This is a genomic window from Psychrobacillus sp. OK032, from assembly GCF_900111345.1.
Classification (GTDB): Bacteria; Bacillota; Bacilli; order Bacillales_A; family Planococcaceae; genus Psychrobacillus.
Window position 1 is genome coordinate 115,343 of record NZ_FOGY01000009.1, and the last position, 57,671, is coordinate 173,013.

Annotated in this window: 47 protein-coding genes (2 of these 47 running past the window's edge); 34 read left to right on the forward strand and 13 right to left on the reverse strand. The window is 36.8% G+C overall.

The window, feature by feature from the left end; all coding sequences use genetic code 11:
- Positions 1–84: the final stretch of a YybS family protein gene (locus BMZ04_RS17050; RefSeq protein ID WP_255367987.1), read on the forward strand. Its footprint begins 477 nt before the window's first position; only the last 84 of its 561 coding nucleotides appear in the window; the start codon falls outside the window, past its left edge; its stop codon occupies positions 82–84.
- Between the two features lie 212 nt (positions 85–296).
- On the opposite strand, the gene BMZ04_RS17055 is transcribed toward BMZ04_RS17050, so the two are convergent.
- Positions 297–1,727 (reverse strand): PQQ-dependent sugar dehydrogenase, encoded by a 1,431-nt coding sequence (locus tag BMZ04_RS17055; RefSeq protein ID WP_093274280.1) that lies wholly within the window; start codon positions 1,725–1,727, stop codon positions 297–299.
- A gap of 275 nt (positions 1,728–2,002) precedes the next feature.
- Positions 2,003–2,881 carry an alpha/beta hydrolase gene (locus tag BMZ04_RS17060; protein ID WP_255367989.1) on the reverse strand — a complete coding sequence of 293 codons (879 nt, stop codon included), beginning with the start codon at positions 2,879–2,881 and terminating at the stop codon, positions 2,003–2,005.
- A 474-nt stretch (positions 2,882–3,355) separates the two neighbouring features.
- On the opposite strand from BMZ04_RS17060, the gene BMZ04_RS17065 reads away from it, so the two are divergent.
- The 10 genes from BMZ04_RS17065 to BMZ04_RS17110 all read left to right on the forward strand — a co-directional run bounded on the left by BMZ04_RS17065 (position 3,356) and on the right by BMZ04_RS17110 (position 18,379).
- A complete protein-coding gene (locus BMZ04_RS17065; RefSeq protein ID WP_093274286.1) occupies positions 3,356–4,336 on the forward strand; it encodes a 2-hydroxyacid dehydrogenase family protein in 981 nt (326 codons plus the stop codon).
- A 275-nt stretch (positions 4,337–4,611) separates the two neighbouring features.
- Positions 4,612–6,003: an allantoin permease gene (locus tag BMZ04_RS17070; protein WP_093274290.1), complete on the forward strand. Its 1,392-nt coding sequence runs from the start codon at positions 4,612–4,614 to the stop codon at positions 6,001–6,003.
- An 18-nt stretch (positions 6,004–6,021) separates the two neighbouring features.
- Positions 6,022–7,380: an allantoinase AllB gene (allB, locus tag BMZ04_RS17075; protein ID WP_093274293.1), complete on the forward strand. Its 1,359-nt coding sequence runs from the start codon at positions 6,022–6,024 to the stop codon at positions 7,378–7,380.
- 43 nt (positions 7,381–7,423) lie between these two features.
- Positions 7,424–8,755: an allantoinase gene (locus tag BMZ04_RS17080; RefSeq protein ID WP_093274298.1), complete on the forward strand. Its 1,332-nt coding sequence runs from the start codon at positions 7,424–7,426 to the stop codon at positions 8,753–8,755.
- Between the two features lie 95 nt (positions 8,756–8,850).
- Positions 8,851–10,515 (forward strand): PucR family transcriptional regulator, encoded by a 1,665-nt coding sequence (locus tag BMZ04_RS17085; protein WP_255367990.1) that lies wholly within the window; start codon positions 8,851–8,853, stop codon positions 10,513–10,515.
- A 317-nt stretch (positions 10,516–10,832) separates the two neighbouring features.
- Positions 10,833–11,216 (forward strand): Rid family detoxifying hydrolase, encoded by a 384-nt coding sequence (locus BMZ04_RS17090; RefSeq protein ID WP_093274302.1) that lies wholly within the window; start codon positions 10,833–10,835, stop codon positions 11,214–11,216.
- A gap of 1,129 nt (positions 11,217–12,345) precedes the next feature.
- Positions 12,346–13,743 carry an NCS1 family transporter gene (locus BMZ04_RS17095; protein WP_093274306.1) on the forward strand — a complete coding sequence of 466 codons (1,398 nt, stop codon included), beginning with the start codon at positions 12,346–12,348 and terminating at the stop codon, positions 13,741–13,743.
- A 315-nt stretch (positions 13,744–14,058) separates the two neighbouring features.
- Complete coding sequence (ncs1, locus tag BMZ04_RS17100) at positions 14,059–15,528, forward strand: allantoin permease (protein ID WP_093274309.1); 1,470 nt, start codon at positions 14,059–14,061, stop codon at positions 15,526–15,528.
- A gap of 79 nt (positions 15,529–15,607) precedes the next feature.
- Entirely contained in the window at positions 15,608–16,963 is a 1,356-nt protein-coding gene (gene allB, locus BMZ04_RS17105) for an allantoinase AllB (RefSeq protein WP_093274313.1), read from the forward strand.
- Positions 16,964–17,038: 75 nt separating this feature from the next.
- Entirely contained in the window at positions 17,039–18,379 is a 1,341-nt protein-coding gene (locus BMZ04_RS17110) for an allantoinase (RefSeq protein WP_093274321.1), read from the forward strand.
- Positions 18,380–18,752: 373 nt separating this feature from the next.
- On the opposite strand, the gene BMZ04_RS17115 is transcribed toward BMZ04_RS17110, so the two are convergent.
- Entirely contained in the window at positions 18,753–20,408 is a 1,656-nt protein-coding gene (locus BMZ04_RS17115; RefSeq protein WP_093274324.1) for a PucR family transcriptional regulator, read from the reverse strand.
- Positions 20,409–20,876: 468 nt separating this feature from the next.
- Here BMZ04_RS17115 and BMZ04_RS17120 point away from each other — a divergent pair, with 468 nt between their 5' ends.
- The 10 genes from BMZ04_RS17120 to BMZ04_RS17165 all read left to right on the forward strand — a co-directional run bounded on the left by BMZ04_RS17120 (position 20,877) and on the right by BMZ04_RS17165 (position 33,346).
- Positions 20,877–22,253: a uracil/xanthine transporter gene (locus BMZ04_RS17120; RefSeq protein ID WP_255367991.1), complete on the forward strand. Its 1,377-nt coding sequence runs from the start codon at positions 20,877–20,879 to the stop codon at positions 22,251–22,253.
- Between the two features lie 291 nt (positions 22,254–22,544).
- Positions 22,545–23,795 carry an allantoate deiminase gene (allC, locus tag BMZ04_RS17125; protein WP_093274638.1) on the forward strand — a complete coding sequence of 417 codons (1,251 nt, stop codon included), beginning with the start codon at positions 22,545–22,547 and terminating at the stop codon, positions 23,793–23,795.
- Between the two features lie 55 nt (positions 23,796–23,850).
- Complete coding sequence (gene allE / locus BMZ04_RS17130) at positions 23,851–24,615, forward strand: (S)-ureidoglycine aminohydrolase (protein ID WP_093274329.1); 765 nt, start codon at positions 23,851–23,853, stop codon at positions 24,613–24,615.
- Between the two features lie 23 nt (positions 24,616–24,638).
- The gene (allD, locus tag BMZ04_RS17135; protein ID WP_093274332.1) at positions 24,639–25,691 is read left to right on the forward strand and encodes an ureidoglycolate dehydrogenase; all 1,053 of its coding nucleotides are present in this window, start codon (positions 24,639–24,641) and stop codon (positions 25,689–25,691) included.
- Positions 25,692–25,740: 49 nt separating this feature from the next.
- A complete protein-coding gene (allD, locus tag BMZ04_RS17140) occupies positions 25,741–26,790 on the forward strand; it encodes an ureidoglycolate dehydrogenase (RefSeq protein WP_093274335.1) in 1,050 nt (349 codons plus the stop codon).
- A 102-nt stretch (positions 26,791–26,892) separates the two neighbouring features.
- Positions 26,893–28,638, forward strand: coding sequence for an acyl-CoA synthetase FdrA (gene fdrA, locus BMZ04_RS17145; RefSeq protein WP_093274339.1), 1,746 nt, complete (start codon positions 26,893–26,895; stop codon positions 28,636–28,638).
- 69 nt (positions 28,639–28,707) lie between these two features.
- Complete coding sequence (locus BMZ04_RS17150) at positions 28,708–29,982, forward strand: YlbE family protein (RefSeq protein ID WP_093274342.1); 1,275 nt, start codon at positions 28,708–28,710, stop codon at positions 29,980–29,982.
- Positions 29,983–30,894 carry an oxamate carbamoyltransferase subunit AllH family protein gene (locus BMZ04_RS17155; RefSeq protein WP_093274347.1) on the forward strand — a complete coding sequence of 304 codons (912 nt, stop codon included), beginning with the start codon at positions 29,983–29,985 and terminating at the stop codon, positions 30,892–30,894.
- A gap of 19 nt (positions 30,895–30,913) precedes the next feature.
- Positions 30,914–31,849: a carbamate kinase gene (gene arcC, locus BMZ04_RS17160; protein WP_093274350.1), complete on the forward strand. Its 936-nt coding sequence runs from the start codon at positions 30,914–30,916 to the stop codon at positions 31,847–31,849.
- Positions 31,850–32,107: 258 nt separating this feature from the next.
- Positions 32,108–33,346: a Zn-dependent hydrolase gene (locus tag BMZ04_RS17165; RefSeq protein ID WP_093274353.1), complete on the forward strand. Its 1,239-nt coding sequence runs from the start codon at positions 32,108–32,110 to the stop codon at positions 33,344–33,346.
- A 507-nt stretch (positions 33,347–33,853) separates the two neighbouring features.
- On the opposite strand, the gene BMZ04_RS17170 is transcribed toward BMZ04_RS17165, so the two are convergent.
- The 4 genes from BMZ04_RS17170 to BMZ04_RS17185 form a co-directional block, all read right to left on the reverse strand.
- Complete coding sequence (locus BMZ04_RS17170) at positions 33,854–35,578, reverse strand: GMC family oxidoreductase (protein ID WP_093274354.1); 1,725 nt, start codon at positions 35,576–35,578, stop codon at positions 33,854–33,856.
- A gap of 23 nt (positions 35,579–35,601) precedes the next feature.
- Positions 35,602–36,375 carry a gluconate 2-dehydrogenase subunit 3 family protein gene (locus tag BMZ04_RS17175; protein WP_093274356.1) on the reverse strand — a complete coding sequence of 258 codons (774 nt, stop codon included), beginning with the start codon at positions 36,373–36,375 and terminating at the stop codon, positions 35,602–35,604.
- 75 nt (positions 36,376–36,450) lie between these two features.
- Entirely contained in the window at positions 36,451–36,708 is a 258-nt protein-coding gene (locus tag BMZ04_RS17180) for a hypothetical protein (RefSeq protein ID WP_093274358.1), read from the reverse strand.
- 950 nt (positions 36,709–37,658) lie between these two features.
- Positions 37,659–38,297 carry a GntR family transcriptional regulator gene (locus tag BMZ04_RS17185; protein ID WP_093274361.1) on the reverse strand — a complete coding sequence of 213 codons (639 nt, stop codon included), beginning with the start codon at positions 38,295–38,297 and terminating at the stop codon, positions 37,659–37,661.
- Positions 38,298–38,666: 369 nt separating this feature from the next.
- Here BMZ04_RS17185 and BMZ04_RS17190 point away from each other — a divergent pair, with 369 nt between their 5' ends.
- Positions 38,667–39,842, forward strand: a complete 1,176-nt coding sequence (locus tag BMZ04_RS17190) for an AAA family ATPase (protein ID WP_093274364.1) — start codon at positions 38,667–38,669, stop codon at positions 39,840–39,842.
- Positions 39,843–39,989: 147 nt separating this feature from the next.
- A complete protein-coding gene (locus BMZ04_RS17195; protein ID WP_255367992.1) occupies positions 39,990–41,300 on the forward strand; it encodes a vWA domain-containing protein in 1,311 nt (436 codons plus the stop codon).
- Between the two features lie 31 nt (positions 41,301–41,331).
- On the opposite strand, the gene uvsE (BMZ04_RS17200) is transcribed toward BMZ04_RS17195, so the two are convergent.
- Both uvsE (BMZ04_RS17200) and uvsE (BMZ04_RS17205) read right to left on the reverse strand, forming a co-directional pair.
- A complete protein-coding gene (gene uvsE / locus BMZ04_RS17200; RefSeq protein ID WP_093274369.1) occupies positions 41,332–42,297 on the reverse strand; it encodes a UV DNA damage repair endonuclease UvsE in 966 nt (321 codons plus the stop codon).
- A 42-nt stretch (positions 42,298–42,339) separates the two neighbouring features.
- On the reverse strand, positions 42,340–43,293 hold the full coding sequence (gene uvsE, locus BMZ04_RS17205; protein ID WP_093274372.1) for a UV DNA damage repair endonuclease UvsE: 954 nt from the start codon (positions 43,291–43,293) through the stop codon (positions 42,340–42,342).
- Between the two features lie 319 nt (positions 43,294–43,612).
- Between uvsE (BMZ04_RS17205) and BMZ04_RS17210 the strand changes: the two genes are divergently transcribed.
- From BMZ04_RS17210 to BMZ04_RS17220, 3 genes are read left to right on the forward strand one after another with little or no spacing between them, the layout of a single operon-like run.
- Positions 43,613–44,191, forward strand: coding sequence for a TetR/AcrR family transcriptional regulator (locus BMZ04_RS17210; protein ID WP_093274375.1), 579 nt, complete (start codon positions 43,613–43,615; stop codon positions 44,189–44,191).
- Between the two features lie 22 nt (positions 44,192–44,213).
- Positions 44,214–45,584 (forward strand): DHA2 family efflux MFS transporter permease subunit, encoded by a 1,371-nt coding sequence (locus BMZ04_RS17215; RefSeq protein WP_093274640.1) that lies wholly within the window; start codon positions 44,214–44,216, stop codon positions 45,582–45,584.
- A gap of 20 nt (positions 45,585–45,604) precedes the next feature.
- On the forward strand, positions 45,605–46,042 hold the full coding sequence (locus BMZ04_RS17220; protein WP_093274377.1) for a universal stress protein: 438 nt from the start codon (positions 45,605–45,607) through the stop codon (positions 46,040–46,042).
- Positions 46,043–46,088: 46 nt separating this feature from the next.
- Here BMZ04_RS17220 and BMZ04_RS17225 read toward each other — a convergent pair whose 3' ends face one another.
- Positions 46,089–46,604, reverse strand: coding sequence for a DUF2798 domain-containing protein (locus BMZ04_RS17225; RefSeq protein ID WP_093274379.1), 516 nt, complete (start codon positions 46,602–46,604; stop codon positions 46,089–46,091).
- Positions 46,605–47,160: 556 nt separating this feature from the next.
- Positions 47,161–47,721 (reverse strand): TetR/AcrR family transcriptional regulator, encoded by a 561-nt coding sequence (locus BMZ04_RS17230; protein WP_093274381.1) that lies wholly within the window; start codon positions 47,719–47,721, stop codon positions 47,161–47,163.
- A 267-nt stretch (positions 47,722–47,988) separates the two neighbouring features.
- Here BMZ04_RS17230 and BMZ04_RS17235 point away from each other — a divergent pair, with 267 nt between their 5' ends.
- A complete protein-coding gene (locus BMZ04_RS17235; RefSeq protein ID WP_093274383.1) occupies positions 47,989–50,343 on the forward strand; it encodes an ABC transporter permease in 2,355 nt (784 codons plus the stop codon).
- A 35-nt stretch (positions 50,344–50,378) separates the two neighbouring features.
- Positions 50,379–51,146 (forward strand): ABC transporter ATP-binding protein, encoded by a 768-nt coding sequence (locus BMZ04_RS17240; RefSeq protein WP_093274386.1) that lies wholly within the window; start codon positions 50,379–50,381, stop codon positions 51,144–51,146.
- A 251-nt stretch (positions 51,147–51,397) separates the two neighbouring features.
- Here BMZ04_RS17240 and BMZ04_RS17245 read toward each other — a convergent pair whose 3' ends face one another.
- Entirely contained in the window at positions 51,398–52,597 is a 1,200-nt protein-coding gene (locus tag BMZ04_RS17245; RefSeq protein ID WP_093274389.1) for an iron-containing alcohol dehydrogenase, read from the reverse strand.
- Between the two features lie 373 nt (positions 52,598–52,970).
- Between BMZ04_RS17245 and BMZ04_RS17250 the strand changes: the two genes are divergently transcribed.
- Positions 52,971–53,453 (forward strand): DUF2975 domain-containing protein, encoded by a 483-nt coding sequence (locus BMZ04_RS17250; RefSeq protein ID WP_093274391.1) that lies wholly within the window; start codon positions 52,971–52,973, stop codon positions 53,451–53,453.
- Positions 53,454–53,463: 10 nt separating this feature from the next.
- Positions 53,464–53,688, forward strand: a complete 225-nt coding sequence (locus tag BMZ04_RS17255; protein ID WP_093274393.1) for a helix-turn-helix domain-containing protein — start codon at positions 53,464–53,466, stop codon at positions 53,686–53,688.
- A 155-nt stretch (positions 53,689–53,843) separates the two neighbouring features.
- Here the strand turns inward: BMZ04_RS17255 and BMZ04_RS17260 are convergent, their stop codons facing one another.
- Positions 53,844–54,371, reverse strand: a complete 528-nt coding sequence (locus BMZ04_RS17260) for an RDD family protein (RefSeq protein ID WP_093274396.1) — start codon at positions 54,369–54,371, stop codon at positions 53,844–53,846.
- Between the two features lie 273 nt (positions 54,372–54,644).
- On the opposite strand from BMZ04_RS17260, the gene BMZ04_RS17265 reads away from it, so the two are divergent.
- The 4 genes from BMZ04_RS17265 to BMZ04_RS17280 form a co-directional block, all read left to right on the forward strand.
- Positions 54,645–55,826 (forward strand): iron-containing alcohol dehydrogenase, encoded by a 1,182-nt coding sequence (locus BMZ04_RS17265; RefSeq protein ID WP_093274399.1) that lies wholly within the window; start codon positions 54,645–54,647, stop codon positions 55,824–55,826.
- 695 nt (positions 55,827–56,521) lie between these two features.
- On the forward strand, positions 56,522–56,734 hold the full coding sequence (locus BMZ04_RS17270) for a hypothetical protein (protein ID WP_093274402.1): 213 nt from the start codon (positions 56,522–56,524) through the stop codon (positions 56,732–56,734).
- A gap of 383 nt (positions 56,735–57,117) precedes the next feature.
- Positions 57,118–57,504 (forward strand): diadenylate cyclase domain-containing protein, encoded by a 387-nt coding sequence (locus BMZ04_RS17275; RefSeq protein WP_093274404.1) that lies wholly within the window; start codon positions 57,118–57,120, stop codon positions 57,502–57,504.
- A 118-nt stretch (positions 57,505–57,622) separates the two neighbouring features.
- On the forward strand, positions 57,623–57,671 hold the 5' portion of the coding sequence (locus tag BMZ04_RS17280) for a threonine/serine exporter family protein (protein ID WP_369802690.1). 647 nt of this gene lie beyond the right edge of the window; only the first 49 of its 696 coding nucleotides appear in the window; the start codon lies at positions 57,623–57,625; its stop codon lies beyond the right edge, outside the window.

Sequence of the window (57,671 nt, forward strand, 5' to 3'; positions counted from 1 at the left end):
ATATTTTCTTTCCTTTATAACTGGTTATGGGTTGAGATGGCTTTATTCTTTTTTAAAAAATTTAAGACCGTTATAACTTGGTAACTCTCGTAGTTGTCTTACAGGACAAGCAACATAACCGTTCTATTGTAAGGAAAATACAAATATTTCGAGTGAAATCAAGGTGTTCGGCTTTTAATTACCCGGAAAAATAAATAAACAAGGAGCCGATTGCTCTCTTGTTTGTTTTTTTTTCGATTCAATTAAATCCAAGAAAGAGATTTATTTGGTAGAAAGTAGAATTTTATAGTGATGAATCATAGAACAATTTCAAAAATAGTACCTTGATTAAAATCAGTCACGTTCATAGAGCCATAAACTCCTAAATATAGTCTCGTTTGATCTAGATTCGTACCTAAAGTAACATAATAAGCTGACCCGGACCCAAAATTATAATCGGTTTGAATAACACTAAAATCATTTGGTTTACTATCTGTTCTTACCCTAGTATAGGCTAAAACCCCTTTACCCGGAAGTTGAGATTCCGCGTGTCGGGCTAGAAGATCGGTAAACACAACGCTTCCTGTTAAATTGGGGATTCCATTCCCCATATAAGCTTGCACACCTGTAAGTGCAGTTCCTCCAAACTTATCGGGTCGGGGATCTTTATGAAAATAACTAGTTAAAGGCTGAAGACGCCTCATTGAATTTTTTACAGCTTCATTGTAATAAGCAATTGTTTTCTCCTCCATAGTTGGATTTGCAGAGCAGCCCCTTATAATCGAAGTAGGAAAAGCACCTTCCCACCCTCGCCAGCCAAAGTTAATAAATCCTTCTTGGTCAGACTTAGATTTCATTAATGAATTCTGAACAAGCTGAGTAACTGGTATTGGTTTATATTGAACGAATGAAAAGATAGACTCTACCAAATCCTGTCCGACATTTCCCACATATTTGATATATTGATCATAAAACCTTTGATATGAAATGCCTGGAATATTTCGAACGCCTTTGGCGATTACCGTAAGTGTTTCCTGAATAGTTGCGGGAAGTTCATTAAAACGTGTGACTACGGGTGGATTATCAATAAATGTATTCTTAACTACATCGATTTCAATTATTTTACCGGCTATTTCCATATCGTTCTGACTTAAATTAAATGGATCATAACCTGACCCACCATCTCCGGTTGTTAAAACGAGTTTTCCTGTTTCAGGTGAAAAGTTTAAGCTATTGACACCATTATGATTTAAAAATGGTCTTCTTAAGTTAAGTAATGTCCGTCGCTTTTGAGGTTGACCATTCGATTGTAAAATCCATTCTTCAACTGTATCAATATGATTATATTGAGTTTCTCTATTTATCCACCTTAGGTTTAAAGTTCCGGGATCACACGGGTTAGGCATAAAACGTTCTGATAGAGCATCCGGACCTTGTGTACCAGCTACTGAATAATGAAGATAAAACAGACCGTTATAATAAAAATCGGGATGAAACGCTAGACCTAGCAAACCCCTTTCATCATATCCACCACGAGAAACACCTAGTTCAGAATCGCCAAGTTTTATGATTCGCGAGCGAATATCTAAAAAATTTCTTATAACTCCATTTCCTATGTAAAAAATCTCTCCTACCTGGGTTGCGATAAATAATCTTTCCATTGAGTCACCCGGCAGTATAGCTGTTTTCAAAACAGTGGGTAAATTTATCTTAGTTACAATGGGCAGTAAGCGAACCTTAACTTCTATAACTTTACACTCCTTCTTACTGTTTTCCTTTTAAGAATATGATTAGAACGGTTCTATTAGTACCTAATTAGGGCTGGGGAATGTGACAAGGCAATCTGATTTAATAGGAACCTAAAGAGAAATGAATTGAATTAGAAGCTGAGGGAAGCTAAATAAAAAAAGCTCGATTCCACTTAAAAAGAAATCGAGCATGTGTCGTGTGTTGCCACATATACTCCTCACAACAGAAAGGGTGTTCCGCTCAAATTGAGTGGAACACCCTCTCTTGTTTTGGATCAATTGTCTTCTTGAAGATGCTTTCTTAGAAACTGAATGACATGATCAAATGCATTTTGCACTGTTGCACTTTGCCAATCTTCATCAAATACGTGTTTTCCGTTTGGAATAGTAATCAATTGGTTTTCTACTCCAGATTTCGTCAATGCTTCGGACATCAATACTGATTGCTCGTATGGGACATCTTCGTCTATTGTTCCGTGTAATAAAAGTGTTGGTGGATAATCCGCATCTAAAGAGTATAACGGGCAAAACGACTGAAGCTCTTTTATGTCCATGTCGCTTATTTTCTCCATCCAAACACCATTTTGTCTTGCGTACATATATATAGCGTAACGTTTTTGAATCGGTCCAACGGTAATGACTTCATTTGATACGAGCATGTCCGCAAGTTCTTTTGGAACAGCTGTCATTTTTTTATAGTGAGGGCTTGGTTTTAATGCCCACTCTCCAGTAATATCACCGTATCCATAAAACGAGACAATGGCTTGCGGTTTTGTCTCGAAAGTTCCAGATAAAAGTGCAAGGTAGCCACCAGCAGAGCCGCCAATCATTGCTATTTTTTCTGGGTTATAGTCAAACTGTTTTATCCCCTCATTCTTTAGCCAGGAAAGTGCGTCCGCAATATCGGTTACTATGTCAGGTATTTTGGTTTCGGGTGCAAGTCGATAATCAATCGAAAATACATTAAACCCTGCCTGCAAATAAAATTTAACTTGTTCAACTTTAATATCTTCTTTAGATCCCCACAGTAGACCGCCACCATGAATATAAACAATGACAGGAGCAAACTGTAGAGTGGTGGGATAAAAATCTGCTTTTATTTCAAATTGTTCACTTTTTTTATAAACGACAGTTGTTTTCATTTGTTGTAACACACACTTTCTATAAAATGGTCAATGTTTTTATTATTATTATCTAACGAACCTTTGAAATCATTCGATTTATGGTTCAGTATTATTGAATTATATCACAAAAGTAAATTTCCTTTAAATAAGCGGTAAATTAGGAGAATTGCTCATATACGTTGAAAACGGCTCATAAAAAGCCTGAATTTAGTTGTATCGAAAGCAACTAAGAAAAGATTAATGATTTTTATCCCTTCATACTAAAGGTGTGACCTTGATTTTATCTACATTATCAAATGAACGGAATGTACGTTTTCCTCTCTATATAATTAACTGTTGTACATACATCTTATAGAAAAATACAAGTGAAATACCAAACAATAAGCATTTTCTGAAAGCGCTTGCTAGATGTTTTGCCATCTATAAATAGAGTGAATTTAGGGAATGACTAATTGTTAGGAAATGATGCTCATATTACATAAATATTGAAGAGGTGTTTTTAGAATGGCCAAAATTTTAGTTGCAGGAGAAATTCCGCAAAAGGGATTAGACTTGTTAGTAGAAAAGCATGAGGTAGAGGTATTCCCTGGAGAAACATTAATTTCTGAAGAACAATTAAAAGCACGTATTCAAGGTAAAGATGCCCTATTAAGTTTATTATCAACACCTGTCACAAAAGAAATTATTGATAAAGCACCGAACTTGCAAATTATCGCAAATTATGGAGCGGGCTTCAATAATGTAGATTTTGAATATGCAGCATCTAAAGGAATCCCCACTACCAATACACCGATTGCCTCTACTGCAGCAACAGCAGATTTAACGATCGCTCTTTTGTTAGCGGTTGCAAGGAGGGTAGTAGAGGGTGATGAAGTATGCCGAACAGTTGGCTTTAACGGCTGGGCGCCACTTTATTTCCGAGGGCGTGAAGTAACGGGGAAGACAATTGGGATTGTCGGATTTGGACAAATAGGACAAGCAGTCGCAAAAAGGGCTGCAGCGTTTGATATGAAAGTTATATACTACAACCCACGCCGAAAAAGCGAGGAAGTAGAGAAATCCTTAAATGCTACATATGTTTCGTTGGATGAATTATTAACACAAGCTGATTTTATTACACTTAATTGTTCATATAACCCAAGCATGAAACACATGTTTAGTACGAAACAATTTGACATGATGAAAAGAACCGCCTACTTAATAAACTGTGCACGTGGTCCAATTGTAGAAGAAGCAGCTCTTATAGAGGCTTTGAATGAAAAAACAATTGAAGGTGCAGCATTAGATGTATTTGAATTTGAACCTTCTATTGGAGAAGGCTTGAAAAAACTAAACAATGTTGTTTTAACACCTCATATTGGTAACGCCACATTTGAAGCACGAGATGCGATGGCAGTAATGGCTGCTGAAAACATTGTAAAAGTATTAAATAATGAGGATCCTCTTTATGTAGTGAACGGTGTAAACAAAGTAAAATCCTGTTAAATCTATTGTGTTCATATAGTTGAAATAATCATGTTGAAAAACTCTAGGTCTGAATAGCTCAAATTAGTTTGGGAAAAACTATAGAGATTGGTAGGAGTATTGTGATGCAACAACAGAAATAAGAGAGATCAAAAGAGACATCAGTATAGGCATAAGAATACCCCAGAAAAATTAGTTTTCATTAAGTTAACAGAAAAAAATATCTTTAGGGGGCGATTCCCATAGAACAGGTAAAGACTCCACCAGAACAAGAACAAACTATTAGTAAAGACTTAATGCCAATTAAGTTAGAGGACCGAAAGTGGGGTATGGGGAACTATTTTGCCCTTTGGATGGGGTCTGTGCATAACGTACCAGCCTATATAACAATCGGAGGTTTTTTCGCACTTGGGTTATCCGTCGGTCAAGTATTTTGGTCAATTATACTTGCGGCCTTCATTTTAGGGGCAATTTTATCTATAGGTGGGCATGCAGGGACAAAGTATGGCGTTCCCACTACTATGTTACTTAAAACATCATTTGGTACAAGAGGATCAATGGTCCCTGGTGTAATTAGAGGAGTCATTGCAGCAATTATGTGGTTTGGTTTCCAAACGTATGCAGGTAGTCTTGCTGTAACGATTTTAATCGGGAAACTGTGGCCTGTATATTTAACATTAGGCGGCGATTGGAATTTCTTTGGTTTAAGTTTACCTGGGTTAATTTCATTCTTATTATTCTGGGCCGTAAACGTTATGTTTGTTTATGGTGGAATGGGAATCTTGGGGAAATTCACAAAAATACTTTCTCCAATTATTTATATCGTATTTGGAGGAATGGCCATTTGGGCTATTAATTTAGCAGGAGGCATTACTCCAATAATACAATATGTACCTAAAGGAATTGAAGGAAATGCGTTGCTCGTTTTCTTAGGATGTGTAAGTGCTCTCTTAGCAACATGGGCGGCTCCTGCTGTTAGTATTTCAGATTTTACAAGGGAAGCAGTTTCTCAAAAAGTTCAAACAGTTGGGCAAATTGCTGGAATCCTTCTTTCATACTTATTATTTGCCTTTGCAAGTATTGCTGTTATCATCGGTTCAGAAATTGCATTTGGTACCCCTATTTGGAACGTACTTGATGTAGTAGAGAAATTTGATAGCAAATTTGCAATTGCTGTATCAGTATTAACCATTTGTTTGGCAACTTTATCAGTGAATATTACGGGGAATATTGTTCCAGCGGGTTATCAATTAGCATCGTTGTTCCCGAAAAAATTAACATTCAAATCAGGTGCATTTATTGCAGCACTTGTAGGAATAATAATAATGCCATGGAAGCTCATGGAAAACTCAACAAGTATTTTCCTTTTCTTGGGAGTTATTGGGGGATTATTAAGCCCAGTACTTGGTATTATGCTTTCTCACTATTTTGTTGTTGCAAAAAAGCGCATTGATATGAATGGGTTGTATGGTTCAAGCAACAGTTATAGTTATCAAAACGGATTTAACATGCAAGCAATTATTACGCTTATCATTGCTAGCGTTATTAGTTTAATTGGTCAATTTGTTCCTGTCTTTAAGCCGCTTTACGATATGTCTTTCTTTACAGGGACAATTATTGCTTTCATTCTTTATTCATTGATCGCTAAAAAAACGATATCTAATCCATTGGAGGATGAAATATCCTAATATTAGGGAGGAACTGTAATGACGTATGATCTAATTATTAAAAATGGAAATGTTGTATTTCGCGATGGTGTCCGTCAAGTCGATATCGGAGTGAAAAATGAAAAAATCGCTTGCATAGCGGTGGAAATCACAGATGAAGCAAAAGAAGTTATTGATGCTAGTGGTCAATATGTAATGCCTGGAATGGTTGACACGCACGTTCATATTAGTGAGCCTGGTCGAACTGAGTGGGAAGGGTTTGAAACAGGATCAAAAGCAATGGCAGCTGGAGGTACGACAAGTTACGTTGAAATGCCACTGAATGCATTACCAGCAACGATTAATAAAGAAGCGCTTGATCTTAAACTTGATGCTGCGGTTAACCAAAACTATGTTGACTATGGTTTCTACGGCGGACTTGTACCCGAAAATCTAGATAAACTAGAAGAATTAGCAGGTGCAGGTGTTCTAGCGTTTAAATGTTTCCTTTCCGATATTACGAGTGATATTCCTGGAGATTTTACTAATGTCGATGATTATACCATGTACAAGGGAATGCAAAAAATAGCAGAATTGGGTGGGATTTTATGTATCCATGCTGAAAACCCATCAGTTACGTCTAAACTCACTGAAGAAATGATCAGAGAAGGCCGTACATCTGCAGCTGAGTATGTTGATTCACGTCCAATTTTCACTGAAGTAGATGCTGTTCAGCGTGCCATTTTGTTTGCAAAGGAAACAGGTTGTAAATTACACTTAGTACACATTAGTACGTCAGAAGCTATTCAAGTAATTTTAAAAGCGCGTTCGGAAGGGTTAGATGTAACGGTTGAATCTTGTCCACACTATTTTGCGATGACTGCTGAGCAAGTAGCGGAAATTGGTCCAAAAGCAAAATGTCAGCCGCCAATTCGAAAAGCAAAAGACCAAGCGAAATTATGGGACGAGTTATTGAATGGCAATATTGACTGGTTAACTTCTGATCATTCACCATGTACAGAAGACTTGAAACAAGGAAACATATTTGAAGCATGGGGCGGAATTAGCGGGGTTCAAAATAACGTTGATTTAATGTTTGATTTAGCTGTAAAACAACGTGGTTTAGCAGTAGAAAAGTTTGTCGATTTGATTGCATTTAACCCTGCCGAACGTTTTAAGTTGCCTTATAAAGGGGAAATAGCTGTTACCAAAGATGCAGACATTATTTTACTAGATCCAAATCAATCCTATGTTGTGAGAAGAGAAAATCTATATTACAAAAACAAACATAGTGCCTATGAGGGCAGAAAAATTGACTGCCGTGTAACGAAAACGATTGTTCGCGGAAATGTAGTTTTCGATTTACAACAAGGAATCGTAGGGGAACCAATCGGAAAATTATTATCTACTGTAAAATAAAATAGGATTTCGAACTTTTCTTAATAAAGGGAGAGCGATTATCATGACAAATTACGATTTAATAATAAGAAATGGTCAAATTGTAACTTCGAAGTCAGTTGCCAAAGGAGATATTGCGATTAAGGATGGCAAGATTGCCGAAGTATCGATTAATAAAGAAATCAGTGCAACAGGTGCTAACGAAATAAACGCAGAAGGTCTTCATGTTTTCCCGGGTTTAATAGATTCTCATGTGCATTTTAATGAACCTGGAAGAACGGAATGGGAAGGCGTTGAAACAGGCAGTAAAAGCTTGGCTGCGGGCGGAGTAACGACTTATTTTGATATGCCTTTAAATAGTACACCTCCAACAATAAATAAAGAAAATTTAGAATTAAAAAGAAAACTTTCCGAAGAGAAATCTGTTGTAAACCCGAACTATTGGGGCGGGCTCGTACCGGAAAATATTGATAATCTAAAGGAACTATATGACAATGGTGTCATCGGCTTTAAAGCATTTATGTCGCCAAGCGGTATAGAGGATTTCCATCATGCTGACGATGAGACGCTTTATAAAGGAATGGAAGAAATCGCCTCTATTGGTTCACTACTTGCTGTTCATGCGGAAAGTACAGTAATCTGTGATCAGCTTGCAACGAAGAAGTTACAAGAAGGAAAAACATCTGCACGTGATTTTGTTGAATCAAGACCGATTATTTCAGAGATAGAAGCTGTACGAAGAATTATTTCTTATGCGGAAGTGACGGGATGTAAATTACATATCGTTCATGCAAGCAGCAGAAAAGTAGTTCAAATAGTGGAAGAAGCAAAACGCAGAGGCGTAGATGTCACAGTCGAAACATGTGCCCATTATTTATCATTAACCGTAATAGACTTAGAAGAAAAAGGCGGATTGGCAAAATGCGCGCCTCCTTTACGAGATGAAGATGAGTTAGAAGATTTATGGGTGGCAGTTGCTAATGGTGAAATTGATGTGATTTCCTCTGACCATTCTCCAGCGCCGGCTTCAATGAAGACGATTACGGATAATTATTTCGAAGGTTGGGGTGGTATTTCTGGGGCACAATCCACATTTAATGTTATGCTAACAGAAGGCTATGCTAAACGTAATCTACCTTTAGAAAAGATTGTTACCTTAATGTCAACCAATCCTGCAAAAATCTTTGGTTTGCAGGGTAAAGGAGATATTGCTGTTGGTTATAACGCGGATTTCGCAATCGTTAATTTAGATGAAAGCTTTAGATTAGAAAAAGAAGATTTGTTCTATCGTCATCAACATTCACCATATGTAGATATGGAATTTAAAGGGAAAGTGAAGACGACCATTGTAAATGGTGAGGTTGTTTATGAAAGCGGTAGTTTTCCAAAATCATAAAAGAGTTATTATATTGTGAGTAACATGTAATAAACGGAATACAAAGGGCTGAGGCATTTCTCTGCCCTTTTCTTAGTAGAGAGGAGGAGAGCTACTTGGAATTTCGTGTTGAAGATGTTTTGAAATTAGCATCATTAAAAAAGGCAGTTGTATTAAGCGGGGAACAATATCTTCATAAAGTCGTCAAAGGTTCAACCATTATGGAAGCCCCAGACATAACTGACTGGTTAATAGGTGGGGAACTAATTTTAACAAGTTTATACCCTATTCGTTTTTTTAACGAGAATGAGCAAAAGCAGTTTATTGCAAAGTTAGCTGAAAAAGAAGTTAGTGCATTAGTGATTAAAAATCATCGTTTTGTAAAAGAGATTCCCCAGTCCATCATCGATGAAGGGGAAAAGTGTAAGTTGCCGATTATCCAAATTCCTAAAGAAGTCCCATATGTTGACATTCTGTATCCTGTGATGGGAGAAATTTTAAATACTCAAGTAAAAAAACTTCAGTATTATAAAGAAATCCATGACCAGTTTACATCTTTATCGTTGGCTGATGAAAGTCCAGAAAAAATCATTGAGACATTAGAAAAACTAATTGGAAATCCTGTCGCCTTATTTGACCGAAATTTCTCTTGTTTAGCTTCCACACTCCCTTTTCTAACTAATTTCGAAATTGTTGCAAAGAATTATCATTTTGACAAAACAGAAGAGATGAAATTTCCGCATTACCGTCAAGTCGTTAAGTACCTTGAACAAAAAGAGAAAATTGGACACCAAATAGTCGTTCCAATTGAAACGATTAATCATATAAAAACTTACCTATTAATTGGTGAAATGAATAAGCCTTTGGAAGAACTTGATTTTATTGCAGTTGAAAATGCTGCAAACTCGCTTTCGCTTGAATTAGTCAAAAGATTTGCTGTGGCAGAAGTAGACAAACGATTTAAAAATGATTTACTGGAACAATTAATTGAGGGAAAATTACCTTCCAATATTCTTTACCAAGATGCCAATTTAATTGGTTGGGATATTGAAGGATCATTTGCAGTTGTTTTATTCAAAATAAGCAAAAACAATGAACTGATCTCTTCGAAACAAGTGAAACGAGGAATATCCAATGGCAATGAAGAGACATTGCTTCACGAAGCTATTTATCAGTATTTACCAAAAGCGATTATTGGTAGTAAAAGCGGATTAAAAGTGGTGCTCTGGAAAGTCGAAATAGAGGATAGAGAATGGTTGATCAAAATGAAAGAAAGAGTATCGACTATCTTAGATTTAGTGAAAAAACAAAATAGCGAAATAATTATTCAAGTCGGGATAGGAACGCTATCAGAACATATTAATAATATTTCCGAAAGTTATATAAAGGCTCAAGATGCGTTGGAATTTGGAGAGGTTTTAAATGGTAAAGAATCCATTACATCTTATTCTGAATTAGGGGTCTTTAGGATGCTGGGCAAGTTCACTAATTCCGAGGAGTTAAAGACTTTTATTCCAGCATCTTTACAAATACTGCTAGATTATCAGCAGGCAAATAAAACAGATTTGTTAACCACATTAAAAGTTTTTTTACAGTGCAATCAAAATGCGACAAAAGCATCCCAACTTCTTTTTATCCACCATAAAACAGTCGTCTATCGTATTGAACGAATCAAGGAAATTACAGGGATGGATTTTGAGAACGCTGAAGAAGTGTTATTAGTTCAAATTGGATTAAAGATTACCGAACTTCTAGAACGGGAAAAAATCCATAAGTATTGACTTCATTCAGCAGAAACCTCACACTTCTATAAGTGGCGAGATGAATGTAAAATAGTTAATGCATTCAGTGGAGGGTCAACTCCGGCTGAATTTCAAGGAACTCAGGCTAAGATCGCCGCGTCCTGCGGCAATGCCTGAGTGACCAACATCCTGTTGGCCCAAAGCCTCCGGCGGTTGCCACGGATTTTTAATGGTATTTATCGAGCAAGCTCGATAGAATCTGGGCGCACTGTTTTCTGCGACGAGCTTGCGTAGGAGTAAATACGCCAAGGCGAATTTGATGTTTTATTATATAAAAAGATTAGGAGTGTTATCAGATGGTAAGAAAGACGTATCGTGCAAAAAATGTAACAGCATCAGGACCGTATTCACATGCAGTAGAAGCAGATGATTTTATTTTTTTCTCTGGTCAAACAGCAATGAATGCGGAGACAGAAGAAAATTTGCAAGGAAATATTGCAGAACAAACAAAACGATGCTTTACTAACTTATTTGAGGTATTAGAAGCAGCAAATCTAACACATGATGATGTTGTTAAAGTAAATGTATATCTAACGGATATGAATAATTTTTCTTCTATGAATGAAGTATATAAAACGTATTTCAACGATCCTTATCCAGCTAGGACTTGTGTGGCAGTTTTAGCATTGCCTTTAGGCGCGGAAGTAGAGATTGAAATGATTGCGAAAAGAAAAGCATAAGTAATTTTTTTGCAAAGCACTGGTATAAATTCCAGTGCTTTTTCTTTGCTTAGGAAACTATTAAAAATTTTAGCAACATAAGATGTAGCATTTTGTATGTTGAGCGCGATGAGCCATTCCGGCCGCTTGCGCGTACGCTGTGAAGTCTCATTTGAATAACTTGGACAATCGTATAGAACTTGGACAATCTCACCTTAAAACTGGACAATCCCCTCGAATAGTTGGACAATCTAACATGAAAGTTGGTCAATCTCTCCCTATAGTTGGACAGTCCTCCCTTCAAGTTCATTTCATACAACCATTAATTGGAATGATGTCGTTTATTTATCGTTATCTCTTTCCAAATTAACTCGTTCTTTTTAGAGATGCTTGCTTACAACTAATATTTGACCGATCTTATCCATTTGATAGACTTTATTTTTGAGAAATACTACATAAAAATCGAATTTATATTGTGTAACTGATTCAATAGCAAACTTTCATGGATTGTAGCGAAAGCGTCCGCCCAGCAGCGGAAATCCCAGCGGACACTTAACAGCACTATCTTACGACGTCTTATCCCTATTATGTGTGTCATACCATTCATAGTTCTCATTAGCTATACGGGGGCAGAGACAGGTACTTACTAATGCTTTTTGAAACTATCCATTCACTCAAGGCATAGAGAAATATCTTAGGAAACGCATTCATTATATTTTGACTATTCGGTGATGATAACGCTAGAATTTCCGCGCAATTCATTATATTAATAGTATTGGAAACAGGAATGGTTGTTCAATGTGTACAAATGATTGTTCAATGGCGTTGTTATTGTAACAATTGTTATGCACTGTATATAGCGAGCGCTTGTACATTTTGTTTAATAGACATAAAGACCTCCCTAATACATCTATGTATAATAAGTATTGTTCAAAAGAAAACGTTTTCGAGAGATAATAAAGTTGTAATGTAACTCGAAGTTATTTAACTAATTAAAGTGAAACTGCCTATGTTGGAAAGAATATTACCATTTCCAAATGCTAACACTACTATAGTGTAATAATTATATAGGAACAGGTTAAACTTTTATTTATCGTCTAGAGTAAACGTCGCTGTAAAATACATCATACGATAAAAAGGAGCACGGCATATGTCTACAACAAATGAAGGTTACGATTCAAAAGTATCACAAGTTGAACTTGCCTCTGGATTGGATGAATCACTACATCCGAATACCGAAAAGGATAGAACCGTTAAGCCAAGAGACTATGTTTTCATGTGGATGGGCGATGGGGTTAACATAGGAAATATGACGTTAGGGGCAAGTGTAATTATTGCGGGAGTGGCAACGTTAAACGTTTTCCAAACAATCCTGGCAGCTCTAATCTCAATTGCGATTATTTCAACTGTTTTCGCATTAAATGATCGACTGGGCTATAAATCAGGTATTCCATACGTTGTACAGCTTAGAATGTCTTTCGGTACAAAAGGAACAGTTATTTCATCACTATTACGTGGTATACCTGCTATTGTCTGGTACGGTATTCAAAGTTGGATTGGTGGTACCGCTTTAAATGAATTTGTGAAGATTGTTACGAATGGATCTTTTGATAATATTATTGTTTGTTTTATAGCTCTTCAACTAGTTCAGATTGTTATCTCACTATTTGGCTTCCATGCAATTAAATGGGTAGAGACGGTTGCATCTATTGTTTTCATGATAGGACTTATTTATGTGTTTGGAATCCTTGTAACATCATACGGCACGGAGATTACTCAAACTTGGGTACAAGCAGAAGGCTCATGGGGATTACCGTTCTTCGCGCTTATTATGGTCTTTTTAGGGAATTATGCAGGGATCTTTGTAAGTGCTGCAGACTATTCCAGAGAGCTGAAAACAGGAATAAGTGATAAGAAGCGCGGAGCATTATACTTTATCCCGATTACTGTCTCATATGGTTTTGTTATTGTCATTGGTGCAATGTTAGCTGCTGCAACAGGTATAACGAATCCTGCAATAGCACTTCCGGTAGTAATCGAGAATCCTTATATTTCTGCGGGTGTATCTCTATTTATCGTCATTACAGTAATTGCGACAAACATGGTAGCAAACGTCGTTCCACCAGCGTATGTTATTACATTACTGACAAAATTAAATTATAAAATTTCTGTAACTATTACAGGATTGCTTGCTCTATGTGCATTCCCTTGGTTGCTTATACAGGAGTCATCAGCTGCAGGTCTAAATATGTTCGTTCTGATTTATTCCGCATTTTTAGGGCCGGTTATTTCAATTCTGTTGGTTGAATATTATATTTTGAGAAAACAGAGAGTAAATACTGCAGAATTATACAATGAAGAAGGTTCTTATGCCGGATATAATCCAGCAGGTTTGCTTGCGATGTTAATCGGTGCAGCCGCTGCCTTTATAGAAGTTGAGCTGGCATGGATCATCGGTGTAGTAGTGGCAGGGACAGCTTACTACCTTCTATCGAAATATGCCTTTAAGGGTTCAAGTTTCAAAAAAGGTACGATTTTCGAGAAGTAAATATTTTTTCTGAAAATACCTCATGGAGAATGTATCTTCATGAGGTATTTTCGTTGTTAATTTTGCACAATCGTTTGTTTAAAGTGCACGAAATATTCTCCTTCCTTATTCACAATAAATAATAGAAGTTGTTTCTTTTGGTTAACTAGCCTAAAGAAGTGTAACTATTTTTTTTGTACAATAATTGTTGTCCACTATTCGGATATTTCCGATGAACCCTATTGTTTAATTGAGTTCGAAAACGAAAAGTTTCGTTTCTTAACGAATTAAACAAAAGTGCCAAAGTTAGTGGCATCTAGTAAGGAGGAAGTATTTTTGAATCATTTTAATAGAGAAAAAGCGACAGCTGCCGGCTATAGTAATGATGTTTTGCCGACAAAAAAAGGGGATCGAAATTGGGGCATAGGTAATTTTTTTACCGTTTGGATGGGCGCTGTTCATAACATTCCAAACTATATTGCCATCGGCGGTCTTTTTGCTTTAGGGATGTCAGTTGGTCAAGTCTTTGGGGCTATTATGGTTGGCTCTATAATCATTGCGTTAATGCTCGTTCTTAACGGTCATGCAGGATCAAAATATGGATTGCCGTTCGCTATGTTGCTGCGTTTATCATATGGACCTAAAGGAGCAATGATTCCTGGAGTTTTAAGGGGAGTTATTTCGGCGATTATGTGGTTCGGATTTCAAACATACGCAGGAAGCCAAGCATTATCAATCTTAATTGGAAAGCTTTGGCCGACGTATTTAACGTTAGGCGGAGATTGGAGCTTTTTAGGATTATCATTGCCGGCATTGCTTTCGTTTATGATTTTTTGGTTATTTAATGTTGCTTTGATATATGGAGGAATGGGGTTCTTAGGGAAATTTACAAATATCCTCTCACCTCTTGTTTACATTGTATTTGGCGGAATGGCAATTTGGGCAATTAACTTAGCGGGTGGGATTGGCCCTATTTTAGCTTATACCGGCTCGGGAGTTGCAGGCAATCCAATCATTATCTTCTTTGCCGCTATAACAGCCGTGATTGCAGCATGGGCAGCGCCGATTGTAAATGTTTCAGATTTCACAAAGCTAGCGAAATCTACGAAAACGCAAGCAATTGGACAAACTGTCGGACTTGTTGTGGCATATCTTTTATTTGCGATTGCGAGTATCTCGATTATTGTCGGATCTGAAATCGCTTTTGGAACACCAATATGGAACGTACTTGATGTTGTAGCTCGGTTTGACGGGACGTTTGCAATAGCTATTTCTGTTCTTACTCTTTGCTTAACAACATTATCGGTTAACGTTACAGGAAATATTGTACCTGCCGGTTACCAATTAGCGTCTTTATTTCCAAAAAAACTAACTTTCAAATCCGGTGCAATCCTTGCAGCAATCATAGGGATTCTCACTATGCCATGGAAACTGATGGAAAGTGCAACGAGTGTTTTTACTTTCTTAAATGTTGTTGGCGGGATATTAGCTCCGGTTACTGGGATCATGTTAGCTCAATATTTCATCATATCAAAAACGAATATTGACTTGAATGCATTATATGATGCGAAAAAGGGAAGGTATCATTATTCAAAAGGTTTCAATGTAAATGCGATTGTAACAACAATTATTGCAGGCGTCGTTTGTTTGATCGGGAATGTTGTTCCCTTTTTAAAACCGCTTTACGATATGTCCTGGTTTATAGGAATCATTACAGCTTTTATTCTTTACACAGCGCTTGAATCTGCGCGTTCAAAAAGAACTTTGTTAGATAAAACTCCCGAATTAAATAAGGAGAATAGTTAACTAAAGATGTGGTCAAACAAATGTTTGGTCAAAAAAATGGTAAGTTAAAATTTTTTTGATAGTTGAGAGGGGAATTCAAATGGTATTTGATTTAGTTATTAAAGGCGGAAATGTAGTATTGCGTGATGGTGTTTACAAAGTGGATATCGGGATTAAAGATGAAAAGATATCTTGCATTGCGGAACAAATTACGGATGATGCAAAAGAGGTAATCGATGCAACTGGACAATATGTTATGCCAGGAATGATCGATACACATGTCCACATTAGCGAACCTGGACGTACAGAGTGGGAAGGTTTCGAAACGGGCTCGAAATCGCTAGCTGCTGGAGGAACGACTAGCTATGTGGAAATGCCGCTAAATGCCTTGCCAGCAACAATCAATAAAAAAGCGTTAGATTTAAAGCTAGAAGCAGCTTTTAACCAAAACTACGTTGACTACGCATTTTACGGCGGACTAGTACCGGAAAACCTGGACAATCTAAAAGAATTAGCTGACGCTGGCGTTCTTGCTTTCAAATGCTTCTTATCCGATATTACAAGTGATATTCCAGAAGATTTCATAAATGTGGATGATTTCACATTATACAAAGGTATGCAAAAGTTAGCTGAGTTGGATCAAATCCTATGTATCCATGCGGAAAACGCGTCTGTTACGTCTGGACTTTCTAAAGAATTTGCGAGAGAAGGCAAAAACTCTGGAGTAGAATATGCGGAATCACGTCCTATTTTTACAGAGGTGGAAGCTGTCAGCCGTGCGATTCTTTTTGCTAAAGAGACTGGTTGTAAATTGCATCTTGTTCATATTAGTACTTCAGAGGCAATACAGACAATCTTGAAAGCACGTGCAGAAGGTGTAGATGTAACGGTTGAATCATGCCCTCATTATTTTGCATTTACTGCCGAGCAAGTGGATGAAATTGGCCCAAGAGCAAAATGTCAACCTCCAATCAGAAAAGCAGAAGATCAAGCAAAATTATGGGACGAGCTGCTGAATGGAAATATTGACTGGCTAACATCTGACCATTCGCCTTGTACTGAAGACTTAAAGCAAGGAAACCTTTGGGAAGCTTGGGGCGGAATTAGCGGTGCGCAAAACAACGTCGATCTTATGTTTGACCTGGCTGTTAAACAACGTGGATTAGCCGTTCATAAATTTGTCGACTTAATTGCAACGAATCCAGCTGAACGTTTCAACATTACCCATAAAGGTGAAATTGCCGTTTCAAAAGATGCTGATATCATTTTAGTAGACCCTAACCAGTCATATACGGTTAAAAGAGAAGACCTTTACTACAAAAACAAACATAGTGCATATGAAGGTAGAAAAATTGACTGCCGCGTAACAAAAACAATCGTTCGCGGAAATGTAGTATTTGATTTAGAAAATGGAATCGTCGGAGAACCGGTTGGAAAGTTAATTTCTGCTAACTAATTGGTTCATTCAATCCCTTTGTCATTGTCAATTCCGGCAATGGCAAAGGGACATATATACTTGGAGGTATGAAAGATGACTACATACGATTTAATCATTAAAAACGGGAAAATTGTTACAGCAGAATCCACTGTTCAAGGGGATATTGCGATTAAAGACGGCAAAATCAAAGAGGTTGGTCAATCACTTCAAGGTTCGGCTGATCGAGTAATCGATGCAGAAGGGCTTCATATTTTGCCTGGATTAATCGATACGCATGTCCATTTTAATGAGCCTGGAAGAACAGAATGGGAAGGAATTGAAACAGGAAGCCGTGGCTTAGCTGCTGGTGGAGTTACAACCTTCTTCGATATGCCATTAAACAGCACACCGCCAACGATCAACAAAGAAAACTTGGATCTAAAAAAGGCTTGTGCAGATGAAAAATCCATCGTAAATCCTCGTTACTGGGGTGGACTTGTTCCCGAAAATATTGAAGATCTAAAAGAACTACATGAGAATGGTGTCATCGGATTCAAAGCATTCATGTCACCAAGCGGGATCGCTGATTTCAATCATGTTGACGATGAAACGATTTTCAAAGGTATGAAAGAAATCGCTTCTCTTGGCTCTCTTCTTGCAGTTCACGCTGAAAGCACAGTTATTTGTGATCAGCTTGCTGAAGAAAAGCAAAAGCAAGGTAAAACGACTGCAAGAGATTTTGTTGAATCAAGACCAATTATTTCTGAAATTGAAGCTGTAAGAAGAATCATCTCTTATGCAGAAGCAACTGGCTGTAAAGTACATGTTGTCCATGCGAGTAGTAGAAAAGTCGTTGAAGTTATTCTGGCGGCGCAAGCTAGAGGCGTCGATATTACAGTTGAAACTTGCGCACATTATTTAGCTTTAACTGTAAAAGATCTTGAAGAAAAAGGCGGATTGGCGAAGTGCTGCCCTCCGTTACGCGATGAAGATGAGGTTGAAGATTTATGGGTTGCGGTTGCTAATGGGGAAATTAATGTAATTGCCTCTGACCATTCTCCAGCTCCGGCATCTATGAAAACAATAACAGATAACTATTTCGAAGGTTGGGGCGGAATCTCAGGTGCTCAATCTACATTAAACGTTATGTTAACAGAAGGGTATTTCAAACGTAACCTTCCTTTAGAGAAAATTGTTGCTTTAACAGCGACAAACCCAGCGAAATTATTCGGACTAGATAGTAAGGGAACCATTGCCGAAGGATATGATGCTGATCTAGCGATTGTAAATCTAGAAGAAAGTTTTGAGCTTAAGAATGAAGATTTATTCTATCGTCATCAACATTCTCCTTATGTAGGTATGACATTTAAAGGAAAAGTCAAATCAACGATTGTCAACGGTGAAGTCGTATTTGAAAATGGAGAAATCACAGCTCCACAAAAAGCGAACGCTTAAATAGTAAAATCCCAAACCGCTTGGTTTGGGATTTTTGCTGTCCAGCTCTAAGCGCCATCGACATTCAGAAAAGTATTAGATATTTTCAATGACTTATTCTGTTGCTCTAAGCCATTTACTGGATTCATACATTGTAAAACTACATACCATTGGGATTTAGCGCATTGGTTCTGATGCATCTACGCTCTATTAAGTTTAGATGCTAATTAGTTAGCAAGTAAAAATGATTGCAGCGGAAGGTGGCGACTCTAGCGGGATGAGTGAGACAGATGAGACATCACAACGTACGCGAAGCGGCGGTGATGGCTCATTGCTCACCCCGCAGAAAGCGTCCGCCTGTAGCGGAAATCATAGCGGACACCTTGCGCTTTTCTTAACTAAATGCTTCTTCCTCTTCTTTTAGAATAGAGCCGATGATGAGGGCTACGCGTATCCGCAGAGAGTCAGCTGGATCACGGAGTGAGCAGTTTAGCAGTTCTTCTGTTTTTTCTATTCGATATTTCACTGTATTTCGATGAACGAATAATTTTCTCGATGTTTCTGAATACTCACATTGGGCATCTAAGTAAACTTGAATCGTTTTTACTAGTTCTTGGTCTTCCTTTGTTTTTGGAAAGGCCAATGATTTTAATGTATTTTCATAAAGGGCTTTTAAGTCTTTACGAGGAAGGGATTTTAACAATTCCTCCAAATCCCTTGTTTTGTAATACTTTATAAACCCTTTTAAATTTTGTTCGTATCCTGTCAATATCGCTTCCACAGCTTCATAATAAGCGGTCGGTATTTCTTTAAGGGATGACACTGAGTGACTTACACCAAAAGACAACGTGAAATCTCCACTGAATTTTGCTTGGACATTTTCTATAAATTGTGTGATCGTATTAATTTCTTCATCACTATATTTCGAGAATTGTAAAATCATAGCGAAGTACTTTCCTTTTGTGAATAAAGTAGCTTCTAAACTTTCATGTATGATTTCATCTTCAAGCTGGTCGTAAACACTATTATGTAGCTCTCCAACTTTTTTTTCATAAAGCTGCAATGTTTCATATATTTCCCCTGTGGCGTCGATTGTACATACTACACAGACATTCTCCATACCTTTTTGGAGCCCGTAATAATTCGAGCGGCTAAATATTTCTTCATCAGATTGGATTTTCATTTCGATTAAATCAGCGAAGAAGTTATTTTTTAACAATCTCGAGTTTTCTTCGATTGCTTGCTCTTTTACGATTGTAAATGAAATGACATTGCCTGCCTGTTCGATTGCCATTTGTGAAGAAGGATAAGGTAAAGTGAGTGAGTCGAAAATGACGAGCATACTTGGATATTGACGCTTCGTATGAACAGGAAATGTCGTAACGCTTTGATGTTCCTTTGATGGGATTGAAAAAGTAGTCCCTTCTCGGGAAACTGGTAAGTCCTCCTTCACCTTCTGAAGAATCTCATGTTTAATCTCCTTCATTGACTCCTTCACAAAATCATGACTTTGAGCAATCTTTTCTCCCCTGTGATTCAATAAAAGGGCTGGACGTGCCAAAAGATAGCCTAATTGTTCTAGTAGAGCACTTAAACTGTATCCTTTGATGAGCATATTTGAGAACTCTTTTTGAACATGCAAGGCATAATAAAGTTGCTCTGCCTCATGATCATTCAAATAATTCAAGATATGGCGGGAAACTTCACCTAATGTGTGATTTGTAGGTAAATCAATAATTGGGAATGCAAGTTCATCAGCTAGTAATTTCACTTCGGGTGGCAATTGATGGAAGAAACGGCTAATTTTGATGACAAGGCCTGAACAATTTAAGTCGTGCATTTGTTTGATTAACTCGCAAAATTCCTCTGTATCATCCTTAAACGCATATCCGGTTGAAAGGAGAAGATGATTTTCAGCTAAAAAGTTGATCACGTCAGGTGTATCAGATATATTTACAGATTGTACATTTCTTGTTAGACCGCGATGGCCTGCAAGTACAATACCTTCTTTCATTCCTTCTAATATAAATAAATCATTTATGGTTTTCATACGAATACCCTCTCTATTTAAAAGTTTCCATAAGGAAAATTTATTATGTTCCTATTCTGCCCATTTTACGTTAAAGATAAACAAAAATCAAAGTATAAATTGGTCATAGTAAACAATGACAATTCCGAACGATATCTGTAGACTAGAATAGTTAAAAGCCAAAAATAAGGGAATACTATAGAGTGGTTATAATTTAAATTTGGGTTGAAACTATTTTTTATTCAAAGGAAATAAGTCCTGATCGTGATAGCGGAGCGTTCCCTTCCAGTGAGTTAAGATATTTCCCATATCTATCCGGAAGGTCGCAGAAACAATGGATTTGTGCTGTCCTTTCAGCACTGGAGGGAACAAACCAAACATTTTTACACCAGCTAAATTCCTATTTGGTAGAACATGGCCGAAAACGGACGACCCTATAGTAGGAGTTCTAATTAGGTATCAATGCTGCTGATATTCATAAAAGAAAAGGTGATTGTTATTAACGAGTTATTAAAATCAAGTAACTGGATTTCGGGCTTACAGTGGCTCTTTTTTATTTTTACGAACATAGTTGTCATACCGATCACTGTCGGATCGGCTTTTGAACTTTCGCCAAGCACGATTGTCAATATGCTTCAGCTTTCCTTTATCGTGACAGGATTAGCATGTATCGTTCAAGCGTTTTTTGGACATAAACGTGCCATAATGGAAGGACAGTCCGGACTATGGTGGGGAATAATTTTAATGCTATGTAATACGGCTGTGGCACAAGGGATGCCTTTACCTGTTTTGGGGGGCAGTTTAACGGTTGGTATCATTATTACCTCGATTATAACCTTGTTGATTGGTATAACAGGGCTGGGACCTCATATAGCCAAGTTATTTAAACCTGCCGTAATGGGCGTATTTATGTTTTTATTCGGATGTCAATTAATTGGTATCTTTTTAAAAGGTATGTTAGGTATTCCATTTGGCAATCAGGCAGCTGGTGCGCATATCAATGTATCTATTGCTTTGTTATCGATAGTGATAGCAATTGTTGTAATCGTGATCAGTGTAAAGGCACCTTCAAGTGTTCGACGCTATGGTTTACTCATCGGAATTATCGGTGGTTGGATTATTTATGCGCTTATTTTCAAGCCGGAAAGTCTTGTCAGTGAAACTACGTCGTTTGGCCTTGAGCTATTTCCATTAGGAAAGCCTGCATGGGACATTGGAATTATCATTACAACTGTTATAGCAGGATTGTTAAACTCTGCAAATACGTTTGGCGCATTAAAAGGTACGGAAAGTATGTATGAGGTGGAAACGACTAAATCCGAATACAGAGCTTCCTTCACGATTACAGGTATTTTCACTTTTATAGCAGGAATTTTTGGACTTGTTCCAAATTCACCTTACGTATCTTCGATTGGTTTCTTAAGCCAAACAGGAATAATAAAAAGGATTCCTTTTGTTCTCGGTGGATTTATGTTTCTTGTAATGGGCCTCATTCCGCCCGTTGGACACTTTTTCTCACAGCTTCCACTAAGCATTGGTAGTGCAGCGCTATTTGTCTCTTATTTGCTTCTTTTAAATTCTTCCTTGAACTTTTTCAAACAGGTTGAATTCAATACGGTCAATATCTATCGTTCGGCTGTTCCATTGTTTGTAGGTGTTGTGATTATGACCCTTCCTGCTTCTTATTTTGTTACCATTCCAAGTGTGATCCGTCCAGTTCTTAGCAGTGGATTATTAGTGGGGATCATTCTAGCTCTACTATTAGAGAATCTCATCAAATGGGACAATTACGGAAATGAAGATAAAGGCAAGCAAAAAGATATAGCGAATACGGTTACGGATAAAACCGATTTACAAATAAAATGATAGTGAATAACTTAAAAATCAAGACTAGTCTAAAGGCAGTAATATAATTACTGCCTTTTGTTTTATCCATTTTATCCATATTGGTTAAATAAAATATAGAATTTTATCTATATAAGCTAAAGACTATTTTTATGGCAACGTTTACAATGAGTAGTGGAGCTAAAGAGACTTTACGTAAATGAAAGACAATTCAGTGCATACTATTCGCATGTATTACAAACAATAGTAGCGTTACCAAAATAATTATAAAAACTACATAGCCAGAAAAGGGTGGTGAAATAGGTGAACGATATGAAAGACATTTTACAAAAGCTTGATCATTTAGCTGAAGAAACAGATAGCAAGCTTAAATGGTTAGCCGAATTCGGAAAAGATCCTGAAGGCGGAGTTTCTCGTTTACTCTATACAAACGAGTGGGTTGAAGGTCAACATGCATTAAAAGAATGGATGGAGAACGAAGGCCTGGAAGCTCGATTTGATGATATTGGAAACCTATTCGGTACATTAACAGGTAAAAACACAAATGAAACTGTTTTGACCGGCTCCCATGTGGATACAGTGAAGAATGGCGGCCGTCTTGACGGTGCATATGGAATTGTCGCTGGAATTCTTGCATTGAAATACTTGAAAAAACATTTTGGTCAACCAGTAAGAAACATCGAAGTCGTTTCGATGGCCGAAGAAGAGGGAAGTCGTTTTCCTTATGCATTCTGGGGTTCTAAAAATATTGTCGGATTAGCCAAAAGTGCAGATGTAAAAGACATGACGGATTTTGACGGAATTTCTTTTGTGGAAGCGATGTCAAAAGCTGGCTTCCATTTTAAAGCGGATGAAACAGCAAAGCGTGAAGATGTTAAAGCATTTGTAGAGCTTCACGTTGAACAAGGTAGCGTTCTGGAAACGGAAAAGATTCCATTAGCGGTTGTCTACAGCATTGTTGGGCAAAGACGTTTCACTGTTGAAATTACAGGAGAAGCAAATCATGCAGGCACGACACCAATGGGCTACCGAAAAGATACTGTTTATGCGGCTAGCCAAATGATATTTGAACTTATTTCGATGGCGAAAGAAGAAGGAAATCCTCTTGTTGCAACAGTCGGCAAGATTGAAGCGGAACCGAACATTGTAAATGTGGTTCCTGGAAAAGCGATTTTCACGATAGATGTTCGTCATACGAATAAAGAAGTATTGGTAAACTTCACAGAACAGATGACTGAAAGAATTAATGAAATTTCAAAAGAACATGGTGTTCAAACAGTTATTGATATGTGGATGGATGCCGATCCAGTTCCAATGGATCCAAGCATTGTTCAACTCATTGAAAACCAGTTTAAAGAAAATGGTTTAAATTATAAATTGATGCATAGTGGTGCAGGACATGATTCACAAATTTTTGCTCCTGTTGTGCCGACAGCTATGCTGTTTGTTCCAAGTGTAAAAGGGATCAGCCATAATCCGGCTGAATTTACAGAGCCGACTGATTTGGCAGAAGGTGTGAAAGCACTTATTGGTGCTCTTTACGAATTGGGCTATAAAGAATAACACTGTGAATTCGATATACAGATAAAAAAACAGGTAAACAAAGGAGAATGTAAAAATGGGTTATCCAAAAGACTTACTTTCAAGCAGATCTATCATTAAACCTGGTCAATATGCTCTAATCGCACCAGAGGGGTTAGTAAATAACGTCATCCCTGGGTTTGAAAATTGTAGAGTTTCCATCTTAGGCTCACCGAAACTTGGTGCAAGCTTTGTCGACTATATTGTTACAATGCACGAAGGTGGAAAAAACAGCCAAGGTTACTGCGGTGAAGAAGATGTACAATGTTTCGTTTACGTTATTAGCGGAAAAGTGAAAGCTAAAGCGGATGACAAGGAATATATTCTCGAAGAAAGCGGCTATTTATATTGCCCACCAGGCGTAACAATGTATTTGGAGAATATGGAATCAGGTGATTCTCGTCTATTCCTTTACAAACAAAAACACAACCCATTAGAAGGACAGAAGCCTTGGGTAGTTTCAGGACATGCGAATGAAATCGAGTATATGGATTATGATGATATGCACAATGTTCACCTGAAGGATCTTTTACCATTAGATCAAGCTTTCGATATGAATTTCCACATCCTTTCATTTGATCCAGCAGCTAGCCATCCATTTGTGGAAACACATTATCAAGGGCATGGTGCATATCTGTTATCTGGTGAAGGCATGTATAACCTTGACAATGAATGGATTCCTGTTAAAAAAGGTGATTACATTTTTATGGCGCCATATGTTCATCAAGCAGCTTATGCTGTTGGAAGAGAACCATTAACTTATGTTTACTCTAAAGACTGTAATCGAGACCCGGAACTATAAACTGGAATTTATGAGGTGTCAAAATGAGAATTTCAAGAGAAGAATTAAAAAATCTAATCAAAACTAAGCTAAATAAAGCTGGACTCAAAGAAGAACATGCAGAACAAGCAGCAGAAGTACTCGTATTTGCGGACGAAAGAGGGATTCATTCCCACGGTGCAATGCGTGTAGATTATTATGCAGAGCGAATTGCTAAAGGCGGGATTAATACAAATCCTGACTTTAGATTTGAAAAAACAGGCCCTTGTTCAGGAATTTTCCATGCTGATGGCGGAAACGGTCATACAGCTGCTAAATTGGCAATGGACGAGTCGATTAAAATGGCAAAAGAAAATGGTATTGCAATAGTTGGTGTAAGAGATATGTCTCATAGCGGTGCAATTTCTTACTTTACCCAACAAGCAGCAGAAGCAGAATTGATTGGGCTAACAGTTTGCCAATCCGATCCGATGGTTGTTCCGTTTGGAGGAGCAGAACCTTACTACGGTACAAATCCAATTGCTTTTGCAGCACCAAGTTCTGAAAAGGGCAAATCTATTACACTAGATATGGCAACTACTGTTCAGGCTTGGGGGAAAATCTTGCATGCAAGATCAAAAAATGAATCGATTCCTAATACATGGGCAGTAGATAAGAACGGTGAACCAACAACAGATCCTTTTGATGTGAATGCATTATTACCGATTTCAGGACCAAAAGGTTACGGCCTTATGATGATGGTTGATGTTTTATCTGGTATTTTACTTGGACTTCCATTTGGAAACAAAGTTTCTTCCATGTACGAAGATCTAACTGAATACCGTAAACTAGGTCAACTTCATATCGTTATTAATCCGGAATTCTTCGGTGCGATTAACCAATTCAAGCAAGATATTTCTCAAACGATGGATGATTTAAATGGAATCAAACCTGCACCAGGATTCTCCAAAGTTTTATACCCTGGTCAAAATAATGACGTTGTAATTGAGGAATATAAGCAAAATGGAATTGAAATCGTAGATGATATATATGAATATTTAGTATCTGATACTATTCATTACAATAAATACGATCATAAAGACCCGTTTGCTAAGTAAAGCACAATGTTTTTCTGATACATTTACCGATAACTAAGGGGTGTTTGGGATGAGAGTAACAAAAGAGGAATTAAACGATTTAATTAGCAAAAAGCTTCAAAAAGCAGGTTTAACAGAAGAGCATGCAGCAGGTGTAGCAGATGTGTTAGTACATGCTGATGCAAGGGGTGTTCATTCCCATGGAGCAATGCGAGTTGAGTATTATGCTGAACGTATTGCTAAAGGTGGACTTAATAACAACCCGGAATATAAGTTTGAAAAAACAGGACCATGTTCAGCGATATTTGACTTTGATAATGGTGTTGGCCACGTTGGTGCAAAATTGGCTATGGATGAAGCTATTAAAATGGCCAAGGAAAATGGAATTGCTGTAGTCGGTGTCAGAAGAATTGGTCATAGCGGTGCACTTTCTTACTTTGTTCAGCAAGCAGCTGATGCCGATTTAGTCGGTATTTCCGTTTGTCAATCTGACCCAATGGTTGTTCCATTTGGTGGAGCAGAACCTTATTATGGGACGAATCCAATTGCGTTTGCTGCTCCAGGTAAAGACGGTAAACATATTACTTTTGATATGGCAACTACTGTACAGGCCTGGGGGAAAGTCCTCCATGCAAGATCAAAGAACGACCCAATTCCTGATACGTGGGCTGTTGATAGCAACGGGGAATCAACGACTGATCCATTTAAAGTAAACGCTTTGATGCCAATTGCTGGACCAAAGGGATATGGACTAATGATGATGGTTGACGTGCTTTCCGGCATTCTGTTAGGTCTACCATTTGGAAAAAATGTATCTTCTATGTACCATGATTTAACGGAAGGTCGAAATCTAGGTCAACTTCACATCGTTATTAATCCAGAATTCTTTACTGGAATTAATTCTTTTAAAGAAGCTATAGCTCAAACAATGCAAGATTTAAATGAAATTAAACCAGCTCCAGGATATAACCAAGTTTACTATCCAGGACAAAGAAGTGCTGAAAGAGAAGAAGCATATGAAAGAGACGGCATTGAAATAGTCGATCATATTTATGAGTATTTGATTTCAGACGTTGTTCATAATAATTCTTATGACCATAAAAGCCCATTTGCAAAATAATAGTAAAAACGCTGTACTTAAGGGCGGCTTGAAAGAAAGTCGCCCTTCTTAAATGGAATACAATAAATTTGTCATAAAATAGAAGAAGAGGTGCATTCAAAGATGCTATATACAATTGTTAAACAGAATTCCTATCAGGATTCAGTTAATTTAATGCTTCTTACAAATAAAATCTCCACAATGGAAGACATTAACAAAGTTCAGATTATGATGGGAACTCCAGCGAATAAAGATATTTTAAAAGCAGCTGGACTATACACAGATGAACTTGAAGGTGCTGCTTCTAATGATATGTGTATCGTTGTTGATACTGACTCAGAAGAGAAAATTCAAGAGGTTCTTGATGAAACAGATAACTATTTAAACAACCAAGCAATCTCTGCTGGTAAAGAAGCTTTCGAAACTGTTCGTTCATGGGATAAAGCGACAAATGCATTACCGGGTGCGAATCTAGCGATTATTTCTACACCAGGTCAATATGCTGCTGAAGAAGCTGAAAAAGCAATTGATAGAGATATGCACGTACTTATTTTCAGTGATAACGTAACGGTTGAAGATGAGCGTCGCATTAAAGAAAAAGCACATGAAAAAGGTCTTCTTGTAATGGGTCCTGACTGTGGTACTGCAGTAGTTTCTGGTGTGCCTCTTGCATTCGCCAACGTTATGAAAACTGGAAAAATCGGGGTAATCGGGGCTTCTGGAACAGGTATTCAAGAAGTTACAACAGAAATTGACCGTTTAGGCGCTGGAGTTAGCCATGCGATTGGTACTGGTGGCCGTGACCTAAATGATAAAATCGGTGCGATTACAATGTTAGATGGTATTAAAGCATTAGCACAACATAGCCAAACAGAAGTAATCACATTAATCTCAAAACCACCTGCTAAAGAAGTACGTGACGAGGTTGTTCAATTACTTCAAAGCATTTCTAAGCCAGTTGTTGCGATTTTCCTAGGTGAAGAGCCACATAACCATGAAGGTAATGTTTATTATGCTAACACACTTGAAGAAACAGCTGCGATTGCTGTTGATCTTGTTAAAGGCAACCCTATTAAGTCAAACTACAACACCCTACAAGGTGAAGTACCTGCTGTAAACTTGAAGCCGGAGCAAAAAACTATTAAAGGTCTATACTCAGGCGGTACATTAGGTTACGAGGCAGCTACTTTAATTAGTAGAGGTCTTAACTATGATAATACTGGTGAGCATGAGGAAGGTTACCTTCTAAATGCAAATGGATTTGAAGTGATCGACCTTGGTGATGATATTTATACACAAGGTAAACCACACCCAATGATCGACCCAGATACAAGAATTCAATACTTCCAAAAAGCAGCACAAGATGAGTCAACTGCAATAATCCTATTTGATCTTGTCCTTGGATATGGTTCTCATGAAGATATGGCCGGCGCACTTATCCCTGGCATCGAGAAAATCCAAAAAGAAACAAAAGCAAAAGGTAAAGAAATTTACTTCGTAGCAACAGTATGTGGTACTGACCAAGATCCACAAGGCATTGATGAGCAAAAAGCAAAATTAGAAAAAGCTGGAGTTATTTTACGTGATAGCAATAACCAAGCAGTTCTTACTTCATTAGCTATGCTTGATATTCAAATCGAGGAAGTACAAAAAGAAGTAGTTGCTACAAAAGAAACTGCAACAGCTGAAATTACTGTTTCCGAAGCTATTCAAAAATTATTAACTGAAAAACCAAACGTTGTTAACGTTGGATTAAAGAAATTCACAGAAGCAATTACTGCTAATGGCGGTAGAGTTGTTCAGTATGACTGGCGTCCAGTTGCTGGCGGCAACCCTAGAATGCGTCAAGTTTTAAGTGTACTTCGTTAATCGAAGGAATTTTATTCAAACTTCATGCCAGTGAATACCACGACCAATGAATTTTCAGGAGGAATCATAATGTACGGACAATATAAAACGATTGACGAAGCAAACAGAGCAGTAATCGATAAAGTTGTATCGAGTGCACCTTTCTTAGTAGATGTAGTGCCTGCAAAATCTGTAATTCAAGAATTAAACGGGAAGGTTCTGCTTCACGCAGGACCACCTATTAAATGGGAAAATATGACAAGCCCGATGCAAGGATCTTGTGTAGGAGCTACATTATTTGAAGGTTGGGCATCTAACGCTGATGATGCATTCAAAATGCTTGAAAATGGAGAAATAGAATTCATTCCATGTCACCATGTGAACGCGGTTGGCCCAATGGGTGGAATTACATCTGGAAGCATGCCAGTTCTTGTTGTAGAAAATCGTGATGGCGGAAATAAAGCATATTGCACAATGAATGAAGGTATTGGTGCAGTTCTACGTTTTGGTGCCTACTCTGAAGATGTAATTAACCGTCTTGGATGGTTCAGAGATGTACTTGGACCAGTTATTTCTAAAGCACTTAAAGTAAAAGGCGATGGATTAAACGTAAACGTTGCGATGGCAAAAGCAATTACAATGGGTGATGAGTTCCACCAACGTAATATTGCTGGTTCACTTATTTTCTTAAAAGACATTGTTCCATACATTTTACAAACAGATGCAGATGAAAAAGACAAGCAAGACGTTATCCAATTCTTAGCGGATACAGACCAATTCTTCTTGAATATTGCGATGGCAACTACTAAAGCAGTAATGGATACAGCACGTGAAATCCAACATGGTACAGTTGTAACAGCAATGTGCCGTAACGGTCATGAATTTGGAATCCGTATTGCTGGTATGGGCGACCAATGGTTTACAGCACCAGTTAATACACCTCAAGGTTTATTCTTTACTGGCTATGATCAAGACATGGCTTGTCCTGATATGGGTGACAGTGCCATTACTGAAACATTCGGGGTAGGCGGCTTTGCAATGATTGCTGCTCCTGGTGTTACACGCTTCGTAGGTGCTGGTGGTATGGACGATGCAGTTACTACAAGTAATGATATGATGGAAATTTGTATCGATCATAACCCTAACTTCTCTATTCCAACTTGGGACTTCAAAGGTTCTACCCTAGGAATTGACGCAAGAAAAGTTGTTGAAACTGGAATCGAACCAATTATCAACACTGGTATTGCACATAGAGAAGCAGGAGTAGGCCAAATTGGTGCAGGTACAGTTCGTGCTCCAATAGCTTGCTTTGAAAAAGCGATTGATGCATACGCTGTAAAACTTGGTCTAATCGATCCACAATAAATGAATAATTGCACTCTTTTTGGAGAGGACTATAGTTATCTAGTTCCTCTCCTTCTTAATAAAAATGAAAATGGAAACGTTCATAGTCGTTTTTCTAATGGCTTTAATATTAAAATGGGCGATTCTCTAGTCTTTATTGGGAATAATAAGAACGGTCTCCTGCCATTTGGAATTCATCTTCGGGAACAAGATACTTTCACTGCTGTTTCTTCTGTAAATAACGGAGATTCAGTTAGTTGGAATAGAAGAACAAGCTCCATTGAATTACCAGGTGTACAGATCAGTATCGAAGAAGGTAATAGTTTTAAAAATGAATTAATTCCTTTAAAAAGCGAAAATGTTTTTAAGGCTAGTTTTGAACGATTTTCTTTACAGTTAAATGAAATAGAAGTTCGAACTGGATTGGATGTTTCGATTAAAGATTTTATAAAAAAGTTTAATTCAGCTGGTGAACAAAAATGGCTTGGTACTGAATCATATTTGATGATGTTGATTGAAGCGGCTATGTCGAGTGATGAAACTTTAATTGAGAAAGTTCTCAGATATTTTCTTGGAAGAGGACAAGGCCTGACTCCTTCAGGGGATGATATGATTGTTGGGCTACTTGCCTTTGATGCCGTTTCTACTACGCTTTCCACTTGCTTTTATGAAAAAGTTTCCGAACTAATTGAAGGCGAGTCGATTACAACCGATGTGGCAAGAGAATATTTACGGTATGCACTTAAACAGGAATATAGCTCAACCGTTTCCAATCTGATCAATGCACTTGCTGACGGTAATGATTCTAATTTTAAGAAAGTCTTAGATGACTTGATTGGAGTTGGACACAGTTCGGGATTGGATACTACACTAGGTATTCTTATTGGTATGCTGGTTTTTAGAAACCTAAAAATAATAACAGAAACAAATTAAAAGGTTGGAGAGTGTTTATATGAGTAAAGTCGTTCTAGCGATTGGCGGAAATGCCATTATTAAAGAAGGTCAAGTAGGTACGATTGAAGAACAGCAACAAAATATCATGGAAAGCGCTGAGCCTGTTCTTGCATTAATGGAACAAGGCCATACGGTTGTTATCACTCACGGAAATGGTCCGCAAGTTGGTAATACGTTAATCAGAGGAGAAATGGCGAAATCAGTAATTCCTGAGTATCCTTTAGATGTATATGGTGCTGAAACGCAAGGTAACTTAGGATATTTAATTCAACAAAATTTTAAAAACAAAATGACTGAACGCAATATTAATAAAACAATTGCTACAGTTGTAACTCAATCAGTTGTTTCAAGTGATGATCCTGCTTTCCAAAGTCCAACAAAACCAATTGGACCATTCTATACCAAAGAAGAGATGGAGAAAATTGTAGCTGAGCGAAACTTAACGTTCGTTGAAGATGCTGGACGTGGGTATAGACGTGTTGTTGCATCTCCAAAGCCAGTTAGAATCGTCGAAAAAGAAGCAATTGAAACTCTGCTTAACAACGGTATTTCTGTTATTTCCACTGGTGGCGGTGGAATTCCTGTAATTGAAAATAACGGGAAAATCGAAGGCGTTGAAGCTGTAATCGATAAAGACTTCGCAAGTGCATTACTTGCAGCTGATATTAACGCTGATTATTTATTCATCTTAACTGGTGTTGAACAAGTAGCGATTAATTTCGGTAAACCAAACCAACAAAATCTATTAGAAGTGACAATTGATGATGCACTTCGTTATTTAGATGAAGGTCAATTCCCTAAAGGAAGCATGGGACCAAAAATTGAAGCAGCGATTCTATTCCTACAAAAAGGCGGAAAGAACGTGATCATTACGTCAATTGATAAACTTGAAGATGCAATTGCTGGTAAAACAGGTACACGTATCGTAATGTAAAGTTATATAAATAATCTGGGTCTGTCTATCACTACTTTCTATAAGGATGTAGCGGTAGGCAGTACTTTTTTATTTCTGCAAATTTTATTGCCCCACATATTTTCTTTTACTACATAATTAGCAGTATGAAAAAGTTTTATAGATAAAAAAAGAGTAACTATGTTCACGTTATTAAATATACTTCCATTATTAGTGACTAAAGTATTCTGAAGATTTATAATAAGTAGTAACTAAGTGGATGAGGCAGGAGATATCTATATGGATCTTAAGCAAAGATATCAAATACTTTTTGATAAAATCAATCAATATAACTCAGGTAATATAGGAATTACAAGAGTTGCTTATACAAATGAAGAACAGGCGTGTACACAAGCTTTTATGCGAATGTGTAAAGATGAAGGATTAGATATCCGGATAGATCCATGTGGAAATGCAATTGGGAGAAGAGAAGGTAGAATAAAGGGACTTCCACCTTTGTTACTTGGCTCTCATTTGGACACTGTTTATCAAGGTGGTAAGTATGACGGGGTAGTCGGTGTTACCGCTGCATTGGAAGTTGTAAAACGACTTAATGAGAAAGGAATTGAAACAGATCATCCAATTGAAATAATTTCATTTGCTTGTGAAGAGTCTTCTCGATTTGGTGTTTCAACTTTAGGAAGCAAAGCGATGGCGGGTACATTTGATAAAGAAAAAGTTCGATATTTAAAAGACCGTAATGGAGTTACATTGGAAGAGGCACTTTCTTTATGTGCACTTGAAATCGATAGTATTGAACACGCGAGTAGGAAAGATGAACCTATAAAGGCTTTCTTTGAATTGCATGTAGAGCAAGGTCCGGTATTAGAGAACGAAAATAAAAAGATTGGTATTGTTACTGGTATAGCGGCGCCAGTTCGATTTTCTATAAGAATAATAGGAACCCCTGCACATTCTGGTACAACTCCAATGAATATGCGAAATGATGCTCTTCTTGGTGCATCCGAAATAGTTTTGGAGCTTGAAAAGATTGCAATAAAAGAACAAAGTCACGGAACGGTTGCTACTGTCGGTGTTTTAGATATTCCATCTGGTGCGATGAACGTAGTGCCGGGCGAAGTAGAGATCAAAGTAGACATTCGGGGGACTTCATTAGAATCAAGGCAGCGGGTGGTAAACCATCTAAATCAAACGATTGATTTAATGAGAAGAATTAGACATTTGGAAATCGATAGTCAGGAAATAATATCGGAGGAACCAGTATTACTATCAACTGAAATTATTGATGCTATGGAAACCATTTGCAAGGAACAGGATATTTCATATAAAATGATGCCAAGTGGAGCAGGACATGATGCTATGAATATGGTAAAGCTATGCCCTACTGGACTTATCTTTGTTCCATCTGTAAAGGGTCTTAGTCACCATCCAGATGAGTATACCGATCATGATGATATATTGATAGGTATCGATGTATTGGAGAAAATTGTAATTCATTATTCTAAGATGGATTCCTAAATTTAGGAAAATAAGTGAATAGTGAATAATTCTGATCTCAATGTTTAGTCATTTTGGCTATTGACGTCACTAAAAGACTTTAAACAAGAAGGTCTTTTAGCAATTCTCTGAAATGTTGAAAGACCTTTTTTTAAGGCTATAAAAATTGTGAAGAAATACACTTAGAACTTACGGGGCAGTTTAATTGAACAAGAAAACATTTTAGCGAACACTAAAATGAGGTGTTAAACTAATGAAAAGATGCATTACTTTTATAGTGGCATTTCTTCTTGTTATTGTCCCTAATCCAAGTGTCTGCTCAAGGCAGGAAAATGAGGATGAGGTAGGTCTGCAAAGTGCGCCACATCCTGCGGCAAAGCAGGCATGACCCGCATCGGACCCAGGAGGCAGCTCCTTGCGTTAGACGTTATTTTGTAGAAAAGCTATATACTTATTTATTCAATAAAAAGCTCCTGACAGCAAATTAAATGCGGGTCAAGAGCTCTTTTATAGAATAACTAGTTGTCATTATGCTTTAACTAGTATTCCGCCTTCTTTTAGGTATTTTTGAATACCTTCTGCTGCACGGTAAGAAAGTGCACCAAGTGTACCAGTTGGATTGAAGCAGCTATTATGTGGGAATGCAGAAGCACCTAACACAAATACGTTTTCAGCTTCCCACATTTGTAGGTAAGTGTTTAGAGCAGATGTTTCTGGATCAGCACCCATAATAACACCGCCTGTGTTATGTGTGTTGCTATCTTTGTTTACGTTGAATGGAGCTTGTTCTTCATTTGTATCAATAATATCTGCACCAATTTCTTCTGCGATTTTACGCGTGATAGATGACATATATTTACCCATCGCACGGTCATTATCTGTATATTCATATGTCATACGTAATAATGGATATCCAAATTCGTCTTTAAATTCTGGGTCAAGATCTAGGTAATTCTCTTTATGTGGTAAAGAAGCACCTTGTGTTTTTACAGGGAAGTTTGAGTTAGCATATTTAATAGATTTTTCTTTGAACTCAGCACCCCAGTTTGGTGTTCCAGCAGGTACACGGTTTACTGCAATCGGACGGTCACCATATTGAGTTGAACGAATTCCAGCACCGTGTATGAAATCTACTTCAGCATGGTCAAAGTTATCCCCCATATATTCAGCGATCTCAATACCTAATGCACCAGCACCGCCGTATAAGTTAAACTCTCTGTCCTCGAAGAATAGTTGAGAACCTCCAGAAGTTACTTGGTAACAGTAGTTTTTACCGATTGTCCCTTTACCTGTTATTGGATCATAAGGAGTACCGATACCAGAGTTAAGAAGTAAACGGGCATTGTTGAATACATAACTTGCAACTACAACTACATCTGCAGGTTGTTCAAATTTTTCTCCAGTTAGCATATCAACATAAATAACTCCGTTTGCTTTACCCCCATCTTTAGTTAATTCTAAAACATTAGAATGTGTACGAAGTTCTAGCTTACCTGTTTGTTTTGCTACCGGAATTACTGTTACAGCAGGGTCACCTTTAGCTCCATATTCACATCCAAAGTTTTCACAATATGCACAGTATTGACATGCTGCACGAGAAATGCCATCTGGATTTGTATATGCTTCCGAAAGGTTAGCAGCAGGAATAACGAAAGGTTTATATCCTAAACTTGTTGCTGCTTTTTCGAATTCTTTCATTAATGGTGTTTTCAGTAAAGGAGGCGTAGGATATGGATTAGTACGTTTCCCCCATAGTTCTACTGTTTCACCTGAAATACCAGCCATTTTTTCGAATGTATCGTAGTATGGTTCCATTTCATCATAAGTTAGACCCCAGTCGTTAAGACCTTCCATCCAAGCAGGGATTTTTTCAATTCCGTAACGCTCGATAGTTTTTGTACGAATTTCGAAGTCATAAGGTAAGAAACGATACGTTTGTCCATTCCAGTGACTACCTGCACCACCAACTCCGTCTCCTACTATGAATGTACCGTAGTGACGCATCGGTAAAGCTTTACCTGATACTGTATTTCTATAAGTAATCGTTTCCTTAGAAAGATCCTGCATTAATTCTTGACGATGTTGGTAACGAAGTTCATCATGTCCCATTGTATAATCAGCTGTTGTCCGGTCTTTACCGCGTTCTAATCCAACAACACTTATTCCTGCTTTTGTTAGTTCAGCTGAGACGATTCCACCAGCCCAACCCATCCCTACTACTACAACAGGTACTTTAGGTAATTTTGTAACCATTTATATGTCAGTCCCTTCTATTATTAATGTCCCATATGAGAATTTAAACTTTGTGGTTTAAGTTCGATAAATTTCTCATCTTGTATTTCAGCAACGTATTGCATTCGAGATCCTGGATACTTACGCATACTCCAGCCAAGCATTTCATTATTACCACCATACATCGGGTCTGCATATACACCCTCAATAGTTAATGTTCGTAGTAAACTGAAAAATTGAGAAGAAGAAACTTTTCCGTATAATTCAACTTTACCTTCACTAAAAGCAAGTAGAACTTCATCTTGTTGAGTAGCTTCTAACTCTTTAAAGTCAGCTTCAAATTGTTCGTTACTATACCTGTTTAAGCTATCTAATCCAGCTAAGAATAGATCTTTACGAAGAATTTTCGTTTGTGCACCTTGGTTTTCTTCTGCTTTATAAAAAGCACCTAAACGGTAATCTTTTACGTTAGAACCCCATGGACTAGCCAATTGGTGATCAATATAAATAGCAGCGTTCAGTTCTTTGGCACCAGGACCATTTGCATCTTCAGGGAAAATACGTTCCACTGCTGCTTGTGTAACTTGATATTGGTTTGGTGTGAAGAACATTAGAGCGACATTTGGATTAGCAGTTGGCGTTGCTGCGTGATTCGGAGTTTCAGTAGTTGTTATTGTTGATTGATCATCTTTTATTAGAAGACTTCCTAAAGCACCACCTAAAACAACTCCACCTACTGTCAAACCAGAATTTTTGATAAACGTACGTCTAGACGAACGTTTGTCTAGAACGGAATCTTTCTTTTCTTGTTCTGACATAATAAAACCTCCCATAAATTTAAGAATTTTCTATTAAACTAGTTAAATAAAAAATGCGCAAAAATTTTTCTTCTTTTAATGCACTATAGAGTTCCAATTATAAACAATCGTATGGAGAGCTGAAAAAACAAGTAATGAAGCTATAAAAATAGTATGTTTTCTTCCTGTCCAACAAAGAACAATAATGGCTAAACCAATTCCAGAACCTAATAGAGCAAACCAAGGGAATGTACTATTATAAAAAAAGAGTAAAAGTGCAAAATCAGCTACGAAAAAAAGGGCAAGTAGCACTTGATTGAGCATCCTCAATTCTTCTAAATTGTATTGCGTCATACTTAAACTCCTTTCATATGCAATAATTAAAACTATTTTAATAATGTTTTTGTATGCAGAAACTTATATTTTGTATACAAAACGACATCCTTCATTTTACTACATTCTTTAGTTATTTGTACACATTAAAAATTAACATATAAGGATATATAATCATTAACTATTTCATATCCATCAACTTGATTGTTATAAGAAATGTCTTATAAAATTAGTGAAAAAAGAATTAGTTATTCCATGGCGTTTTCCAGAGTATGAATCAGCGCTTTAAAGGGCAATTTCTTGAACAAAACCTTTAAAGGGAATTGGATATTTATGGTAAGGTTTAGAAGAAGTTGTGAAGGTTACTTGAAAAATTTTCTTAAAGGGGGACTATTGCTTTGTAACATAAAGAAGTGAACATTGAATATGAAAGTTGCATCGAATGAAGTAGGGATGAGGAAGACTAACGCAAATATATTTCAATATGCTTTAGATATAATATTCGTTTTACCGACAGAAGCAATATATGTGGGGATCATTTGGTGAATGATGTACAAGCCTATAAGGGTGTTGGAATGGTTAGTGTATGAAAACAAGATTCGGTTAATCATTCGACATTAGCTGAATACATCATTGATCAATTCGATGAATTGATCAATGGTGTAATGTAAATAAATAGTATTAACAACAAAATAAAAATGAGTTATTTTAGCACCATCCAATTGCTAATTGGATGGTGCTTTTTTATATGTTAAGGAAATTATAAAATTTCGCATTGCGGATAACTTCGTTCTTGGAAATGCATTTGATCATTTTGGTGTCTTTACAGAATTTTTAAGGGTTATTTTGATGGTAAATAGCAATTCCATCAAGATAAGTAATTGAATATTATTTTCAGCGACGTAATAAGCAATTTCAGTTAACACATTGTATTATTACGGTGATTTATAATTTTCAACGTTATTTAAAGTTTAAAATCGTCCTTTTCTGCCAATAACCTCCAGAGTAAAATTCATGTCTTTAGATAAATGATTGGCCATTAGTTCGCCGGCAAGTTGTTCATTCTTATTTTTAATGGCTTTGTAAATTTCTTCATGCTCATCTATTAAATGTGGACGATTATATATATCAAGCCTTAGGCTAAACAAATAGAAAATGGTCTGAGCTTTTTCTAACTTTTCAATCATTATTGGATTTTGGCATTCATTTATAATTAATTCATGAAAGCGTTGGTTTGCATTGTATATGTTTTTTGACTGTCCTTCCATAAGCGAATTACGAGATTTCTTTATGGTATTCTCAAGTTCTATTATCGTTTCTTTTGTCATATTTCTCGCTGCTCTTTTTGCTGCAAAACTTTCTAGTACTATGCGTATCTCATATATGTATATCAAATCCTGTGCAGTGGGATTATAGATATGCTTATTTTTAATTAAGCCTTCTTGCTCCAGCCTTTTAATTGCTTCACGAATTGGTGTACGACTAACACCAACCTCACCCGCAAGACGTTCTTCTACGAGCTTCATTCCGCCTTTATAAGTTCCATCCAGCATACGTTCCCGAATGTATTCATAAGCCAATTTTTGTGCATTCATTTTATCTGAAATCATATCATAACCCCTCGAAATTATTTTAATTCAATACTCACTTATTATACTTCATAAATTGTTTTTTTGAAGAATACTACATCCTCAGTTAAAAGATTATTTTATTAAGACTACTGAGGAGTTATATAATCTGATTCTACATGAAATACCGATGACTCTCTTTAACTCACTGAATTTTTGAGAGGTATTTTTTGCTCTGTTATGGAAGGATAAGAACCATCTTTCGGTAAAATATTGTAATGGAAAGAGTAAAATGACTGAGTTTGAATCAAACTGTATTAAAAGGGTTCTATTTTCTGCTTGAAATGGAAAGAGACATTACAAGTTGATCATTTTTTCTATTTATCTTACAAAAGCAAGGAGTTATATAACATGATATTTACTAATTGCAATAAATTAGAGGAAATCAGACAGGCGCTCAATTCAAAGTTTTTTGAACGAGAAAATGAGGTTGAAGGAATTCTAGTTGCATTACTCTCTAGGCAGCATATGCTCATGATCGGTCCAGCAGGAACTGCTAAATCGGCTTTGTCGAGTGAATTATCCAATATCATTGAGGGAACCACATATTTTCAATGGTTGCTGACAAAGTTCAGTACACCGGAAGAAGTATTTGGTCCATTGTCGTTAAAAGATTTGGAACATGGCGTATATCAACGGATTACTAAAACTAAAATGCCGGAAGCGAATATAGTTTTCTTGGATGAAATATTTAAAGCGAACTCTGCTATTTTGAATAGCTTGCTTACGCTTATTAACGAAAGACTATTCTATAATAACGGATCCCCAGTTCAAGTTCCCTTGATGTCTGTAATAGGTGCTTCTAATGAATACCCTGAGGAAGATGAAGGGCTTGACGCACTATTCGATCGTTTCCTTTTACGATATGAGATTAATCCTATTGTAGATGAAACGAATTTTGTCTCGATGTTGAAAGCTACTGGACAAACTATACAAATGCCCTTCTTGACAATGGAAGAATTGATGCAACTACAGTTTTTGACCGATAAAGTAGTTATTCCTGATGACGTATTTAAAGCCCTATCGAAGATTCGTCTGGGGTTAAGGGATGAAGGAATTCGCCCATCAGATAGGAGGTTCAAGCAGTCATTGAGCGTTCTGCAAGCGAAAGCTTTGATTAACCAAAGGCAAGTGGTCCAGGTGGAGGATATTGCGATTCTTGAAAATGTTCTTTGGGAAAAAGTGGACCAAAAAGATGCAGTATCTTATATAATTCGAAACCATGCCTATGACGTTATTACGCAAACTCTTTATACCTTACAAAATGAAGCAAATGAAGTGTTCTACTCCATACTTCAGGATCAATCACAAGAGGCTGGAATGGAAGCGACTCAAAAAATGAAGGCACTAGTGGAAGATTTAATTAAGCTTAAAAGTCACAATCAAAGTCGGAAGGCTGATATTGATGTCTTACTAGATAAAATAACCTCTATGCAGCATGAAATGTTAGACAGGATTTTAGAACCCTCTTATTTGGATAACCTAAATGAAAAAAGATGGTCTACGAGTATCTTTTTTAAAATGTGAGAAGGGGCGACCTCTGTGAAATCTCCTAAAAGTTACATCGATAATCTTTCTGTATTGAACACGGACTCATTCGATAAAAGACGTTTCAAAGAAATTTTTGAGATGTCATCCGGTCTTCAAAAGATTAGAGGTGAAGGTATATTACCGATGTTTGAACCATTACTGGCTGACATTTGGGCTTCACTATATAAGATGAAACCTGAAATTACGAAAAGAGATGTAGATAACGTTCTTATGGTCAATAAATCACTCATGGAAAGAATTATGAAAGATGAATACTTTGTAGCCTACCGGAACTTCACCCGATTGGATGATTTGTCGTCAGCTATTGCCACTGTAAAATTCGGAGAGTGGACAAACCAATGGCTGACTGACCAAAATGAGGAAGATGAAAAATTTCAGAAACAGATGCAGGAACTTCATACGATGCAAAGGAAATTTCTAAAGCAAGAACGGCAAGAAAATATTGGAAGCGGGACTTTGGTGTCAGAGGAGAATTTTACAGAAGCAATGACCAAGTTTAATGAAAAATTGCAATGGATGCTTCAAAATAACAGTGAAATCTTTTCGCAAGCATTGGCTCACGCTATGCAAGAAACAAAACAATTGAAAGATAGTCTAAAGTCGTTGCTTGGCGGCTACAATGCAGGAAATGGTGAGGCAGAACTGAAAAAAATTCCTTTGCGTGACCAAATTTCATTAGCTGAAAAAATAGCATCTAATAAAAAGATGAAAGAAATTGCGGATTGGGCTGGAAGATTTAAACAGATAGCTCGCAATAAGCAAAAGCCCAAGAAGAGTGATTCAATAGAAAGAAGTGGAGTCACGTTAGGAAACGATGTGGAGAGATTGCTGCCGATTGAACTGGGCTTATATATACACCCAATAACAAGGAACGACTTCCTTCGTCGCTTTGTAGAAGGGCAGACGATGCAATATGAGCAAAAGGGGAAAGAGGTATTGGGGAAAGGACCAATCATACTATGTCTAGATCAATCGGGAAGTATGCAAAGGCTAGACACCCAATCCAAAGGCTTTACGTTAGCTCTAATGTCAATTGCAAGAAAGCAAAGAAGGGATTTTTGTTTAATATTGTTCTCTTCATCCACGCAAATTTTAACATTTGAAAAAGGAAAAATTAAAAAATCAGATATGATCACTTTAGCACAAACTTTCTTAGGTGGAGGTACGAACTTTACACTTCCTCTTGATGGAGCATTGAGTGTAATAAATGAAAGCCGGTTTAAACAAGCGGATATTGTATTTGTTACAGACGGAGAAGATAGATTAACAGCTTCATTTCTCGAAGCATTTAATAGGAAGAAAAAGGAGAAGAATTTTAGCGTGCTATCGCTTTTAATAGGTTGCAGCATAGATACGGTTGAACAGTTTGCCGATAAAGTTATTAAAGTGAAAGATTTTGATGAAGAGGGTAGTTTTACTGCGTTTGAAATATAAATGAAAACTTTAGTAAGGCTCTTCTTTTTATTTACTTTAAATAGAAAGAAGAGCCATCAATAATTTCAATGTCTTTCCTTGTTTTTACTTCCTCCATTAATTTAAACAGCGCATCATCTTTCCTCTTAGCCTCAATCATACAGTCAATTTGCGGAATACTGCCCTTTATTACGTTTAGAAATCTAAAAAACATATCAATGTCGACATAATCTGAGTGATGGCGGAAAGCTTTATCACTCTTTGGACTTGATATATGCATTTTTATGGAGTGGGGAGAATGCCTCCATGTCTGCACTACTCTATCCCAGTTGATTTCCCAATTTGCATTTTGGTGATAGGCAAGATGATGATGATAATCGAAAACTAGAGGTATATCTAGTTTTTCACATAGGTAAAGTGTATCTTCTAGCGTAAAGGAAGTATCATCATTTTCAAGCATGATCATATTTTGAATGACCTTTGGGATGTCCATCCAATTATCAACAAAACGTTCAAGTGACATTTCGGTGTCTTTATAATTTCCACCAACATGCATGACACAGCGATGAGTCGGGTCAATACCCATTGCCTTTAACAATAAGTAATGTAGCTTTAAGGTATTTATCGAATTTTTCAAGATATGCTTCTCTTGCGAATTAATGAGAACAAAGTGATCCGGATGAAAATCAATTCGGATGTTATGTTTTTTGGCAAAATTCCCAATTTCACGAAGAGGTTCTTTTAATGGCTTTATATAATTCCAATCAAGAAGCTCTTCATGGTTTGCTAAAGGAATAAGGCGAGAAGTTAATCGATAAAAATGAATATCAGATGCTGCATTATGTTTTAACAGTCTTAGTGTGTTGTTTATATTGGAAATTGCAATACGTTCTAATTTCCGAATTGCAGCTTCTCGATCATCAATTTTTGTGAATTGGGTAAACGTCATTGTTTGCGACGGGGATGCATTTTTAAGTTCCATACTCATTGCGACATACCCAAGACGTACAATCGTCATTTATTTCCACCTCATCCGTTTTAATTATTCTTTTCTGAACGGTTACCATTCCACAGATGAACCCGAAATTCGTTTGACTCCCCGAAGTGCAGCTATTTCCTCTACAAGTCTTTGCATAGCAAGGTTCTTTTGTTTTGCTTCTATCATTATGTCAAAGTCCTGATTAAGCTCCTTTGCTATCTTTAAGAAGGGGAGGACAAAGTCTAAAGAAACATAATCAGCGTGGGAACGATAGGTTTGATCAGATTTTGGGGAAGAAATATGGACTTTCGGTACAATATTAGTGTTATTCCAAGTGTTATATATACGTTGTAAATAAAGAGGAAGGTCATTCTCCGCTGAATTTGCCATATAGTGATGATAATCGAGTACCATTGGAATGTTTTCCTTTTCACAAGTAATAAGTGTTTCTTGAACATCATACGTTTTATCATCATTTTCTAGCGTCATATGCTTCTTAATTTCCTTTGGTAATTTTTTTAGATTTTGATGGAAACGGTTTATGGCATTATTTTTATCCCCATAGGCTCCGCCAATATGAATATTAATTAATCCCCTCTCGAGAGCATTCATTGCTTGGAGCATTCTAAAATGATATTCCATATCTTTTACTGCATTTATAGTTACTTCTTCTCTTGGGCTTGTGAAAAGTGTAAATTGATTTGGATGAAAGCTTACTCTAAGTTTAAAATTTCGGATAATATCTCCAATCTCTTCCCATTCCTTTTTGAACGGAGTTAGGAAATCCCACATCACTTCCGGATGGGTAGCTAGTGGGACAAGTGAGCTTGAAAACCGGTATAATTTTATTTCATGCGCGATATTATAATACAAAATTCTTTTTGTGTGATGTAAATTTTGAGCTGTAATAAATTTCAACTTTTCCATTCGCTCATTTTTAGGAAGCGTTGAATACCGGGCAAAAGTCAAAGTTTTTGATGGACTTGCATCCCATAAGCCTAATGCATTTGCTACATAGCCGAACCGAATCTTCATCTACTTTTCCCCTTTATTTATAGATTGATATTGAGAGCATTATAAACATGAAGCAAAAGGCAGTATATTATATTTTATTTTCCGCAAAAACCATTAATGTATACACAATAATGAGAATGGGAAAATGACAAATAAATTATAAATGTACAGAAATACAAATGGATCATAGTGGTAGTGTCCTATTCTTAAGGAGTTTACTAATTGTGTCTAAAATTTGAACGTCATTGCTCTTAGAGAGTAAAAAAAGTCTTGAATTATAGAGATTTTTTTTGATATAGTTGAAACAGACCGGTTGGTATGGTGGAGGTGTGCTACGGGAATGGATACAAAATCGCTGATAATCGATGTCGCGACGAAGCTTTTTCAACAAAAAGGATATAAAGGCGTAGGACTAAACGAGATTATAAAATCATGTAATATTTCCAAAGGTTCGCTTTATCATCACTTTCCAAATGGAAAAGAAGAATTACTAATTGCTTGCCTTCAATCTTTGAATGAAGAGATTACGAAGGATATCGTGGAAATTTTCGATCGGTATCCGACTACGCACAAAGCTACAAACGCACTGATCTCGAAATTAATCAATAATTTTGAGACGGAAGGGACCCTTACTGGATATACATTTAGCAGTATGGTCAGCGAAATGGCTTCGTTAAGTGATTCAGTAAGAAATGCATGTGCTAAATTATATTCAGCAATTCAGACCATTTATTTCCATAAATTAGTAGTAGATGGGTTTTCTAATGATGAAGCTTCTTCTCATGCTTTAATGATGACGGCTTCTATTGAAGGCGGAATGCTACTTTGCTTAACGCAAAAAGCATCGGAACCACTCCAAGTTATTGCCGAAGTATTACCACCAATTCTAAAAACAAGGAGATTTAAAACAAGTGAATAAAACTTATAAGACAGGCCCTATAATGATGGCTTTATTAGTAGCTGGCTTTGTAGGACTTTTTAGTGAAACAGCTTTAAATATTGCATTAGGAGATTTAGGTAAAATTTTCGAGGTAGGGCCCACAACAGTTCAATGGTTAGCAACAGGTTACTTCCTTACACTAGGTATTTTAATACCGGTAACAGGTATTTTAATGCAAAAATTTACAACAAGACAAATGTTTTTTACTTCTATCACCCTAACTCTGATTGGTACGATTTTAGCAGCATTATCACCTTCATTTGCCTTCCTTTTAGCAGGACGTATTTTGCAAGCAGCAGGTTTAGCTATTAATTTACCTTTAACGCAAAATGTTATTTTCACCATCTTCCCACCAAACAAACGTGGAGCTGCTATGGGAATCATGGGACTAGTGATGTTAGCAGGTCCAGCTCTAGGTCCAACAATTGCAGGGCTGATTTTAGATACATTATCGTGGGAGTGGATTTTCTGGGTTCAAGTACCATTCGTATTATTATCACTAATTATCGGAATCTTTTATGTACCAAATGTCAATGAAGTACGTAAAATTTCACTTGATATATTGTCAGTTATTCTTTCTACAATTGGATTCGGTGGAATTGTATACGGATTTAGTGTATCCGGGGATAATGGATGGACTAGTCCGGTAGTTATTGGATCTATTATTATCGGTTTAGTAGGAGTAATTCTATTCTCAATGCGCCAAATGAAAATGGAGCAGCCAATGATGAATTTGAGAGCATTTAAATACCCTCTTTTCGTTCTTGGTGTATTTATGAGTTTTATCACATTCTTCAACATGCTTTCTTTGTTAGTTGTTTTACCAATGTTTATGCAATTAGGTCTATTAATGGCTGCATTTGCAACAGGATTAGTTTTATTACCAGGTAGTTTATTGAACTGTATTTTTGCTCCATTAATCGGTAAAATGTTCGATAAATATGGTCCAAAAGCCGTTATTACACCAGGTACGATATTAGTTGTCATCGGTTACGCGCTCTATGTTACGATGGGTACAGATACAGCAACTTGGATGATTGTCGTAACACATATTATTTGGATGCTAGGTGTAGGTATGGTTCTAGCTTCAACACAAACAAATACATTAAACTCATTACCACGTGAGTACTATCCAGATGGTATCGCGTTAACTCAAACAGTACAACAAGTGGCAGGTGCGATGGGTATCGCAATCATCGTAGCTCTATTATCAGCAAAGCAAGAAAGTAGTTTAGCATTAGGAAATGAATTAACAGAAGCAACTGCGTCAGGCTCATCCTTTGTATTTATGGTTGGTTTAGCTTTAGCAATTGTTAACTTTATTCTTTCATTATTTATGAAAAAACCAGGTGAAGTTGAGTTAAAAGCTTAACCAAAAAGGAGATGTAAACAGTGGCAAATCAGTATAATAGTATTGTAGTGGCAGTAGATGGTTCAAAAGAGGCTGAATATGCATTTCGCAAATCAATTGATATTGCATATCGAAATGAAGGATCCCAATTAAACATTGTAAACATTATTGACACGCGCTATTTTGGAGCTTTTGATAAAGCAGTTGCTGAGGAAGTTAAAGAACAATCTCAGCAAATATTAGATCGCTATAAAGCACGGGCTGTAGCTGCTCGTATTGAAAATGTAAATATCATTGTTGAATTTGGTTCACCTAAAACGGTGATAACAAAAGAGATTGCTAAATCGGTGGAGGCAGATTTAATTATTTGCGGTGCTACGGGGCATACGCCGGTAGAACGCTACTTAATTGGTTCGGTATCTGAAGCAATCGTACGTTCAGCTAAATGTGATGTATTAGTCATCCGTACGCCTGAATGAACAATAGAAAAAGCGTCGAGACTTTTCAAAAGTCTCGGCGCTTTTCTTAGATACTTTGCGTATTTGTTTGAACTGCTGCTTTTCTATCTTGAGCTTCGTGCATTTTAACCATTGCAAAACGTGCAATCGGTTGAATAACTACGCTTTCTAAGAATAGAGCGAGTATAAAGTTACGAGGCCAGATCTGGATAAAGTTTGAAAAGATTTCAGTTGTAAAACCATTTCCCATGATATCTCCAATAAGAGTCATTGTAAATGACATACCTAATACCGTGAACAGTGTACGGAACATGATACGAGCAGCAAAACCGTCTGTTGGCGAAATAAATTTAGAAGCTAAAAATTCTGCGAAACGACCGATTGCTACCGGTTCAATAATCATGACGATAACCCAAATAATAGGTAACATGATTAACATGTTCATTGCAACGTCTCCGTTGAATTCTCCAGCTGCAAGGATCATGTTGATTGATCCTATCGTTAATACTGATAATGTACAAATGATTGCGCCGAATATCGCTCCTTCTTTACCGTTTTTTGGTAGTCTTTTATCTTGATGCATATTTTTTATCTCCCTTATAAAAATCTTATTTTAGACCTTGATAATATGCGAATTGTATAAGAAAATACAGAGTCGTTTGGTTATAGCGGATAACGTTATAGAGGGAAAAAACGTTTGAAGTGTCAACAATTTCTTTATATAAATATCCTATTTGCAAAACATATAATTGAGGTTTCACGTGGACTAAAGAAGTACTTAGTATCCTAAGTGCAATAGTAAAGGCTGTTTCAATAAACAGCCGATAATCCCTACTATTAACAGAGTCTTCATAAACTACTCTGTTTTAACTTCATTCAGCAAATGTTTGTTTGCGACGAGCTTGCGCAGGAGCAGGGGTCTCCCACTTCTACAAGTGGTCAGATGAATGCAAAACATGTATACAAATGAGTGGGGTCCACAAACCCCGGCTGAATAAAGTTAAAGCCTCCGGCGGATGCCACAGATTTTTAGAGGAATTTATCGAGCAAGCTCGATAAAATCTGGGTGCACTGTTTTCTGCGACGAGCTTGCGCAGGAGCAAATACGCCAAGGCGTATTTGATATTCTGTTTTCCTTATTAAAACTTCTCCAATAAATTCGGTAATAGGTTTGCAATTGTTTTTAAAGGATCAGTCGATTGTTGTGTTAAACAAAGCATCATTGCCCCTTCGATTGTCGAAGTCAATAATAATGAAAGAGCAGTAGCTGTTTCATCTGAAAAACCATCCGCTAATAGCTTAGTGTAGTAAATATGTTCTATATTTTCATATAACTCACTGCAAGCGTTACGAACAGGTTCACTCATTGTTGCCATTTCACTAACAATGCTGCTAAATGTATAGCCTGTAATGGTACCGTCCTTTTCAAAACTCTGAATTAATGTATCGATCATTGATATTATGGCATCTTTAGTTGATGGATGCTTACTGAAAATAGCTTCAATATCCGTCGTGATATCTACTTTTAAAGCGTTTAAACAAGTAATCAAGAGTTCGTCTTTGCCATTTGGAAAGTGATGGTAAAGTGCCCCTTTTGTAACATTACAGGCTTTTAATATTTCATTAAGTCCGACAGTTTTATAGCCTTTTTGCTGGAAAAGTGTTGTAGCAGTTTCAATCAAGAGTGATTTAGTATCCATAGCTGATTTTTCCTCCTAACATACCAACAGGTCTGTTTGTAAGTATAACAAATTTTCATCAACATTCTAGTATTTTGTTTATTTAATAAAATCCATCCCGAATTTAAGATTCATCTACCATAGTTAACTTATTAAACTAGGGCTGTGGACTTAGTAAATATTAGGCTCTAGCGGGTTAATTTAATAAATTGCATTTTGTATGATTAGTTTAGTACTTGGATAATTATTCCTTTGAAAAAATAGAACGATGCAGGAAGGAGAAAACTCATGTTTTTGAAAATAGTCAAGAATGATTTCCTCAGAAACAAAATTGTAACGACAACAGTATTTGTATTTATCACGCTGGCGGTTATATTGGCAGGCAGTGCCATAAATAACATTGCCAATCTGATTCAGGGGATGTCGGATCTTCAAAAGAGCGCAGTACCTGCTGACATTACGGTGATGCATGCCGGAGAATATGAACAGGCAGAAATCGATCAGTTCACAGAAAAATACAGTGACCATATTGAGACGCAGGAGACGATGATTCTTCAGAATATTGATGGAAGCAATATTCATTTTGGTCAAAGTCAAACGATGGCTGGTACTATCCAGGATATTTCATTTGTTGTACAGAATAAAAAATTCGATTTTATATTGGATTTATATAATGAAAAGCTAAATGTAAAGGAAGGTTTCGTTGCGGTTCCTATCTATTTCATGCAACAACATGACTTAAAAATAGGTGAAACGATTACAGTAAAAAGCGGTGGGTATGAGAAAGAGTTTGTCATTTCAGATCATGCAAGAGATTTTGAGATGAACTCTTCCCTTACTTCTTCGAAACGGTTTGTGATCAATCAGAATGACTACGATGAAATGATTGAAATGAATGCTGCTGAACTAGAATATCTGATCGAATTCAAGCTGTTTGAAAACGGGGATTCTGCAGCTGTTCAGAGTGCCTATATCGAAGCGGGTCTTCCGGCAAACGGTCCTATGATTGAAGGAAAGATATTTACGATGTTTAATGCCATGTCAGATATGGCAGTTGCGATTGTCATTATATTTATTAGTATTCTACTTATTGTGATTGCTTCACTTTGTATCAGGCTTACATTTTTAGCAACGATTGATGAAGATATTAGAGAAATCGGTGTTATGAAGGCAATTGGGATATCCAAAACAGATATAAAAAAGGTCTATCTTAACAAATACAGATTCATCTCAGTAGCAGCCGGTATTATCGGTTATCTGCTTTCCTTTGCAGCGGTAAATCTGTTAAACGGTAATATGAGACTTTACATATCTTCCGATTTATCAGGTAGCTTGAAATATGTTCTATCTCTTATAGCTCCATTACTAGTATATTTCCTAGTTGTAATGTACTGCCAGCAAGTGTTGAAAAGAATCGATAAGATTTCTGCGGTGGAAGCTTTACGTTCAGATATTATGAAGCATGGAAAAATCCGAAAATACAGTTTTCCTCTGCTAAAGAACAAATTCTTCAGCACCAATATTTACATTGGGCTGAGTGATGTATGGAAACGGTTTAAATTATACAGGCTGCTGTTTGTTATTTTTATCGTATGTACGTTTATTGTCATTCTCCCTTTAAATATTTATAACACGATGAATTCACCGGAATTTTCCACGTATATGGGAATAGGGAAACACGACATGAGAATCGATCTTCGTAGAACCGATAGTATTACAGAAGATTTTAATAGACTGCAGAACGAACTGCAGAATGATTCGGATATTGAAAAGTATGCGGCCTATATCACAAGTTCGTACCAGGTCAAAAATGCGGAAGGTTCTTGGGACTTTATTAATATTGAAATCGGGGATTTCTCCGTATTTCCATTAAAATATTTGGAAGGCAAAGCACCAGAGGGGAAAGGAGAAATCTCGCTTTCGTTTGCCAATGCCTCAAAAGACGGATTAAACAAGAAAGTAGGAGATGAGGTAACCGTCATGGTTGGCGGGGAAGAACAGACTTTATCCGTCACAGGTATTTATCAGGATATTACAAATGGGGGAAAAACAGCGAAGGCGCATACGAGTCTTGGGGTAAATGAAGAGGCCGTTCTTTGGTACATTGTGAGCATGGATCTGGTTCAAGGTGTTGATAAACATATGAAAATGGAATACTACCAAAATGCTTACGATTCTGCTCAGGTTAATGATATTAAGGAATATACTGTCCAGACTCTTGGAAATATCATTGATCAGATGAGCACGATTGTTATAGGTGGAATCGCAATAGCATTAATCATTGCTGTATTGATCACTGCATTATTTCTTCGGATGTTATTATCAAAGGATATGTCTCAGATTGCAATCATGCGAAGTGTGGGATTAACTTCTAAACATATTAAACAACAATATATGGCAGGAACAATGATGGTACTTATATTGGGAATCATAGTTGGAGTGCTGGCTTCAAATTTTCTAGGGGAATTTCTTGTAAGTATGGCAATGTCCTCTATGGGAGCAGCAAAAATTGAATTAGTTAATGTTGCATGGCAGACTTGGCTACTGTGCCCGTTAGCGCTAATTATAGTCGTTGGTTATACTATTTCTGTGTGCTGTAAGGTAACGGTAGATGATGATTTATCTGTCGTTTTAAGAAGTTAGAACAGATGAAAATGATCTGAGTAGGAGGTATATATATGAGCAAAATACTAGAAGCAAGAAGTATGAACAAAAAAGTAAAATTAGGAAAAGATAATGAGCTTCATATTTTAAAGGATATAAACTTGGAAGTTGAAAAAGGTGAATTCGTATCGGTCATGGGGCCATCTGGAAGCGGTAAATCAACACTACTTTATAATATAAGTGGTATGGATAGAATTACTTCTGGTAGTGTAAAATTTAAAGAACGTGAAATCAGTAGTCTTAAAGAAGAAGAACTGGCGAAGATTCGACTGGAATCAATGGGATTTATCTTTCAGGATATTAATCTATTAAAGAATCTATCATTGATTGACAATGTTATGTTTCCTTCCCTTGTATCAAAAGAAGCGGATAAAAGTGCAGTCTATCAAAAAGCAAAAGAACTGTTGAAAATGACCGGAATTGAAAAGCTCGCGCATAATAATATCACGCAAGGATCTGGTGGACAGCTACAGAGAGTCGGTATCTGTAGAGCATTGATAAATAATCCGGATATCATATTTGGAGATGAACCGACAGGAGCATTAGATTCCAAGTCAACGGAAGAGATCATGGCAATTCTTGCAGAAATTAATAAAAAAGGAACAACCATTATGCTCGTTACACACGATGTAAAGGTAGCAGCAAAAACCGAAAGAATATTATTTATGGTAGATGGAAATCTAGTGGCGCAGAAGAAAATGCAAAAATACGATGCGCAGCTTGACGATATTAAGGAAAGAGAAGAAAGCATTATGAAATGGTTAGTTGAAAATGGGTTCTAATTTTCATTGGTATTCGTATAAGGTTTATTTGGTGAATTTCATAGGCAAATGGAAAGTTCTTCAGAATGTTTCTAGTGAAAGACACGCTAACAATTTGCTTATGCCATCAAGTGAAAAACGTTCATTTCAGTGGTCGTAAGCATCAGTAAAACACCTTAAATATGGAGGCCTTTCAACGATTTGCTGAAATTTTGAGAGGCCTCATTTTCTTTAGTGTTTTTTCATGATACAGCGATACCAACGTACCTTTTTTATTTTGTTACCATACTTTCTGAGCTGAATTGATATTCAAAGCATACTTCATAAAGTTCTTCTATTTCTTGTTTGGTAGGTACTTTTGGATTATTATTTGGACTGCCACTTGCTAGTGCATCTTCTGCCATTTTGCTAGTTGCATTTTTAAATGCTTCCGGTTGAATCCCCCAACCTTTTAAATTAGGAATTTCTAATTCTTGACAAAGTTTTTTGACTTCGTATACAGTCAGCTCAGCGGCCTCTTTATTGGAAAGATTACCGCAATCAGGTTTAAATATTCTAGCTAAATCAGCTAAGCGTTCGATACAGGCCTCTTTACTGAATTCAAGAACAGCAGGCAGTAGCATGGCATTGGATATACCATGCGGTACATGAAACAATGCACCGATTGGTCTGGACATCCCGTGGACAAGACAAACGGATGCATTGGTAAAAGCCATTCCAGCTTGTAGGGACCCTAGAGACATTGCTTCTCTTGCATCGATGTTTTTCCCGTCTTCATAGGTAACTTTTATGTTTTTTACTATTTTTTCTACAGCGGAGAGTGCAAGCATATCTGTCATTGGCTGTGCCTTTACTGATAAATATGCCTCTATTGCATGACTTAGCGCATCAACTCCTGTAGCTGCTGTAACACCCTTTGGAGAAGAAAGCGTCAATAATGGATCGACAATGGCAACTTCCGGCATAAATGCAGGTTGCTTAATCATCATTTTTACGTCATTGGTTGTATTCGTAATAATGGTGGCATCCGTTGCCTCTGAACCAGTTCCGGCAGTTGTTGGAATAGAAATATGGGGGATGGGATGCTTATCAGCAATTTTTTTGCCACCCATGTAATCCCCTATGTAACCACCATTGGTTGCTAACACTGAAATTGCCTTTGCTGTGTCAATACAGCTTCCGCCCCCAAGCGAAATTATTACATCGCAGTTTTCCTTTTCGAATATTTCAAGTGATTCCGCTACATAAACATCTGTTGGTTCAGAATTAACTCCAGTGTAGAAGGCACTTTCAACTTTCAAATTCAAAAGTAGATTTCTACATTCCTCTGTATAGCCTAGTCTTTCCATCACTTTATCACTGATGATTAATGCTTTTTTCCCTCTAGCTAACGTTTCCTCACCGACTTTTTCAAACGCTTTTCGACCATAATGAATTGTTTGTGGAGCACGAAAAACAAAATGATTATCCAATGAAACTACCTCCCTTTCTTTTTTTAGTATACATGTTTTTTATTAATTTGGAATAGTCTGATTAAATTGCGGGTAGTTCTCATTTTTACTTACTTTTACCTGTGAAAGCAGAAATCTAATGTTGGAAATCAAAGATAATACTTTCTATATAAACTTCATTAAGAAGAACGTGAAAAAAAGAGGGAAAAGAATTTTGAGAAGCGCCTTTTTCTAGTGCAAGCGTTAGGTGTCCGTATGTTTTATCTACATCTTTTGTTTGTACATCCATCAATATAAACAATAAAAAATAAATGTAAGTTAATAATAATTTATTGTTAATCGATAAAAAATGGTGTTAAAATTAATTTGATAATAAATATGAGAGGTGCTTTTTATGAAACTAGGTTCAACGCTCTTTTTAAAGATAGCTGTTATCTTTCTTGGAATCCCGATTCTTGCTTTATGTATATTTGGGCTGCCTATTTTAGCTAGAGAAGCAATAGAGAGTAATTCGGAGTTCGTTTATGTACTATATGGCATTATAATAGTTATGTATGTATCCGCCATACCGTTTTTCATTGCATTGAATCACGCATTTAAACTTTTAAGTTTTATTGACAAGAACAATGCGTTCTCGGAAATATCTGTAAAAGCTTTAAAAAATATAAAATATTGTGCAATCACGATCAGTGGCTTATTTGTGCTTGGTATGCCATTCTTCTATAACTTCGCGGAGTTAGACTATGCCCCGGGTGTCATATTGATTGGAATGCTTTTTATCTTTGCTTCAATGGTTATCGCAGTCTTTGCCGCTGTTCTTCAAAGACTTTTGCAAGAAGCTATAAATATAAAATCAGAAAATGATTTAACGGTCTGAGGTGAATAATTTGGCGATTATTATCAATATTGATGTGATGTTGGCTAAAAGGAAAATGAGCGTTACAGAACTTTCGGAGCGCGTTGGGATCACAATGGCTAACCTTTCGATTTTAAAAAATGGAAAGGCAAAAGCAATTAGGCTTTCAACCTTAGAGGCAGTTTGCAAAGCATTAGAATGCCAACCTGGGGATATTTTAGAATACAGACGTGACGAGGACATTCAAGGATATTAAAATTCGTTTGAATATAGAAAGAGCATGTTTTAATCACTTTTTAAAACTATGCTTTTTTTCTTACGTTCTCCAACTATAACTCCCTTTCTGTTATCCAACCATTGATGAAACAGGAAAGTAAGTGACCGTTTTATCACTATATGAATTGACACGACTCACCGTCGGCTAACTACTTCAGTTCCCGCTATCCAGTCATACACATTTTTCTTTTTCTTATTTGTAAGAGGAATGATTAAATATAGTAGTATCATAAGATTGACAGCATTCAGAATGATAAAAATAGTAATCTGAGAAAATTCGGTTGGTAGCATTAATCGCCATACACCAAAGTGTGCAACCTCCCAAGGTAGAAACTTAATCGCTGTTCGAAAAATGGAGCGGACGATTCCAATACGCTTCCCCTCACCATCAACCACGTATAAGCCCATTTTTCTTTTCCCCAATGTTCCTTGCCATTTAAAACTTTCACTTAATATAAAATAAAGCGAAACAGGTATGGTCATCATCATAAGGCCTGTTAGTTCAGCTGATACTGGAGAGCTTGAAAATAATGGGGTGATGTATGACCTAAAGACAAAAGAAATGGTACCTACAACAAAAATACCGTATAAAACAATAACCAAATAATCTAATAAGAAAGCGTATATACGACTTTTATATGGTGCATATGACGTAATAATCAACCTCTCTCTTTTGATTTATGATTAAATTGTTAAATCTTTACTTAAGAAAAAACCCAATACAAAACGCAAACTTAATCTTTTAATTTTTGCCGAATAATCCCTCTCCTTAATATATTAATTTATTACAAATAGTTGAAAAGAGAATATAAATAATAATCTGAAAATTATTATATAAAGTTTATTCTATTACATGTATCATAGAAATATGGGGTTCGATCAACATACAAACCCCGCTTGTATCTAAATGATTGTAAGAAAATAGGAGGGGTATAAATGAAGTCTTATAACTACTTTTGCTCTACCCAAATTCAAATGGGTATGGGGAAGGCGATACAACTACCAGAGATGTTGCAATCCCTAGAAATTGGCTCATCAATTCTTATTGTGAGTGATCCTGGTGTGGTCCGCGTAGGACTTGTAGAACCAATCCAAACTGCCCTGGAGGCATCTGGTTATCGTACATTATTATTCGATTCAATTGAACAAAATCCTCGGGATGCTGATTGTTTAGAAGGTGCCAAAATATTTCACGAGTTTGATGCGGATGCTGTAGTTGCTATCGGTGGTGGAAGTGCTATGGATACAGGGAAAACCATTGCACTGTGTGGACCAAATGGTGGGACACCATCAGACTATGCGGATGGTTTACGTTCGTATTCGAATATTGCTCCAATTATTTGTATCCCAACCACAGCTGGAACGGGATCAGAAGTCACGCGCTCTGCTGTTATTACGGAGAAATCAACACACCGTAAGATGACGCTTAAGCATGCTTCATTGAGACCAATCTTAGCTGTTCTTGATCCTTCATTAACATTCAGTGTGCCATCTACTATTACTGCTGCTACCGGTGTCGATGCATTGGTACATGCTATTGAAGGATATACATGTAAAGTAACAAATCCGATTTCACAAGCCCTTGGTGCTAAAGCGATGCAAACGATTGTTTCTTCGTTGCCAACTGCGTTCCGAGATGGCCAAAATGAAGAGGCTCGTCAAGCTATGTTAGAGGGGAGCTTATTAGCTGGCTTATGTTTCGGTTCTGCGGACGTTGCAGCAGTTCATTGTTTAGCAGAAGCGCTTGGTGGGCTTTACGATACTCCTCATGGTGTTGCAAATGCTGTCTTCTTACCACATGTATTACGATTCAACGCAGCAGAAAACAAACAAATGCATGCTACATTAGCGCGCTATATGAATTTCGCAAATGATTCGGATACTGAAGAAATAGCTGTCGAAAAACTCATAGAAGGGGTTACATCCTTTACGGAGGCTCTCGAAATCCCTAGATTAAAAGACTTGCCGGGTGTGCGGGAAGAAGATTTCCCACGCATTGTAGAATTGGCTATACAGAACAACTCAACTTCGAGTAATGTTCGTTCTATTACATCTACTGACTATCAACAAATTCTCGAGCAGGCTTACTATAGTAATTGCATAGAAGTAAGTGGGTGATAGGAGGTAACGATGTAACTTAGTATTACCTGTTTTCTGTGAAACAGTGTAAAGCACAATCATTCACTAAAGTTATAACCACTTCTCAAAATTAGAGAGGTGGTTATTTTTTCTGAAAAAATATTGGAGACTAACCAATGGACCCTCCAATACAAAGTAGAAAAAGGGTGGAAGTATCTCCAAAATATGATCACGATATTTGGACTTACACTAACAAGTCAGCTACCTTAGTAAGTTATCCAGATAGAAACCCAGAATTAATACCTTAAGCTTGTAAAAATTGAAATACATTCACCCCAATAAACATATAAAGCTAATTTTTATATAATTTTATCCAAGTATAGGGCCCTATTAATATGAGTCACCACCTTAGTATTTCATAGATTGATAGTGTAAAAGAAATGGTAATCCACACTACGAAATGTTGCAAAAGGCCTTCGTTTTTGAGGGATAAAATGACCAATCATTCAATTATAAGCTATTGACTGGATATCCATTGTTCACACTATAAAATTGTGCTAATTATTAGAGTACTAACTGAAATTAATCTGCAGGTAGAACGATGCTATACGGTGAACTTTTTCACTTTTAAATGAAGGAGGGACGAGCCTAAATAGACTACGTCCCTTTTTTAGACTGCTGAAATAACTTACTTACGTCGATGACTTCAGATAATAATTTTAGGGAGAAGGATGGTGCTACTATCAAAGTACTTACAGGAACAGTTGATGGCGTTCATGGCCTTATTGAATCAGAAACTCCTACTGTTTACAGTTGAACATCATGGTGAGCTTGTGACTTACGGTGTTAATGATATGGTCCTAGATACATGGGGCAAAGTCGAAAAATGGGTTAGCAATTTTCCAATCGTATCTTTTGGTCCTAGCGGTATAGGATTTGTGAATTAAACAAATGTGTATGCCCTTAATCATATGAGTAGAAAAAAGATTATCATTGGTGTTCCGAGCTATATTCCAGTATCGAGACGAAATGGGTAAGAGATACATTGTATGGTTCGAAGATGCGAGGGCTCGTGCTCAAAAAATCCTACTGTTGATTAACTATGGATTATGAGGCGTTGGTGCTTGGCAATTAGGATTAAAATTTTATTCAATCTGCAATGTTTTATACTAGAGATTTAATAAAAAATCATTTACCTTTTGCATTTTGTTTATCAAATGATTTTTTGGGCAAACATAAATTCATTCACTAAATTAACGTTTACAACAAACCATTTCATCACGGGTTATATAACAAGTTTTAAAGACTCCAGATTGTACATTCCATAAAAATGGTACTAGGTAATGAAAACTATTGTCTCTTAGGTAAACTAGAGGAAATTAAAGAAAAATTTATTCAAATCGAGTCAGTTGCTGCTTCCTTTTATTTAGACTGCTATTTATCAGCTTTTACAGATAAATATGTAGAGCTTTCCAACTGTGTTCAACGACTGTCCGATCGTAGATATGGTGCGTTAATTGTGGTTCAACGACATGATCCTCTCGATTCTCTTATCCAAAAAGGAACAGCCGTAGGGGGTACTTTAACGCCCGCATTGTTAGAAATTATCTTTTATCCTGGTACCCCCAATTATTTTTCTATACTAAATTTCCACCAAATATTCACCAAATCAAACATGTGTTTACATATATATTCTTTATTCTTGAAATGTATATAACCCAAATAAGTTGGAAAGATAACAATAGCCTTATGTCATTTAATGGAGTGGGTAACAGTTGGATAAAAGAGTGAATAATAATGAATTAGGAGAATTGTGTTTACTTGCTGGAAAAATTATGTTAGAAAGCGGAGCAGAGACATCCCGAGTTGAAGATACAATGATGA

Bases quoted from the DNA above. Each gene is read 5' to 3' on its own strand.
- BMZ04_RS17065 (WP_093274286.1), top strand. From the start codon at position 3,356: ATGGCCAAAATTTTAGTTGCAGGAGAAATTCCGCAAAAGGGATTAGAC.
- BMZ04_RS17070 (WP_093274290.1), top strand. From the start codon at position 4,612: ATGCCAATTAAGTTAGAGGACCGAAAGTGGGGTATGGGGAACTATTTT.
- allB (WP_093274293.1), top strand. From the start codon at position 6,022: ATGACGTATGATCTAATTATTAAAAATGGAAATGTTGTATTTCGCGAT.
- BMZ04_RS17080 (WP_093274298.1), top strand. From the start codon at position 7,424: ATGACAAATTACGATTTAATAATAAGAAATGGTCAAATTGTAACTTCG.
- BMZ04_RS17090 (WP_093274302.1), top strand. From the start codon at position 10,833: ATGGTAAGAAAGACGTATCGTGCAAAAAATGTAACAGCATCAGGACCG.
- BMZ04_RS17095 (WP_093274306.1), top strand. From the start codon at position 12,346: ATGTCTACAACAAATGAAGGTTACGATTCAAAAGTATCACAAGTTGAA.
- allB (WP_093274313.1), top strand. From the start codon at position 15,608: ATGGTATTTGATTTAGTTATTAAAGGCGGAAATGTAGTATTGCGTGAT.
- BMZ04_RS17110 (WP_093274321.1), top strand. From the start codon at position 17,039: ATGACTACATACGATTTAATCATTAAAAACGGGAAAATTGTTACAGCA.
- BMZ04_RS17115 (WP_093274324.1), bottom strand. From the start codon at position 20,408: ATGAAAACCATAAATGATTTATTTATATTAGAAGGAATGAAAGAAGGT.
- allC (WP_093274638.1), top strand. From the start codon at position 22,545: ATGAAAGACATTTTACAAAAGCTTGATCATTTAGCTGAAGAAACAGAT.
- allE (WP_093274329.1), top strand. From the start codon at position 23,851: ATGGGTTATCCAAAAGACTTACTTTCAAGCAGATCTATCATTAAACCT.
- allD (WP_093274332.1), top strand. From the start codon at position 24,639: ATGAGAATTTCAAGAGAAGAATTAAAAAATCTAATCAAAACTAAGCTA.
- allD (WP_093274335.1), top strand. From the start codon at position 25,741: ATGAGAGTAACAAAAGAGGAATTAAACGATTTAATTAGCAAAAAGCTT.
- fdrA (WP_093274339.1), top strand. From the start codon at position 26,893: ATGCTATATACAATTGTTAAACAGAATTCCTATCAGGATTCAGTTAAT.
- BMZ04_RS17150 (WP_093274342.1), top strand. From the start codon at position 28,708: ATGTACGGACAATATAAAACGATTGACGAAGCAAACAGAGCAGTAATC.
- BMZ04_RS17155 (WP_093274347.1), top strand. From the start codon at position 29,983: ATGAATAATTGCACTCTTTTTGGAGAGGACTATAGTTATCTAGTTCCT.
- arcC (WP_093274350.1), top strand. From the start codon at position 30,914: ATGAGTAAAGTCGTTCTAGCGATTGGCGGAAATGCCATTATTAAAGAA.
- BMZ04_RS17165 (WP_093274353.1), top strand. From the start codon at position 32,108: ATGGATCTTAAGCAAAGATATCAAATACTTTTTGATAAAATCAATCAA.
- BMZ04_RS17170 (WP_093274354.1), bottom strand. From the start codon at position 35,578: ATGGTTACAAAATTACCTAAAGTACCTGTTGTAGTAGTAGGGATGGGT.
- BMZ04_RS17175 (WP_093274356.1), bottom strand. From the start codon at position 36,375: ATGTCAGAACAAGAAAAGAAAGATTCCGTTCTAGACAAACGTTCGTCT.
- BMZ04_RS17180 (WP_093274358.1), bottom strand. From the start codon at position 36,708: ATGACGCAATACAATTTAGAAGAATTGAGGATGCTCAATCAAGTGCTA.
- BMZ04_RS17185 (WP_093274361.1), bottom strand. From the start codon at position 38,297: ATGATTTCAGATAAAATGAATGCACAAAAATTGGCTTATGAATACATT.
- BMZ04_RS17190 (WP_093274364.1), top strand. From the start codon at position 38,667: ATGATATTTACTAATTGCAATAAATTAGAGGAAATCAGACAGGCGCTC.
- BMZ04_RS17195 (WP_255367992.1), top strand. From the start codon at position 39,990: ATGTTTGAACCATTACTGGCTGACATTTGGGCTTCACTATATAAGATG.
- uvsE (WP_093274369.1), bottom strand. From the start codon at position 42,297: ATGACGATTGTACGTCTTGGGTATGTCGCAATGAGTATGGAACTTAAA.
- uvsE (WP_093274372.1), bottom strand. From the start codon at position 43,293: ATGAAGATTCGGTTCGGCTATGTAGCAAATGCATTAGGCTTATGGGAT.
- BMZ04_RS17210 (WP_093274375.1), top strand. From the start codon at position 43,613: ATGGATACAAAATCGCTGATAATCGATGTCGCGACGAAGCTTTTTCAA.
- BMZ04_RS17215 (WP_093274640.1), top strand. From the start codon at position 44,214: ATGATGGCTTTATTAGTAGCTGGCTTTGTAGGACTTTTTAGTGAAACA.
- BMZ04_RS17225 (WP_093274379.1), bottom strand. From the start codon at position 46,604: ATGCATCAAGATAAAAGACTACCAAAAAACGGTAAAGAAGGAGCGATA.
- BMZ04_RS17230 (WP_093274381.1), bottom strand. From the start codon at position 47,721: ATGGATACTAAATCACTCTTGATTGAAACTGCTACAACACTTTTCCAG.
- BMZ04_RS17235 (WP_093274383.1), top strand. From the start codon at position 47,989: ATGTTTTTGAAAATAGTCAAGAATGATTTCCTCAGAAACAAAATTGTA.
- BMZ04_RS17240 (WP_093274386.1), top strand. From the start codon at position 50,379: ATGAGCAAAATACTAGAAGCAAGAAGTATGAACAAAAAAGTAAAATTA.
- BMZ04_RS17250 (WP_093274391.1), top strand. From the start codon at position 52,971: ATGAAACTAGGTTCAACGCTCTTTTTAAAGATAGCTGTTATCTTTCTT.
- BMZ04_RS17265 (WP_093274399.1), top strand. From the start codon at position 54,645: ATGAAGTCTTATAACTACTTTTGCTCTACCCAAATTCAAATGGGTATG.
- BMZ04_RS17275 (WP_093274404.1), top strand. From the start codon at position 57,118: ATGGTACTAGGTAATGAAAACTATTGTCTCTTAGGTAAACTAGAGGAA.